Here is a 55,839-nt window from a genome sequence, read left to right as displayed (position 1 = left end):
ACGGCATGGAAGCCGGCGGCGGGAAACTGGACCCCGCGACCCGCCATGCCTTTGCCTCGAATGACGCACTGGCACTGGCCGCGTATTTCGAGGCCACCGAGTCCGGCAGCGCGGTCAGCGAAACCCTGCTCCACCAGCTGGCGACGCCGACCCTGCTGATGACCGGAACGCGGGATGTGCCACGCATCGATCATTCCCGGGTCATGGCCTCGGTCATGCCCCATGCCCGGCTGGTGGCGCTGGAGGGACGCAGCCACGGCGGAACACTCTATCCGCCACAGCAGATCCTGGAGCAGTTGCTGCCGTTCCTGCGCTCACATTCCTGAAGGTGTGATTCCCCGGGCTGACAACCCGGAACCTGCCGCTCCCGGTGGCCGGATGCCCGATCACGGTAGATAAGGGGTGGCCGGCGGGTCCGGCACGATCGATGGCGGAACCACCAACACCGGAAGCTGCCGACGCGACAGGACCCGGGCAAGCGTTGAGGCACTGAACCTCGAACCGGAGAACGCGCGGCGCTTTCCACGGGGCGAGCCGACCACCAGATATGACGAACCCAGCTCCACGGCGAAGTCGCCAAGTGCGCCGGCCGCCTCGCCCACCAGGATGCGCAGGGTCCAAGGCATGGGGTAGGAGGCCAGGGTCTCGCCGAGCCGTTGTTGCAGGTCCTCGATAACTTCCGCCCCGAGTTCCTCTCGCTCATCCCGGTGCAGGGCATCAAAGTCGATGCTCGCCTTGACGTTCCATTCGGTCATGTCCAGGCCGGTGAGTGCATAGGCACACACCAGATCCTGACGGAGGACCGAAGCGAGGCGGGCCGCGGTTTCCAAGACCTCGGGATGCTGCCCCGGGAACACGCCCACGAGCACCGGCGAGTCAGGACGAAGGGGACGGGACCCCTCTGGATCGCGCATGGTGCACTCCTGTGGGTCCTAGCTGGGATCGGGTCGGGTGCCTGTCTTGCTTCAAGTATGCCCGGGGCGCTTCACCTTTCGATAGGGGGCTGGTGCCGCCACCGGCATCTGGCCCCGGCCCCTTGACCGAAAATGACACAGCGGCAAGACTCGGGAATATGGAGGAACAGGCGGCGGCTATCTCGATCACCGGATTGAAAGTCATGCGCGGGAAGAACCTTGTCTTGCCCGGCCTTGACCTGCTGGTCCCGCGCGGCGAGGTGGTCGGGCTGCTAGGTCCCAGCGGCTGCGGGAAGTCCACCTTAATGCGCTCGATCGTGGGCACCCAGATCATTTCCGGCGGAGTGGTGAGGGTGCTCGGGGACACCGCCGGGTCCGAAAAGCTGCGCCATCGCGTCGGCTACATGACGCAGGAATCCAGCATCTACGACGACCTGCCGGTGGGCGCGAACCTGTCCTACTTCGCCAAGATCGTCGGTGCCCCGCCCGCCCAGGTTGCCGAAGTCATCGAGCGCACCGACCTGGGATCGGTGGTCAAGTCCATGGCGGCCGACCTCTCCGGCGGACAACGCAGCCGCCTCTCCCTGGCCATCGCCCTTTTGGGAACGCCCGAATTGCTGGTCCTGGACGAGCCCACCGTCGGGCTGGACCCGGTGCTTCGCGTGGCATTGTGGGAACTGTTTGCAGAACTTGCGGCCGAGGGTGTCACGCTGTTGGTCTCCAGCCACGTGATGGACGAAGCCACCCGGTGTGACCGCCTGATCCTGATGCGCGAGGGCGGGATCATCGCCCAGGAAACGCCCGCTGGCCTGCTGGCGCGCACCGGAACCACCAACGCCGAGGACGCCTTCCTGGCGCTGATCCGCGACACACGGGAATCAGGGGCACCAGGCTCCGAACCCCATGCTCCCAAGCACCGCGCCACGGGAGGGACCCCATGAGCATCCCGCGCATCCTGGCCACCACCGCTCGCGTGCTGAACCAGGTGCGCCACGACCACCGCACCCTGGCACTTTTGCTGTTGGTCCCCGCACTGTTGGTCGGCCTGGTCGCCTGGATCTTCACCGACACCCCGGTCTTCGGGAGGATCGGCCCGGCGATGATCGCGCTCTTCCCCTTCATCGTGATGTTCCTGGTCACCTCCATCGCCACGCTCCGGGAGCGGCGCAGTGGCACCCTGGAACGCCTGCTGTCCCTGCCGCTGGGCAAGGCCGACTTCATCCTGGGCTACGCGCTGGCCTTCGGGCTGCTGGCTATCGTGCAGACGGGGATCGCCGTGGGCTTTGCCGTGTGGGTCTGCGGTCTGGAGGTTGCCGGCAGCCTGGGGCTGCTCTTCGCCGTGGCCATCGCCGACGCGTTGCTGGGGACCTCGCTGGGGCTTCTTGCCAGCGCCTTTGCCCGCAGCGAATTCCAGGTCGTGCAGTTCATGCCCGCCTTCGTCTTCCCGCAGGTCCTGCTGGGCGGGATCTTCCTGCCGCGTGGCGAACTGCCCGAGGTCCTGGAGGGCATCGGGGACTGGCTGCCGCTGAGCCACGCCATCGATGCGCTGAACGCGGTGGCCAGGGACGACCAGGACGCCGGCTACATCTGGCTGCGGATCGGGTTCGTTGCCGCGTGGATCCTGGCCGCCATCGTGGTGGGGTCGATGACGCTGCGCCGCCGCACCGCCTGAGAGCGGCAAGGGGGACTGCAACACTGGATAATGAGGCGGGTGAGTACGCAGCGGAACGGCCGGGACAAGCCCCGGCAGGACAATGACTTCGACCTGGCTGCCATCGGGCGGGGGCTGGTCTTTGCCCAATCCCTGCCGGAGCTCGCCAGTGCGCTCGAGGCCGGCGGGGCATCCGGAACCGCCGTCATCCAGGCCCCGCCCGGCACCGGCAAGACCACGCTGGTCCCGCCCCTGGTGGCCAACCTGGTTCGGGCCCGCAACGGGGGAGAAGCACGCATCCTGGTCACCCAGCCGCGTCGGGTCGCTGCCCGCTCCGCCGCCCGCCGCTTGGCATCCCTCGACGGCAGCTCACTGGGCGGCCGCGTGGGATTCACGGTGCGCGGGGAAAACCACGCCGGCCCGGACACCCTGATCGAGTTCGTGACCCCGGGAATCCTGCTGCGCCGGCTGCTGGCCGACCCGGGGCTGGAATCCATTGACGCGGTCGTCATCGACGAGGTGCACGAGCGCGGGCTGGAAACCGACTTGCTGCTGGGCATGTTGCGCGAGGTCCACGAACTGCGCGGGGACCTGGTGCTCGTGGCCATGTCCGCGACCCTCGATGCCCCGCGCTTTGCCCAATTGCTGGGTGATGCCTCGGGTGCGGGCAGTGCCCCGGTCATCGACTGCCCTGCGGCGCTGCACGAGCTGGAAACCCGGTGGGTGCCGGCCGCCGCTCCCCGGCTGACCGACCGCGGGGTCTCGCGCACCTTCCTCACCCACGTGGCAACAACCGCCGCTGCCGCCCATGCCGAGGCGCTGACGCGGGACAAGTCCCTCGACGCGCTGGTGTTTGTTCCCGGTGCCTGGGAAGTGGCCGATGTCGCCGCGCAGCTCCGCACCCGCGCGCCGGGCACCGAGGTGCTGGAGTTGCATGGGCAGGTCGTTCCCGCCCTGCAGGACCGTGCCGTCTCGGGGCGCGAACCCGGGGGAGGGCCCCGCATCATCGTCTCCACCTCGCTGGCCGAGTCCTCGCTCACGGTTCCCGGGGTCCGGCTGGTCATCGACTCGGGCCTGGCCCGGGAGCCGCGCCGGGATGCGGCCCGGGGGATGAGCGGACTTGTCACGGTCTCCGCCTCGCGGGCCGCCGGCATCCAGCGGGCCGGCCGCGCCGCACGCCAGGGGCCGGGCACCGTGGTGCGCTGCTTTGCCGAAAAGAGCTTTGCGGCGGCCCCTGCACATCCGCGGGCCGAGATCACCGTTGCCGACCTCACCTCCGCGGCCCTGGTGCTGGCCTGCTGGGGCGCGCCGGGCGGTGCCGGGATGCACCTGCCCGAGCCCCCGCCTGCATCAAGCCTTGAGGCCGCAACCACGGTGCTGTCCCAGCTCGGCGCGATCGACGAGGCCGGGCACGCCACCGCACTGGGCCGCCGCCTGGCCCTGATTCCGGCCGACCCCCGGCTGGGCCGTGCCTTGCTCGACGGCGCCCCGCGGCTCGGGGCCGGAAACGTCGCACACATCGTTGCCTTGCTGGCCGGGGACTACCGCGCCCAGGCCGCCGACCTCGGCGCGCTGCTGGCGGCCCTGCGCAACGGCAGACACCCGCAGTCCGCCACCTGGAAGCGCGAATGCTCGCGCCTGGAACGGATCGCCGGCCGGGAAGCCCAGGCGCAGCGGCCGCCAGGCACAGCGACGATGCCTTCCTCCGGCACCGAGCTTGGCCTGGTAACAGCCCTTGCCTATCCGGGACAGGTTGCCCGTCGCGTGGACAACGCCACCGGCACCACCTACCTGCTGGCCTCCGGCACCCGCGCGGGCCTGCCCGCCGGAAGCCCTTTGTCACACCACCAGTGGCTGGCGGTCGCCGAGGTGGCACGGGCCGCCGGCCGCGACGCGGCAGGCACCGGCGCGTTGATCCGCGCCGCAGCGCCACTCGACGAGGGCACCGCACTGCTCGCTGCGGCCCACCTGGAAACCGAGACCGTCAACACGGTCTTTGCCAGCGGCAAGCTCTCCGCCCGCAAGGAGCACCGACTCGGGGCCATCGTCCTTTCCAGCACCCCCATGACCCCCACTCGTGCCCAGGGCCGCGCCGCGGTGCTGGACGCCTTGCGCGAGCGCGGGCTCGGCATGCTGAAATTCTCCCCCGCGGCGCAACTGCTGCGCAGTCGGCTGGGAATGTTGCACCGTGAACTCGGGGACCCCTGGCCGGCCATGGACGAGGACTCCCTGCTGGCGGCCGCCGAGAACTGGCTGGCCCCGGAACTCGAGGCGCTCGCCGGAGGGAAGTCCCCGGGTTCCCTGGACCTGGTGGATCCGCTGCGTCGCCTGCTGCCTTGGCCCGAGGCCACCGCCATGGATGAGTTGGTCCCCGAACGCCTCACGGTGCCCAGCGGATCCAGGATCCGCATTGACTACCCGGGAATCGACGAGCCGGAAGCCCCTCCGGTGGTGGCGGTGAAGTTGCAGGAATGCTTCGGACTTGCCACCTCCCCGGCGCTGGTGCGCGGCCGGGTCCCGGTGCTCTTCCACCTGCTCTCCCCGGCTGGTCGACCGCTGGCGGTCACCGACGACCTGGCATCGTTCTGGTCAGGCCCCTACGCCCAGGTGCGCGCGGAAAACCGGGGCCGCTACCCCAAACACCCGTGGCCCGAGGACCCCTGGACCGCACCTGCCACCAAGCACGTCAAAAAGCGGATGGCCGGCGCTTAGGACAAGCGGTTCCGGCGTGGGGGCCGCCGGCGATAGGTTGCCCGTCGGGACGTTCCCGAAAAACCGCGATCGGCGCGGATGCCTGCGGTGTCACGCGATCCCCAGTAGTTTCCCGGACTGGTTCCACAGCGTCTCGGAAAGCGCATCGTCCTTGGCCTGGGGATTGGTCCGGGCCACCTTGCGACGGGAGAAGTATTCGCCCGAAGGCCACGTCCCGCCGCTGCCCTCGTCGGCCAGCCAGATGAGCGTGTCGGCACCCTTCCTGGGCGTTGCGAGTAACTTGGAGATCAGCCTGTTGCCGTAGATGCCCTCCATGGACGTGCCGGGGGAACGGGAGAATCCGGTGCTGACAATCCCGGGGTGGAACGACGCGGAGGCCAGGCCCTTGGAACCGAAACGGCGATGCAGTTCGCGGGTGAACATGATCTGTTCGAGTTTGGCGTTCCCGTAGGCTCTCTTGGGATCGTAGTATCGCTCGGCGTTCAGGTCGGAGAGGTCAACCCTGCCGTACAACCTATTCGCCACGCTGGAGGTGTTGATGACTGCTGCCCGCGAGGCAATGAGCCGGTCAAGAAGCAGCCGGGTCAGTAGAAATGGGGCAAGGTAGTTGACCTGGAAGGTCATTTCGAACCCGTCGCCGGTCGACTGGCGGGCCGGGGTAAAGATGCCGCCGGCGTTGTTCGCCAGTACGTCAATCCGCGGGTACTTCTGAAGCAGTTGCACCGCGAGACCCCGGACTTCATCGAGATCGGAGAAGTCGACGAGGAAGTGATCGGCCTGGATTTCCCGGGCAATGGCTGCGGTCCTTTCCCGGTTCCGGCCCACCACGACCATTTCGTGTCCCAGACGGCTGAGCGCGCGTGCGGCTTCGGCACCGATCCCGTCGCTTGCGCCGGTGATGACGATCGTTTGACGACGCATGCGGGTGCCTTTCGAAACAGGTAGCGGGACAACTCCTCCGTGAAGCCTACGCGGGCCGGGTCGGCGCAGATCGACCTCAACACGCAATACATGTGATGCGCAACGTGGGGCGGGCGGCTACGAGGCTCCCGGTGGAGGCGCAATGGTCTTCCCGGCGTGGCCGCACATGGGCCGGCGATGGCTTCGCCACAGCAGCGCCATGGGGCGGAGGCCTACTGTAGGAATCCAAGGCACCAACCAGGATTCACGAGCGAGCGAGGAACGACGCCATGGAACAGCACCAGCAGCACCAGAGGCCGGGCGCCGGCCACCCGGCCTACAAGAGCCGGAGTCTTCCGCGGCCCCACCAGGATCTCGAGGACCAGGGACTCGGGTTCGATGTGCAGACGCTCATCGGGCGCCGCGGTGCGCTCAAGGCCTTCGGCGTTGGCGCCCTGGCACTGGGCCTGGCCGCGTGCACCGCCATCACCAACGACGCATCCACCGGCACCTCTGCGGGAGAGATCCCCGACGAGACGGCCGGGCCCTACCCGGGGGACGGATCAAACGGGCCGGACGTGCTGGAACAAAGTGGCATCGTGCGCCGCGACATCCGCTCGAGTTTCGGGGACGCCAACGGAACCGCGGAAGGCGTTGCCCTGGACCTGGAACTGAACATCAAGGACCTGGCCAACGGCGGCGCGGCATTTGCCGGCGTTGCCGTCTACGTCTGGCAATGCGACAGGGACGGGAACTACTCGATGTACACCCCGGCAGCCGAGCAGGAAAACTACCTGCGCGGGGTGCAGGTAGCCGATGCGGAGGGCACAGTGCGCTTCACCAGCGTCTTCCCTGCCTGCTACCCCGGACGCTGGCCCCACATCCACTTCGAGGTCTACCCGGATGCCGCATCGATCACCGACTCCGCCCAGGCGATCGCCATCTCCCAGGTGGCGTTGCCCCAGGACGTTTCGGACGCCGTGTACGCGACTGACGGCTACGCGAATTCGGTGCGGACCTTGGCACGGTTGTCGCTGGAAAGCGACAACGTCTTCGGTGACGACGGCGGAGCCAGCCAATTGGCGACTGTCACGGGGGAGACCGTCGCCGGCTACAAGGCAGTGCTGGACGTGGGCGTTGATACCAGCACCGCACCCGCCGCCGGGGCGATGCCTCGCGGCACCCCGCACGGAGGCAACGGCTAGGAAACAGGGGAGAGACCTGCGCCGCGGCCTAGGCGAAGGCCGAGATCCCGGTGATCGAGCGCCCGATGATCAACGCCTGGACGGTCTCGGTGCCCTCATAGGTGTGGATGGCCTCGATGTCGGCAATGTGCCGCGCCACCCGGTTCTTGAGCAGGATGCCGTTGCCGCCGAGCAGGTCGCGGGCGTTGGACGCGATGCCGCGGGCCAGCCGCGTGCAGGTGAACTTCGCCAGCGATGCCTGCACCGGGGTCAGGGTTCCCGCCTCCTCGCGTCGGGTGGCCTGCATGACGGTGAGCTGCATGGTGGCAAGCTCGGAATGCATGCGGGCCAGGCGTTCCTGCACGATCTGGCTGGCCGCAAGCGGCCGGCCGAATTGGATGCGCTGGGCCGCGTACTGCACGGCCGTCTCGTAGCAGGCGGTGGCGTGGCCCACGGCGGACCAGGCGACGCCCAGGCGCGTGGCGAAGAGGACCTTGGAGGTGTCCTTAAAGCTGTTGGCCCCGGGCAGCACATGCGAGTCCGGGACAAAGACGTTCTCCATGCGGATGTGCGCCTGCCAGATGGCGCGCAGGGACAGCTTGCCCTCGATGGTGGTGCCTGTGTAGCCCTCCCACTCCTGCTGCACGATGAAGCCGCGGACCTTGTTCTCTTCGTCGCGCGCCCAGACGATGGTGATTCCGCCGGTGGAGCCGTTGCCGATCCACTTCTTTTCGCCGCTGATCCGGTAGCCGCCCGCAACGCGCACGGCGCGGGTCTCCAACGACACCGAGTCCGAGCCGTGGGTGGGTTCGGTGAGCGCGAAGGCACCGAGCACTTCGGCATTGGCAAGCTTCGGGCCCCAGTGGGCGATCTGCCCGGGGGAGCCGCACTCGGTGATCGAGCGCAGGGCCAGCCCGGCCTGCACCGCGGCAATGGTGCCCACCGATCCATCGGCGCGGGAGAGCTCCATGTTCACCAGGCCGGCCGCCAGCACGCTCATTTGCGGGTAGCCCTCAAGCTCCAGCCCATCGCGCAGCAGGTCCAGCTCGCCCAGGCGCTTGGCCAGATCCAGCGGGTAGTCGGACTTGTCCCAGTACCCGTCGATGACGGGGCGCACCTCGTCCAGGCCGAACTTCCGTGCCCTGTCCCAGTAAACGCGATCCTCCGCATTGACATCCTCGAAGAGGCCTGCCGGATCGACATCCACCTCGCCCCAGAGCTCGTACTCCGGTTCAACGACACCGGAAGGAAAATCGGTGTTCAGGCTGGCTTCAATGCTCATGGCGGAGTGGTGCCCTTTCGTCGGCGGCGGGAATGTCGCTAAGGCACCAGCATACTGGAACTCAGTTTCAGGTCAAGAAACTCCGGTTCAGGCATTTTGTGTGGCGCGCCACTGGTCCGCAAGCAGCGCGTAGGCGTATCCGTCCTTCCAGGTGCCGTCGCGGTGCAGGGCGCCGGCTACCAGGTGGCTTTCGCGGCGCATCCCTACGCGTTCCATGAGCCGCCACGAGGGCTCGTTGGCGGCAAAGCAGCGGGCATGGACCCGGCGCAGGCCCAGGTCGGCGAAGCAAAGGCGCAACAGGAAGGACACCGCCTCGGTGGCAAGCCCGCGCCCGCCGGCCGCCGGGTCCAAGGACCACCCGAGCTCCGCCTCGGTCCCCGCTGCCAGGTGCGCGACCTCTCGCTGGGACCACGCGTCCCCGAGGCGAACCACCGCTTCCCCGACGACGGTGCCGCCGGATTCCATGACGAGTCTGTCTCGCAGGTGCGCCGGGTCGGTAAAGGAGCGGCGGTAGTCCGGAAGGTCGTTCCAGGCAGAGGTGACCCAGCGGGAGGACTCCGGAAGCCGGCGGTAGGCCCAAGTGGCCTCGGCATCCGATGCGGCGGCGGGGCGCAGCACGAGCCGTTCGGTCGCCCGCGGCCAGCCGGGGAGGGAATGTAGCCTCGAGTGTGGGGGTTCCACCGCAGGGTGCCTCGCGTCCGGCCTAGCCGTTCGCGCGGTTCAGGGCATCGCGGACCTGGGACAGCACCGACTCGGTGTCCGGGGTGCCGCCGGCAATGGTGATGACCACCGTCGTCGGCTCGGGTGCGGGTGTCGATTCCTGCGGCTCGAGCACCGGGGTGAACACCGATCCCAGGGCCAGCAGCTCGCGCTCCAGGTCGGGACGGCGGGTGTCTTCCGGGTGGCGCAGCCAGCGGCGCAGGTGGTCGTTGTGGACCGAGACCACCCCGGAGGCAAACGCGATGGACATGGCCCGCCCGTTGGGCAGCGAGTACAACCCGCGGTCACGCAGGTGGTTGCGGAACACCCGCTCGTAGCGGTGGATCGAGACCAGCTCGCGGTCGCGCAGGGAGGGCACGTCAAGCAACAGCCGGTGGCGCAAGCCAGCGGCCTCGGGCCTGGCGGTGTGCTGGTCGAAGACGGTCAACCCCGCGTGCACCAGCGAGGCCACGGGGCCGGCCGAGGAGGTGGCAAGCACCGTTTCAAGGTGGTGGATGATGGTTTCCATGTCCGCGAAGACCATTTCCTCCTTCGAGCCGAAGCGCCGGAAGAAGGTGGAACGAGAGATGCCCGCAGCCTGTGCCAGCGAGTCGACGCTGGTGGCGTCGAAGCCCTTTTCCACGAGCAGGCGCAGCGCGGCATCGGGAACCGCGGAGGAGGTGATCATGCACGCGAATCTAGCATGCCGCCGGTTTCTCCCGCCCCCGATTGGACTCCGCATTGCGCGAATGTGTCACAGCCCATAGAGCATGCGGTCCCCGGACCTTGTCCCGCGCCACACCGGGGAAGCTATAGCCGTGGCGGAGCGCCAAACCATAGGGTGGGTTAACGAATACCACCACAGCGACCCACGACCAGGAGAAAAACCATGGGCTTCAGCATTGCCAACACCGCACTACGACTCGTCTCGGGCGCCTACATCCTCAACAGCGGCATCGGCAAGCTGCGCATGGACGCCGAATCCGCCGAGGGCCTGCAGTCCATGGCCTCCAATGCCATCCCGCAGGTCGAAAAGGTCGAACCAGCCGTCTTCGGCAAGGCGCTGGCCTTCGGGGAGATCGCCGTGGGCTCAGCCCTGCTGACCCCGTTCATCCCCTCGCGACTGGCCGGCCTTGGACTGGGTGCCTTCGCGGCCGGACTGGTCGCCACTTACCTGAAGACCCCGGGACTGACCGAGTCCGACGGCATCCGCCCCACGCCCAACGGCGTCCCGATGGCCAAGGACCTCTGGCTGGCCGGCATCGCCGCGGCCCTGGTCTTCGGCCGCGGCAAGGCGAAGACCAAGATCAAGGAAGTCACCGCGAAAAAGAAGTAGCGCCACGCCCGCAAGGGCGCGCGGATCAGTTGCTGCGCGCGCCCTTGCGGAACAACGCCGCCAGCAGGGCAGCTGCCATGGCCACGATGCCCGGCAGCAACAGCGCCTGGCCCAGCGCCAGCGAGAAGGCCTGATGCAGGAATTCGGGCACCGCTGCCCCGGTTCCCGGCTCGGCCAGGGAACCGCTCACCACGGAGGCAGGTCCGTCGGCAGCCAGTGCGGCAACGGCCTTTTCCGACTCCACGGCAATGCGCGATTCCATCATCAGCGCGATCAATGCCGAACCCAGCACCGCGCCGACCTGCCGGGTGGTGTTGTACACCCCGGATCCGGCCCCGGCGTCAGCCTGGCCCAGGTCGCGGGTGGCGGTCAGCGAAACCGCGGGCCAGATCATGGCCGAGCCCAGCCCCATGAACACCGGTGGAAGCAACAGCAGCCAGAACGGGGTGTCGGCCCGCAGCATCAGCCCGTAGACCGTGATCGAGGCGCCAAAGAGGAAGAAGCCGGGGATCGCGAAGTACTTGGCCTCGATTTTGCCGACGTTCTTGCCGACCACCGGGGCCAGCGCGCCTGCCACCACGGCCATGGGCGCGAGCATGAGCGCGGAAAGCGTCGGGGTGAGTCCGCGCACCGACTGCAGGTAGAGGATCATCGGGAAGCTCATGGCGGTGATGGACAGCCCCATGAAGGCGATGGCGATGTTGGCCAGCGAGAAGTTCCTGTCCCTGAACAGGACCAGTGGTACCAGCGGCTCGGCCCGGTTGGCGCCCTGCCACCAGATGAACAGCCCCAGCAGCACGGCCCCGCCGATGATCAGTTGCCACGAGCCGATGGGCCCGATGAACGGTCCCCAATCGTGCGTGTTGCCTTCCTGGATTCCGAAGACCAGCGCGAACATCGCCACGGCGCTCAATCCCACGCCCAGCCAGTCGAAGGAGTGGGAGTGGCGCGGAAGTTCGGGCACCTTGGCCAACACGCGCCAGATGGCGATGATGCCCACCGGCACGTTCACGAAGAAGATCCATTCCCAGCCCAGCGTGTCGACGAACACGCCGCCGGCGATCGGGCCGACCAGCGTGGCAAGGCCTGCCACCGCGCCCCACACGCCCATGGCGGCGCCGCGGCGGGCGTAGGGGAACATGCGGGTAATGAACGTCATCGTCTGCGGGCTCATCATCGAGGCGCCCAGGCCCTGGACCACGCGTGCAACGATCAGCGTGGTGATGTCGGGAGCCAGCCCGCACCACAGCGAGGCCGCGGTGAAGACGATGAGGCCGATGAGGTAGATGGTGCGCGGGCCGAACCTGTCCCCGAGGCGCCCGGTGATCAGCAGCGGCACCGCGAACGCCAGCAGGTAGGCGCTGTTGACCCAGATGACCCCGTTGATGTCGGTGTCCAGCCCCTTCATGATGGCAGGCATCGCGGTGGAGACGATGGTCGAGTCAAGCAGGATCATGAAGAAGCCGATGACCAGCGCCCACAGGGCACCCCAGGCAAGTTTGTCCTGCTGGGTTTCCGTCACGCGTTGGTTCACATTCACCGCCCGAGCCTACTCCGGGTCGCCAAGGTAATACAGGGTATTGAGCCCCACCTCACACTGCACTGTTTTTTGCGTCTAGGGGAGGTTGACGACGCCGTCGATGCAAGTCACCGAGTGCCCGGCAATCCATACGCCTGCAGCGTCGGATTCCACGTGCAGGATCGCCGAGCGGCCCAGGCGGGTTCCCTGGCGCACGGTGTAGGAGGCCGGGGCCAGCCCGGACCCGGTGAGCCACACGCCGAAGCCGGCATTCAGGGAACCGGTCGCAGGGTCTTCCTGAAGGCCCTCGCCGGGGCAGAAGGCCCGCACCTCGTAGTCGGCCGGCGCGCCGGTGACCACGTTGCGGAAGCGCTGGGCGCCGCGGCGCTCGTCGGCCGCCGATACCGGGCTCAATTCCTCCCGCGCCCCGGCCGGCCGGGCCTCGGGTACATTCGGGTCGTAGGAACGGGCGGGAACGCCGCCGACGGTGTGCGGGGCGATGACCCCGATCTCCAGCCCGGCCAGGGCCGTGTAGTCGGGCTCCAGCGAAAGCACCAGGTCCGCATCGCGCAGCAGCAATCCCGCCCAGTTGGGCCCGTTGGCCACCCACTGGTGCGCCAGCACGTCCTCGCGTGCCAGGCCGAGTCCGCCCAGCGCCCATTCCAGCACGTCGTCCTCGAGCTCGCCGGTGCGGACCATGGGCGGGGCCTTGAACGCCAGGGACTCGGGGTCCTCGGGGTGCTCGCCGGGGACGCGGCGGACCTCGATGAGCCCGGCCCCGCATTCCTGGACCAGCCCGGCGGGGTTCTTGGGCTCCCCTCCGGCCTCCAGCCAGGCGTGCGCCGCACCCAGGGTGGGGTGCCCGGCAAAGGGCAGTTCCGTGGTGGTCGTGAAGATCCGCGCCCGGTAGTCGGCATCCGGATGCGTGGCCGGCAGCAGGAACACCGTCTCGGCGAGGTTGGTCCAATTGGCGAAGCCCAGCATCTGGGCATCGCTGAGTCCCTCGCCGTCAAGCACCACGGCCAGGCCGTTGCCGGTGTAGGGGGAGGATGCGAAGACATCTACTTGCTTGTATGGGCGGGCAATACTCATGCATGAATCGTGTCATATCCGCCGGTGCGGCGTCCCGGATGACGTTGTTTTGTCATCCAACACCGCTCTCGCGTGGGCCTTGCGTCCCTTGTTGGGGTGCCGGTCCGGCTCCGGGCCGTGGCAACGCGGGCAGGGAAAGGGCACCGGTCCCGCGCCACGAAGCCGTGGTGCCGAACCGGTGCCCGCAGGTGTTCCCGCGCTCCGCTACCAGCGATGGGCCACGTCGATCACCAGGCGGCTGGTTCTCCCGTCGGCGGCGGTGAGGACGAAGGTGCGGAACGGAAGCCGGGCGCGGACGCCCAGGCCGAAGGAGGTCTGCCCCTCCAAACTGCCCAGGTAGGCGACTTGGCGGAAGGTGGTGTAGCCGGAAACGTTCTTGGCGTTGGTCCGGTTGGCCGGGTTGTAGGTGGGGGTGCCGGAGCTCGTGTAGGCGGGTGCCTTCACGATGATGCGCAGGTCGGCGGCGCCTGCAAGCGGGACATGCTTGCCCTGGCCCTCGGTGAAGACGGCGTTGACGTAGCGCACGTCGTAGCCCTTGACCTTGCCCTTGAGGTCGATGACCATCCGGTCATAGCAGGTGTGGCGGCCGGTGCGGACGTTGGTGATGGTGGCGGACGAGTATGCGGCGACGGAGTCGGCGAGTGAGCCCCAGGTGATGCCGCAATAGGGGGCGGTGGCCGCCGTGGCGGTCGCCGCAGGGGAAACGGGGGAGATGCCGAGTCCCGCGATGAGTAGTGCACCGGCGATGCCGGCGGTGATCCTGGATTTCATGGTGTGCCTCGCTAAGGGCGGAAAATGCGGGTGGAGGGGGTGGTGAGATCAGCTTGCGCGCCGGGAAACCGCCTCGCAAGGGGGTTTACGCACAATCCATGCCATTGCAACCCAGAGGAGATATGACCGACGTGGTGGGGCGATATCCAGCCGGCACCCAAGGGCGTGTGACAACCTTGTGAGATGCAGATCTTTGCCACCGGAAAATTGGACGACGCCCTGAACGAGGCCGTGCAGAACACGAACGCATTACCCGATGCCATTCGGCCCTGGGTTGTGGTTGCGATCGGGTTACTGTCCGCGATCGTTATCACCGTGGTCCTGTCCTTCATTCTCAAGCGGCTGCTGCGCCGGATCCAGGGACTTCCTCCCGAACGCACCCTGCGACGCGCGCCGTTGCTGTTCACCCTGGCCTTTGCCTTCACCAAGGTCGCGGTGGGAGTGGGCTTTGCCCCGAGCCAATGGGTCACCATCTGGCAGTTCCTGCTCTTGCTGGGGCTGATCAGCTCCATCGCGTGGTTGCTGATCGTCGTGATAGGCGTCTTCGAGGACATCGTCCTGGCCAGGTACCGCGGGGACGACGGGAATCCCCGGCGTCTGGCCAAGATCCAGACGCAAGTCGGATTGCTGCGCAGGGTGGTCACCGCGTTGATCATCACCCTGGCGCTGGCAGGGGCCCTGCTCACGATTCCCGAGGTCAGGGCGCTGGGAGCCGGCCTGCTGGCCTCCGCCGGCCTGATTTCCGTGGTCGCGGCGCTCGCCGTGCAGTCCTCCCTGGCCAACGTCTTTGCGGGGCTGCAGATCGCCTTCACGGACGCGATTCGGGTCAACGACACCGTGGTGGTGGAGACCCAGCGCGGAACCATCGAGGAAATCACGCTGACCTACGTGGTGGTGCTGCTGCTGGACGGGCGACGGATGATCATCCCCTCGACCCACTTCACCACGACCCCGTTTGAGAACTGGTCGCGCCGCAGTACCGAGATCAGCGGCTTCGTTCTACTGGATTTGAACTGGAACGCACCCATCGAGCACCTGCGCACCCGCACCCAGCAATTGCTTGCCTCGACGGATTTATGGGACGGACGCATCGGGGACCTGAACGTGACAGATGCCATCGGAGGAATCCTTAAAGTCACGATTGGTGTCAGCGCAAGGAACCCCGGGGACCTGTACGACCTGCGCAACTACGTCCGCGAGCACCTGATTGCCGAGCTCGGCAAGGACTACCCCGACGCACTGCCCAAGCCAGTGATGCCCGGTGCCGCCCCGGCCTGACCCGCAGCCCCATCATCAGGGGCCGGGGAACAATGCTCAGAGGTACAGCGCGGCGGGCCCATAGTCGGCGCGCGCGCGGGCCGCGGCCGTGCGTTCGCGCAGGACCGCCACCATCTCGTCGGCCTTGGCAATCAGGTCCCTGATCGCCGCGTCGTCCCGGTCAACCCAGCGGGTCAGCGGTTCGGCATGCGTCGGGACGAAGTCCTTGTGCGGCTCCCAGACAAAAAGCGTGCGTTCGGCGCCGAGCACGTATTGCTGCCAGAACACCTGGCGCAGGTAGTTGCGCGGAATCGTCTTGAACGGCTTGTTGGTGGTCTTGATTTCCGCAAGCTCCACCCGGCCTGTCTCGCGGATGCCCAACCCGTCGGGCGTGGCGAGGTGGATGTGGTTCTCCGCCGCGTGGAAGAGCTGGCTGGAGGGAAGGATCCCGAAGTTCTCCTGCACCCACGCGGCGATCACTGGTTCGCGGGACCGACCGTGGTCGGTGTAGGGGTTCCCGCCGAAGCCCGAGCCGTGCAGCTTGTCCCAGGCCGCCGACTGGATGGACTTCGGGGTGGAAAGCTTGGCCACGTCGGTGGCGGTGATGCCCTGCGAACGGGCCCGCAGCCATGCGATCCGGTCCGAGGAATCGGCGACGATCCGTTGCAGGCAGGCGGCGGGGGCGGGTTCAACAGGCGAGGGGATCACCGACCCATTCTTCACAATAAAACCCCGCACCGCGAACCGGCGGCGCGCCGCGTATCGGCGGGCGGGGTCCCGGGCGATGTGCACCGCCCCGCACTGGCAGGGGCAACCGGCCGGACGTAGCATGGGCACCAAGGGCTTCGGCGCACGTTCCGCGCGCCCGGGGCAATCGATACGCAGGCCAACGGCAGGGGAGCAGGAACCATGGAACGCACGTTGGGCGTGAGTACCCGGTTGTGGACCCGGCGGCTGGACGACGCCTCCCTCGCGGAACTGGCCGCCCACGCAGCGGCCCTGGGGTTCGGCGCCATCGAGTTGCCGCTGGAAAACCCCGGCGACTGGGACCCGGCCGCCGCCCGGGAGGTCCTCGCCGGCCACGGGCTGGCCCCGGTGGTGATCGGGGTGATGACCCCGTTGCGCAACCTGGTCTCCGCCCCGGCAGCGGAAATCGCCGCCACCGGGCATTACCTGGCGCAGTGCATCGACGTGGCCGCGGAGCTCGGCGCCGACACCGTGGCCGGGCCGCTCCACGCCTCCACCGGGCGCACCTGGACGATGACCGGGGCCGAGCGCGAGCACGCCTACCTCCAGCTGCGCACCAACCTCGCCCCGTTGGTCGACCGTGCGGTGGCGCGCGGAGTCACCCTGGCCATCGAGCCGCTGAACCGCTACGAAACCAGTTTCATCAACACCGTCGACCAGGCCTTCGACGCCCTCGAACCGCTGCTGGGACCGGGCCTCGGCATGCTCCTTGACACCTACCACCTGAACATCGAGGAAGGGAACATCGCCGCCTCGGTGGCCCGCGCCATGGGCCACATCGCCCATGTGCAGGTCAGCGGCAACAACCGGGGAGCCGTCGGGGCCGACCACTTCGACTTCAACGCCTTCATCCACGCCCTGGACCTGGCCGTCTACACCGGGCCGCTGTGCGTGGAGTCCTTCGCGCCGGGCAGCGCGCACACCTGGCGCCCGCTGGCCAGCAGCCAGGATGCGCTAGCCTCGGACTCCCTCGGATACCTGCGCAACCTTCAGCTTGGCGGGCTGCGCTAGCGCCCTTCGACCGCCTCCGGGTGCGGGAGGAGCCGACCCGGGCCCCGGCGCGGAGCCGGTGCTAGTCCAGGGCCAGCGCGGCGGCGGCCAGCACCTGCTGCACGCTGGGCACCCCGGAGGCCCGGAACACCTCGGTGCCCTCGCGAAGCACCACCAGCGTGGGAGTCGAGACGATGCCGGAGGACTCGGACTCCCCGAGGTTCGAGGGCACGTCGACTTCCCGGAAGCGGGCCTGAGGCAGCAGTTTTTCGGCGTTCCCGAGGACGGAACGGGCACGCACGCAGGGTGCGCAGAAGGCGGAGGTGTAAAGAACGAGTTCCATCACCTGGGTACAACCCACGCCGGGCGAGTTCGATTCCCGTCCATGCCCATGGGGCGGCCCGGTCATTGTGCCCGAGGTCGCCACGGAGGATCATCGTGGCCACCATCAATGGAACAGGGCGAGGACCGATGCGAAGCATAATCCTGGGAGCAGCAGCCGGACTGAGGTGGTCGGCGACGATGCGCATGTACATGGGGAACCTCGTCGGGGACGCCTCGCGCGTCAATCCCCGGAACACCATCGTCGGGATCATGCTTCCCGGGGCCATCACGGGCGCGATGCTGGCGCACAGCGCCGACCTGCGGGCGGGGGACCCCGAACGAAATCTGGACCGGTTCTCGGCCAGCCCGCTGGTCTTCGCAGCTTGCACGCTGCCGCTTCCCGGGCTCATGCGCAAACTTCTTGAAACGGGCGAGGGATCCAACGCCATCGCCACACCCCTGTTTGGCATGGCCGGAGGAATGGTGCTGGCCGGCCGCGGCCCGCTCTGGGGGCGTATAGCGGCGGGCACGATCGTTGCGGGGCACATTCCGCTGCTGGCCGCGATGGGTCCGAAGTTTTTCATGACGTCCCCGCCCACCGGGCGCGACCGCGTGGGGTTCGCCGTGAACACCCTCATCTACGGCGCCTGCATGGCGGCCTTGGCCGCTGCCTGCTCCATACCGTTGCGCCGTGGCCGTCCGGTCCCGGGCGGTCCGGTCCAGCCGATGCCCTAAGCCCCCGCCACGGATCTCCGGCCCTGGCAGGAGATGGGCGTTGAACCCGTCACCATCGGCTCCGATGCCCGGTTGCGTGGTTCTGGAAAGCTCCTGGCGCGACCTGCACAAGTCCGCCACACCGCTGCCCAGGCAGCGGTGTGGCGGGGTGAGTCACCTAGTTTTTCCGGAGCATGTCCCAGTTGGCGGCAAGCTTCGAGTTGCGGCGCCCGTAGCCGAGGTAGATCGCGGCGCCGATGACCATCCACACCGCGAAGACCACCCAGGTGCCCACCCCGAGGTTGAGCATCAGGTAACCGCAGAAGAGGATCGCGAGGATCGGGGTCAGGGGGTAGAGCGGAACCTTGAAGGTGCGCGGCAGCTGAGGCTGCGTCCGGCGCAGGAAGATCACCGCAAGGGAGACCAACGAGAACGCGAAGAGTGTGCCGATGGACGTGGCATCGGCCAGCTGGCCCAGCGGCACCAATCCGGCCACCAGGGCCACCACGCCGCCGGTGATCCAGGTCCCCGCCACCGGGGCCCCGTTGCGCGGGGAGATGCGGCCGAAGACCTTCGGGACCATGCCGTCGCGGCTCATCGCCACCAGGATGCGGGTCTGCCCGTAGAGCACCGTGATCACGATGGAGACGATGGCCAGCACGGCGCCGGCGGCAAAGAGCAGCGCCACCCAGCCCTGGCCGGTGACTTCCTCGAGCAGCTGCACCAGCGCCGCTTCCTTGCCTTCGAACCAGGTCCACTGGCGGGCGCCGATCGCGGCGATGGCCACCAGGATGTACAGGGAGGTGATGATGACCATGGACAGCACGATGGCCCGCGGCAGGTCGCGTTGCGGGTTTTTTGCTTCCTCGCCGGCCGTGGAGGCGGCATCGAAGCCGATGTAGGAGAAGAACAGGCGGGCTGCGGCCGCTGAGACCCCGGCGGTGCCCATCGGCAGCAGCGGGTCGAAGTTCCCGGAGGTGAAGGCGCTGAAGGCGATGACGATGAAGAAGAGCAGCACCGCGATCTTGATGAACACCAGCACGGTGTTGACCATTGCGGATTCCTTGGTGCCGCGCACCAGCAGCACCGTGGCGAACAGAACGATCAGCAGGGCCGGGATGTTGAACACGCCGCCATCGGACCCCGGGGGATTGGTCAGTGCCGCGGGCAGGCCCACGCCCAGCGAACGGGCCATCTCATTCAGGTATTCGCCGGCTCCCACCGCAATCGCCGCGACGGAGACAGCGTACTCGAGCACCAGGCACCACCCGCAGATCCAGGCCAGGCCTTCGCCCATGGTCGCGTAGGTGTAGGTGTAGCTCGACCCGGAAACGGGGACCGCGCCGGCCATTTCCGCGTAGGAGAGCGCCGCGAAGAGTGCGGCGAGCCCGGCGATGGCGAAGGAGATCCACACCGCAGGCCCGGCCATCGGCACCGAGGAGGAGAGCACCACGAAGATGCCGGTGCCCAGGGTGGCGCCGACGCTGATCATGGTCAGGTGCAGCAGCCCGAGCGTGCGGCGCAGCTTGGGTCCGTCGCCGGTTCCGTTGCCTGCCTCGGCGATGAAGGACTCGATGGGCTTGCGGGCTCCCAGTTGCTGGCGAAGCGTCGGACGCGTCGTGCCCGGTGCGATGTTGTGCGTGGTCATGTAGGCAATTTTTGCATTTTTCCAAAGCTGCGGATTTTGCGGCAAGGGGCGGCCGACCGCGCAAAAACCGCGCAATATGCAGGTCAATGAATAGTTATTAGTGTCGGGTGGCGTCTCGCATTGTGGGCAAACTTACCCGAATTCCACCCAAATCCTGTAAATGCACCAGCCCAGGGGGCGCCATTGAGGCATCCGCGGTTCCCCAAGCCTCGCGCAAAACCATTCATCCACCCCTGACGAGTTACCCCGCCGCATAGCGGCGCAGGTGATCAGGCGAAGTACACGCCGATCCGGTTTCCGTCGATCTCCTCGATGCGGATGTCGATGTCGTACACGTCGCGCAACACGTCCCCGGTCATGATCTCCGCCGGGGTCCCCTGGTGCACCAGCACGCCCTCGCGCATCGCCAGAATGGTGTCCGAGTAGCAGGAGGCGAAGTTGATGTCGTGGATGACGATGACCACCGTCTTGCCCAGCTCGTCGGCCAGCCGGCGGATCATGCGCATCATCTCCACCGAGTGCTTCATGTCCAGGTTGTTCAGCGGCTCGTCGAGCAGCAGGTAGTCGGTGTCCTGGGCCAGCACCATGGCGATGTAGGCGCGCTGGCGCTGCCCGCCGGAGAGCTCGTCCAGGAACCTGTCGGCCAGCGGAGTCAGGTCCAACTGCTCCATGGCCTCGAGGATGTGCTTTTCGTCCTGCGCGGTGGGGTGGCCCCCGGAGTGCGGGAAACGGCCGAAGCCCACCAGGTCCCGCACGCGCAGGCGCATGGTGATGTGGTTTTCCTGGCGCAGGATCGCCATCGACTTGGCCAATTGCTTGCTGGGCGTGCGCCCGATGTCCAGGCCGGCGATGGACACCGATCCGTTGTCCATCGGGATCAGCCGCGAAATCAGCGAGAGCAGCGTGGATTTTCCCGCTCCGTTGGGCCCGATGATGGAGGTGACCCCGCCGGCGGGGATGGTGGTGCTCACCGCGTCCACCACGGTGGTCCCGGAATAGGACTTGGTCACCGAATCAATGCAAATCACTTCAGGGAACCCTTCAGGAGCAGGTAGAGGAACAGCAGGCCGCCGGCGAACTCGATGATCACGCTCAGGGCCGTGGCGAAGCCGAAGACGCGCTCCAGCACCAGCTGGCCGCCGATTAGCGTGATGCCACCGAGCAGACAGACGATGGGAATCAGGGCGGCGTGGGAAAACTTGCGCACCACCTGGTAGGCGAGGGAGACCACCAGCAGCCCGAAGAAGGTCACCGGACCCACCAGCGCGGTGGAGACCGCGACCAGGATCGAACAGAGCACCAGCACCAGGGTGACGATGCGCCGGTGGTCCACGCCCAGGTTGACGGCCGTGTCGCGTCCCAGCGCCAGCACGTCGAAGGTCTTGCGAAGCTTCCACACCACCGCGGCGACCAGCACCACGACGACGGCGGAGATTCCCAGCAGCAGCGGCTCGACCTGGTTGAAGGAGGCGAAGAACAGGTCCTGCAGCACGATGTATTCGCTCGGTTCCATCAACCGCTGCAGCAGCGAGGAGAATCCGCGGAAGAGCGTGCCGATGACGATGCCCACCAGCAGCATCAGGTGCAGCGAGCCGGTGCCGCCGGTGAAGAGCCAACGGTAGAGCAGCGCGGAGAAGACAACCATCAGCGCCACCTCGACCCCGAACTTCAGCGACGGGGCGGCGGTGAGCAGCGTGGAGGAGCCCAAGGCGAAGACCAGCCCGGTCTGGATCAGGATGTACAGCGCGTCGAAGCCCATGATCGAGGGGGTCAGGATGCGGTTGGCCGTCACGGTCTGGAACATCAGCGTTGACAGGCCCACCGCGACCGCGACCACCAGCATGGCCCCGACGCGGATGCCCCGGCGGGTCAACGCGTAGGAGAGGTTCCCGCGCAGGTCGATGGTCATGAACGCGGCGATGCAGCCCAGGGTGATGACAGCCAGCACGATGACCAGCGTTCGCGGGGACATGCCTCTGGGGGACAGCGCACCGAGCGTGAAGCCGGTGCGGCCGCGGCGCGGGGATGGATTCGGGCCCCCGGAGGCGGGAGCCGGTGCGGCGGAAAGGGTCTTAGGCATTGCGTTTCCTGGTTCTCAGCAGCAGGGTCAGGAAGATGGTGGCGCCGAGCACGCTCATCACCATGCCCACGGGGACCTCGTAGGGGAAGCGGATGGTGCGGCCGATGATGTCGCACACCAGCACGAAGCCCGCGCCGAAAAGCGCGGTCCAGGGCACTGCCCGGCGCAGGTTGTCGCCGAAGAGCAGTGAGACGATGTTCGGCACGATCAGCCCGAGGAACGGGACGGCGCCCACGGTGGTGACCACCACGGCGGAGATCAGCGAGACCAGCACCATCCCCAGGCGCATGACCGCTTTGTAGTTCATCCCCAGGTTGGTGGTGAAGTCGGCGCCCAGGCCAGCGACGGTAAACCTGTCCGCGGCCAGGTAGCCGGCAAGGGTGAGCGCCGCTACGAGCCACAAGAGCTCGTAGCGGCCGCGCAGCACCCCGGAGAAGTCCCCGATCATCCAGTTGCTCAACGTCTGGAGCAGGTCGTACTTGTAGGCGAAGAAAGTTGTCACGGAGCCGATGACCCCGCCGAGCATGATGCCGACGATGGGCACCAGCAGGGTGTTGCGGGCCGGCAGCCGGCCCAGCACCGCCAGGAAGAGCGCGGTGCCGCCGAGGGCAAACACGCCTGCCACGCCCATCTTCAACATGATGGGGGCGGCGGGCAGCACGACGGTAACCACCAGGATGCCCAAGGTCGCCGATTCCACGGTGCCCACCGTGGAGGGCTCGACGAACCGGTTGCGCACCATCAGCTGCATAATCAGGCCAGCCACCGCCACCGCGGTTCCGGCCAGCACAACGGCCAGGGTGCGCGGCACGCGGGAGATCCACAACAGGTCCCAGGCTTCCGCGTTCCCGGCCAGCAGCTGCGGCAGGGAGACTTCGGAGACCCCGACGAACAAGCTCACGACCGCCAGCAGCAGGACAGCGACGGTGCCCAGAACCAGCCACGCTGTTTCAGAGGGTTTTTTGGAACGCCGAACGGCCACCGCGGGAACTTGCTCCGCGGCGGCCGTTCGGCTCAATACTGGTGCGCTCATGATGTGGAAGGCGTCGTCGAGGCGGTGCCTACAGGGCCGAAGCGACCTCGTCGATCATCTTCGCGGTGTTGTCCAGGCCGTAGCCAATCATGTACCAGGCGTTGGAGTCCAGGCCCACGATCTTGTCGTTCTTGGCGGCGTTGGTCGAGGCGACCAGCTCGTTGTCCAGCACGGCCTTGGCGGCCTCGCCCGAGGTTCCCATGGCCGAATCGCGGTCAATCACGTAAAGGGTGTCGGGGTTGTTGGTCTTCAGGAACTCGAAGGAGATCGACTCGCCGTGTGAGCCCTCCGACTTGATGTCGGCAACCGTGGACACGCCCAGGACGTCGTGGATCAGGCCGAAGCGCGAGCCGGCTCCGTAGGCGGTCAGTTCGCCGCCGGAAGTCATGATGATCAGGCCCTTGCCCGCGTTGGCGCTCTTGGCCTTGGTGTCGGCGATCTTGGTGTCGAGCGCCGCGAGCTTCTCATCGACCTTGGTTTCGACGTCGAAGATCGTCCCGATCTTTCCGGCCTGCTCCTTGAAGGAATCCAGCGGCTTGGTGGCGTCCACGGTCAGGTCGACGGTGGGGGCAATCTTGGAAAGTTCCTCGTAGGAGGCGGCGGTGCGGCCGGTGATGATGATCAGGTCCGGGTTGCCGTTGGAGATGGCCTCGAAGTCGGGTTCCTTCATGGAACCGATCTTGGTGACGGCGGCGTCGTTGTACTTGGCCAGCGATTCCGGGTACTTGGTTTCCGGGACACCGTCGGCCTCGAGGCCGAGCGCCGTCATGGAGTCAAGTACGCCCAGGTCGAAGGTGTAAACGGTTTCCGGGTTGACCGGAACTTCCGTGGTGCCCTGTGCATGGGTGATGCTGACGGTCTTGCCGTCGGCGGCCGCGGCATCGGCCTCGGTGGATCCGCCGCAAGCGGTCAGTGCAAGCAGGGATGCGCCGGCGGCGAGCGCGCCGAGAACGACGCGAACAGGGGTCTTCACGATGTTTAACTCCGATGGTGGGGCTGCTGATCGAGGCGCCCGGCAATTAGCGAACTACCTCGTTGCGTAAATGAACTTGGTTGAAACGCTATAGATAAGGCATGCCTATGAGCAAACCGGACAACCGCCATGGGTTGTTGTCGCGGGCCGTCCGGAAGGCAAGGGTTGCCTAATGTCCACCGCGAAGACGGGAAAAATGCGCACTTTTCGGTACCGAAAGTAATCTCCGTCATATTGCGTTATGCGTCTCGAAAGTGACGTGGGCATGGACCGAGTGCCGGGCGCAATGGCGCGCCGGAAGTCGTATTGCTCCGATTCGCGGGATGTGTGGCCGGCGGGCCCGAATGACAGTCCTCGTCAGCGTCCGCGCCGGGCCATGCGCTCCACCAAGGCGTCGGGCGCGATCCGTGCCAAGCCGGCGGCGATCTTGTAGCGCTTTGAGGGGATCGATATCGATTTTCCTGCTTCGCTGTCGCCCAGGGCCCGGCGCACCACGTCCGGTGCGTTCAGCCAGCCCCATGCCGGAATCCTGGACTTGTCGACACCCATGCGGTCGTGGAATTCAGTGCGCACGAAGCCGGGGCACGAGGCGGTGACGGAGATGCCGCGCTCGGCATAGAAGACGTTGGCCCACCTGCTGAAGTTCACCATCATGGCCTTCGCTGCCGAGTAGCTCCCGCGCGGAGTGAAGGCAGCAACCGAGGCAACATTGATGATCCGGCCGCCGCCGCGGGTGCCCATGGCGTCGATCGCCGCATGCATCAGGACCAGCGGCGTCTGGGTGTGGATGCGCAGGTGAGCTAGTTCTTCGCCGAGGTCGTTGTCGGCAAAGTTCCCGCGCAATCCGAACCCTGCGTTGTTGACCAGTAGTGACACGGGGCTTGATTCCAATGCGAGGCGGGCGGCAACCGCCGCAGTCCCCTCGTCCGTCACCAGGTCCGCGGCCAGTACTTCCACGTGAACGGCAAACTGTGCGTGCAGTCGTGCTGCCACCTCATCCAGACGGGCTTTGTCGCGCGCCACGATGACCAGGTCGTGGCCTTGCGCGGCGAGCTGCGTGCAGAACTCGGCACCGAGTCCCGCCGTAGCCCCGGTGACCAAGGCCGTGCCCCGGCTGCGATGAGGATTCCTGGGTTCCGGCGGCGATATTTCATTCATAAAGTGAGCCTAGTCACCAAAGGTTGGGTTGACGTGCGAAATGACGGGAAATTGTCCCCCTGCGTCGTGACCCGTTATGACCAATTAGGGCCGAGTCGTGTTGCGTATTAGGTTTTAGTGAGGTTAGCCTTACTCGGCGGGCCATTGTGAATTGGCTCATCACCGGACCTGCCAATCAAGCTCTGACTCCCTCGTTTTCACCGCTGAATCGCAAAGGATTCCACACTCACATGAAGTTCACTCGACGCGCCGGCCTCATCGCCGCAGCCACAACCGCCCTTGCCTTGACCCTCAGTGCCTGCGGCGGGTCCGCCGACAGCGCCCCGGCGAGCAGCACCGCTGCTGCAAGCGACGCATTCCCGGTCAGCATCAAGCACATCTACGGCACCACCGAAATCACCGAGAAGCCCGAACGCGTGGCCACGGTTTCCTGGGTCAATGCCGATGCGGTGCTGGCATTGGGTGTTGTTCCGGTGGCAATGGCCGAGGACACCTGGGGCAACAACAAGCAGGGCTCGACCGACTGGAAGGATGCCAAGCTCGCCGAGCTCGGCGCCTCCATCGGAAGCGAGAAGGCGCCTGTGCAGTACTCGGAGGCCGACGGCGTGAACTTCACGGCCCTGGCCGAGGCGCAGCCCGACCTGATTGTGGCCGGCTACTCGGGTCTGACGAAGGACGAGTACGAGAAGCTTTCGAAGATCGCGCCGGTCATCGGTCCGGTTGCACCGAACTACACCGCCGGCTGGCAGGACGTGACCACCGCAGTTGGCCAGGCCCTGGGCAAGGACGCCGAGGCCAAGGACGTCATCACCGGCGTCGAGGGCAAGATCACCGCGGCCGCCGAGGCGAACCCGGTCTTCAAGGACACCACGTTCATCGCCGGAAACCTGGAACCTTCCGACAACACCATCAGCCTCTACGCCACGGGGGATTCCCGCCCGCGATTCCTGACCGCACTGGGCATGACCCAGGCCGAGATCGTCGACGAGAACGTCAAGGACGGCGAGTTCTTCCTGCCGTGGGCCGCCGAGCGCGCCAACGAGCTCGAGGCCGATCTGTTCTTCACCTGGGCCGACGAGGCCACGGGCACCGACGCCATCGTCAAGAACAAGCTCTTCTCCCAGATCCCCGCCGTGGACAAGGGCGGACTGGTGGCCGCGGCCAACGACATGGAGGTGCTCGCCATCTCGGCAGCATCCCCGCTGTCGGTGCCATACGCCATCGACAAGGTCGTCCCGGTGTTCGCCGCGGGCGCCCAGGCAGCCGCAGGCAAGTAGCCTGCACACCCCCCACCCACGCACCGGCACCGAACAGGCGGGAACCCACACTCAATGTCAGGAAGCTTCGGACTCCTTGAGGTAGTGCAATTGCGCTGCCACCGAGATCTCGGCCGCCCGGCGCACCAGGGGATCCACGTCCGCGTAGACCGCCTCGGTGACCTGGGCGATGGTGGGCTCCTGGCCGGAACGGCTCCGGATCTGCGCCAGCGCGGCGCGGATCTGGGCCAGTCGTTCGTGCCGGTGCGCGCGGTACTCGCGCACGATCCCGTGCAGCGACTCCAGCACCGGGCCGTGCGCGGGCAGCACCAACGCATCGGGTCCCGCCTCCAGCTTGTCCAGCGAGGACAGGTAGTCGCCCAGCGTGCCGTCGGGAGCATCGAGGACGGTGGTGCCGCGGCCCAGGATGGTGTCGCCGGTGAGCATCGAGCCGTTGGCCCCGTCGTCGGGCAACAGGAAGCACAGAGAGTCGGAGGTGTGTCCCGGGGTTTCCAGGACCCGCAGCCGCAGGCCGGCCGCATGGATTTCCTCCCCGTCCAAAAGCACCTCGCCCCCGCGGCAATGCTCGGGCAGGGCGGCGCGCACGGGAGCGCCGGTGAGCCGGTGCAGCGTGTCGATGCCCTCGGTGTGGTCAGGGTGCCGGTGCGTGATGAGGATCAGTTCGACGGATTCGGCGGCCAGCGCCGCCAGGTGCCCGGCGTCGTCGGGACCCGGGTCCACGATCACCGCGTGTTCGGATCCCTCCGCGCGCAACACATAGGAATTGGTGCCTTCCAGCGACATGGGGCCGGGATTCGGCGCCAGGCGGAAGGCTGCCTGGCCGGAGGCCACGGTGGGTTGCTGCATGCTCATGGCCCCCAGTCTAGGGCCACCGCGCTTCGCCCCGTCCGAGCTCTGGCGGCAAAGCGATGAGTGCATCCGTTGACACCGCGAACCCCTCGGCAGCTTCCACCCGGACCGGGCGCGGGGAATCGCCCCTGCGCGCCCCGGCGATCGGCCTGGGGTTGCTGGCGGTCCTGGTGCTGGCTGTCTTCCTCTCCCTGCTCATCGGCGCACGCCCCCTCGCCCCCTCCACCGTCTTCGATGCCCTGGCCAACCTGGATCCCGCCAACGGGGACCACGCGGTCATCGCCTCGCGCATCCCGCGCACCGTCGCCGGGCTGCTGATCGGCGCCGCACTGGGGCTGGCCGGGGCCGGGATGCAGGGCATCACCCGCAACCCGCTGGCCGACCCCGGCATCCTGGGCGTCAACGCCGGTGCCGCGCTGGCAGTGGTGCTGGGCATCCACTTCTTCGCCGTGTCCACATTGCACGGCTACATTCTTTTCGCGTTCGTCGGTGCCGCGGGTGCCTCGCTGTTGGTGTACCTGGTGGCCTCGCTGGGTCGCGACGGCGCCACGGGGCTGAAGCTCGCCCTGGCCGGTGCGGCCATGGCGGCCGGCCTCGGATCCTTGACCAACGCCGTGCTGATGGTCGGCCAGGAGGCCCTGGACCGCTTCAGGTTCTGGCAGGTCGGCACGCTCGGTGCCAGGGAAGTGCCCGAGATGCTGTCGGTCGCGCCGTTCCTGGCGCTCGGCGCCGTCGCGGTGCTGACCGGTGCCAGGCTGTTCAATGCGCTGGCCCTGGGCGACGACTCCGCGGTGGGGCTCGGGTTCCGCGTGGGCCGCGGCCGCGCCCTTTCCGCCGCGGGGGTGGTGCTGCTGTGCGGCGCCGCCACCGCACTGGCCGGGCCCATAGGCTTCGTCGGGCTGATCGTGCCCCATGCCGTCCGCGTGCTGGCCGGCGGGGACTACCGCTGGCTGCTGCCGCTGTCCATGATTGCCGGCCCGGTGCTGTTGCTGCTTGCCGACGTGGTGGGCCGGGTCATCGCCCCGCCGGCGGAAATCCAGGTCGGGGTCATGACAGCGGTGCTGGGTGCGCCGCTCTTCCTCTGGTTGCTGCGCCGCGGAAAGAAGGTCACGCTGTGAGTCGCCAGATGATCGCCGGAACCGGCCGCACCGCCGGCCCCGCGCCTGCGCCGGACCCCGCGGTGGAACCCGACGAGGTTGCGCCCGCAGCTGCCGTTCCCGCTCCCGCGCCCGTCTCCGGAGCGATCCCGAAGCCCCGGCGAGGGCCCCGCTTCCCGCCGGAAACCGGTGGTGTGCGCCGGCCGCGCGGCAAGCGCCGCCCGGGACCGATGGCACGCGTGAACCTGCTGGCCTCGGCCGGCATCTTGGTGGCCGTCGTGCTGAACCTGGTGGCAGGGCGCCACCCCTTCGCCGTGGCCGAGCTGTTGTCCGCACTGTCCGGGGAACGGGTCCCCGGGGTCTCGTTCATGCTCTGGGAGGACCGGTTGCCACAGGCAGCCGTCGGGATCCTGGCCGGGGCCGCGTTTGGCGCCTCCGGAGCCATCTTCCAGCGCATGTTGCGGAACCCGCTGGCCAGTCCCGATGTCATCGGTGTCGGCTACGGGGCGTCCGCCGCCGCGGTGGCGGGGATGTTGTTCTTCGGCGCCCAGGGAATCGGGCTTTCGCTCATTGCCTGTGCCGGCGCCTTGGCCGTCGCCCTGCTGATCTACGCCATCGCCGACTCCGGCAAGCACACCGGGGCGCGGCTGATCCTGGCAGGGATCGCGGTGGCCGCGATGCTGCAGGGAATCATCCAGTACCTGCTCACCCGCACCGACGTGCGCACGGCGGGCGACGCACTGCGCTGGCTGACCGGCTCGCTGTCGGCCAGCACCTGGGAGCGGGCGGGAATGCTGGCCGCCGCGCTGGCGATCCTGTTGCCGCTGCTGGTGCCCGCCGCCGCGAAGCTGCGGATCCTTGAATTGGGCGACGACACCGCCGCCGGGCTGGGACTTCACGTGCGGGGCACCCGGCTGGGGCTGATCCTGCTCGGGGTCGGACTCACGGCGGTGGCCACCGCCGTGACCGGCCCGCTGGCCTTCGTCTCCTTCCTGGCCGGGCCGCTGGCCCTGCGCCTGTGCAAAGGTCGCAGCCACCTGGGGTCCGCCGCGCTCGTGGGAGCGCTGCTGGTCACGGCCGCCACGTTCATCGCCACCAATATCCTGCACGACATACAATTGCCAGTCGGCGTCGTCACCGGCGCACTGGGAGCACCATTCCTGATCTGGGTCTTGGTGCGCGCCAACAAGGAAGGAAGCTGAGAGCACGCATGGCACTTCTCGAAGCACAGGACCTCACACTCGCCTACGATTCGGTGAGCATCGTCGACGAGCTCTCGTTGGAGCTGCCCAAGGGCGAGGTGACGATCATCGTGGGCGCCAACGGCTGCGGAAAATCCACGCTGCTGCGCGGGCTCTCCCGGCTGCTGAAGCCCGCCGGGGGACAGGTGCTGCTGGACGGGGAGGACATCCACTCCCGCCCGGCCCGCGAGGTTGCCAAGATGCTGGGGCTGCTGCCCCAAACCCCCACGGCACCCGACGGGATCACGGTGCGCGAGCTGATCGGCCGCGGCCGCTACCCGCACCAGGGCTGGTTCAAGCGCTTCTCCGCCCAGGACGAGGCGGCGGTGGACCGCGCCATGAACCTCACCGGCACCACGGACCTGGCCGAACGCCCCATCGACGAGCTCTCCGGCGGGCAGCGCCAGCGCGTCTGGATCGCCATGGCCCTGGCCCAGGAAACCGAGCTGCTGCTGCTTGACGAGCCGACCACCTACCTGGACGTGGCGCACCAGCTGGAGGTGCTCGATGTCATCTCCGAGCTCAACCGTTCCCGCGGCACCACCGTGGTGATCGTGCTGCACGACCTGAACCTGGCCGCCCGCTACGCCGACCACCTGGTGGCGCTGAAGCACGGCAAGATCGTCGCTGCCGGGCACCCGGCGGCGGTGGTCACCGAGGACATGGTCAAGAACGTCTTCGGCATGCCGTGCCGGGTCATCCCGGACCCGGTGGCCGGAACCCCGCTGGTGCTGCCGATCGGCCGGCACCGGGTGCTGCGCGCCGAGTCGGTGCTGGCCTCCAAGGGCATCTACCGCACGCAGAATCCCGATGCCGGGCTCGAGGCGGGTTCCGTGGCCTCCGTTCCCGCACTTGACCCGTCACCGGCAACCGGCATCGACGATCCGGCAGGGTCGGGGACCGAGGCATCTCAGGCGGCACGCGCCGACGGGCTGCAGCGCGCCGAGGAAATCAGCGAAATGCTGGCCTTCTCCACCCGGGTCCTGGCCACCCACGAGCTCAGCGACAACTACCGCCGGATCACCCTCTCCGGCGCCGACCTTGCGCACTTCGGTGCCGGGGACGTCCCGCTGGATCTGCGCATCAAGCTCATGATCCCGCCGACGCCCCAGCCGGGTGCCGCGGCCCCGGAAACGGCCGGCCACTTCGATTCCCTGCGCCCGGGTGCCTGGCTCAACGCCGAGGACGCCGGCGGCTGGTACCGCCGCTGGCTGGCGCTGCCGGCCGAAACGCGGGGCGACATGCGCACCTACACCGTGCGGGCGCTTCGCGCCGCGGGGCATCGGGACAACCGCGGGGAGCATGCGGAAATCGACATCGACTTCGTGCTGCACCTGCGCACCGAGGGCGGCAAGCTGGTCGGCGGACCCGCCACCGTGTGGGCCGCCCAGGCTCAGGTCGGCGACGGCATGCTCCTGCTGGGCCCCAACGCGGGGTTGTGCGACGAAAACTACGGCGGCATAGAATTCCGCCGCGGGGCAGCCAAGCGCATTCTGCTGGCAGGGGACGAGACCGCGGCCCCGGCCATCTGCTCCATCCTCGAGGCGCTGCCGGCCGGCGTCACCGGACATGCGCTGATCGAGGTCCCCGATACCGGCGACATCCAGGGATCCTCGACCCGTTCGGGCGTGTCCGTGCAGTGGCTGCCGCGCGGATCCCACCCGCACGGCGAGCTGCTGGCCGCCGCGGTGCGCGACATCGTGGCGATTCCCGCCGCGGGTGCCGTGATGACCGGGGCCGACCCCGAGGACGTCGACGTGGACGAGCAGATCCTGTGGGAGACCGCCACGGTTTCCACCCAGCCGTTCTATGCCTGGCTGGCCGGGGAGGCGGGCGTGATCAAGGAGATGCGCCGCTACCTGGTGCGCGATGCCGGCATGGACCGCAAGCAGGTGGCCTTCATGGGCTACTGGCGCCGCGGCAAGTCCGAGGGCTAGCCGCGGCGTCGGGTCCCGGTTCCTAACGCCCTGGGGTGCCGGAGAGCTTCTCCAGGATCCGGGCGAGCTCCGCGCGTTCCTGGGCATCGAGGCGACCGAAATACTCCTCGGTGTGCAGGCGCCTTGCTGCCCGCACGCGCTCGCTCAGTCCCATCCCTTCCTCGGTCAGGCTCACCAGCGTGGCACGGCGGTCCAGCGGGTCCGGGCGCCGGATCACCAGCTGCTTGGCCTCCAACTGGTCGATGACCTCGGTGGCCGAACGCGGGGCGATGCGCAGGCGCTCGGCGATCTCCTTCAGCCGCATGCCCGCCCCGGAGGCAGGGTCGGAGGAATTGCCGTGCTGGGCCAGGGACCGCATGGCGCGGGACTGGTGCGGGGTCAGCTCGAACGGGGCCAGCCTGGCCGACCAGGTCTGGCGCAGTGAGCGCCAGGCGCGGTGGAAAAGCTCGGACAGGTCCCCGGGAGGTGCGGAATTGCTGCTGAATGGCATGCCCCCAGACTACAACAAATTTGACCTGTAACCACATAGTGAGGTAACCTCAACGATGACGGGGTGCCAATCACGCACCCCCACGACCACCACGAAAGGTGGTGCACATGTCGGAATCGAGACCCTCTTCCGGCGCGGCCCGTTCGGGCCCCTCCGCCAACAAGCAGCATGGCTCGTCCGACCCCGGCCGCGGGGGAGGACCCGGCGGCCCCGTCGCCCGCCTGAACCCGGCCGACCTCAAGCAGGTCAGGCTCCATCCGGTGAAGCCCTCCCGGATCGCCGCCCTGTTCGCCCCGCACAAGCTCGCCATCGCCATCGTGGTGCTGCTGATCTCGGCGGCCTCGGTCATTGGGCTGGCCCAGCCGTTCCTGATCCGCGCCATCATCGACGACGCGCTGCCGCAGCAAAACACCGTGCTGCTCGCCTGGCTTGCCGGCGGGCTGGTGGCCGTCGCCGCGGCGACCGCGGCCATCGGCGTGGTGCAGACCTGGATGGCCACCAAGATGGGCCAGAAGGTCATGCACACCCTGAGGACCAGGCTCTTCACGCACCTGCAGGCCCAGTCGCTGGGATTCTTCACCCGCACCCGCGGCGGGGAGGTGCAGTCGCGGCTGGCCAACGACATTGCCGGAATGCAGTCGGTCGTCACCTCCACTGCCACCTCGGTGGCCTCCAACCTGACCACGGCGGTGGCCACCGCCATCGCGATGGCGGCTCTCTCCTGGCGGATGAGCCTGCTCTCGCTCATCGTGCTGCCCCCGGCCATCTGGCTTTCGCGCAAGGTGGCGCTGATGCGACGGGACATCACCACCGCGCGCCAGCAGGAACTGGCGGGCATGTACACGCAGATCGAGGAGGGGCTCTCGGTCTCCGGCATCCGGCTGGCCAAGACCCTGGGCACCACTGGGCGCGACGTGGCCCGCTTCTCCGCTTCCTCGCACCGCCTGGTCGACTTGGAGCTGCGCAGCCAGCTTGCCGGTCGCTGGCGCATGGCCACCATGGGCATCGTCTTCGCGGCGATTCCCGCGCTCATCTACCTTGCGGCCGGATTCCCTGCGACCAGTGGAGGGATGACCATCGGCACGCTGGTCGCGTTCACGGCGCTTCAGGGCGCGATTTTCAGGCCCATCATGGGGCTGCTGAACGTCGGGGTCCAGTGGGTCACCGCGATGGCGCTGTTCAGCCGCATCTTCGAATACCTGGACATGGACCCGGAGCTCAAGGCGCCGAAAAACCCCGCGCGGGTCGATCCGGACCAGGCGGCAGGGCGGGTGCGCTTCGAGGGCGTCGGCTTTGCCTACGGGGACGGACCCGCGGTACTGCGCGGGATCGATCTGGAATTGGCCCCCGGCACCGCCACCGCGATCGTCGGACCCACCGGTTCGGGCAAATCCACGCTCGGTGCCCTGCTGCCACGGCTGCATGACCCCGGCAGCGGGAGGATCACCATCGACGGCGTCGACGTGCGCGAGATGGCCCCGGAGACGCTGGCGCGCATCGTGGGCGTGGTCTCCCAGGAGACCTACCTCATCCATGCCTCGATCCGCGAGAACCTGTTGTTGGCCGACCCGGACGCCGACGACGCGACACTGTGGAAGGCGCTGGCCGGCGCGCAGATCGCCGACCTCGTTGCCGGGTTGCCGGAGGGCCTTGGCACGCTGGTCGGCGCGCGCGGCCACCGCTTCTCCGGTGGCGAGCAGCAGCGCCTGGCCATCGCCCGCACCATCCTGCGCAATCCGCGGGTATTGGTGCTCGACGAGGCCACCAGCGCGCTGGACAACAACACCGAGGCGCTGGTGCAGGAGGCCCTTGACCGGCTGGCCGCCGGGCGCACCACGCTGATGATCGCCCACCGCCTCTCGACCGTGGAGAACGCCGACCAGCTGGCGGTGCTCGATGCCGGGGAGATCACCGAGCGCGGACGTCCGGCGGAATTGCGGGCATCGGGCGGCGCCTTTGCCCGGCTGCTGGCCGCGTCGGCCGCCTCGGCCACGTCGGCTGAGGCCGAGACAAGGGTGGCCGGCGCGAGCGTCTAGGAAGCGCGGGCAGGCGACAGGATTAAGCGCCGATGGCGTGGAGCGCGGCAATCAATGCGCGTTCCACGCCATCGGCGTTGGTGCTTGGGCGAGGGGGGCGGCTAGACGGCGTCCAGGTCCGTTTCCAGCAGTGCCACCAGGGAATCCAATGCCTCGTCGGCGCCGTCGCCGGTGGCGCGCAGCACCACTTCGTCGCCCTTGGCCGCGCCCAGGGTCATCAGCGAGAGGATGCTCGAGGCGTCCATGGCCTCGTCCTCCGGAGCGTCCTTGGCCGCGATGGTGACCTCGATGTCGAGGGCTCCGGCGGCCTCGGCGAAGAGGGCTGCGGGGCGGGCATGCAGGCCGGAGGCGCTGGCGATGGTGGCAAGACGTTCGGACATGTTGGGGGTTCTCCTGTTTTTCGAGGGGGGTGTGAAGCGGGCGGGGCAGGAATAATCCTACGGTGCGGCAGGGGAGCGGGTTACAGGCCCAGCTCGGTGAGCTCCGGCAATTGTTCGCGCACCGCGGCGCGTGCGGCCTCGGCGCTCGGGGCGGCCAGGGCCAGCTGCGCCAATTCGCCGGCGCGCTGAAGGGTGACGGTCTTGAGCACCGCGGCAACCGAGGCCAGCGACCTGGGGGACATTGACAGGGTCGAGACGCCCAGGCCGATGAGCACCACTGCCAGCGCCGGGTCCGCCGCTGCCTCGCCGCAGACGCCGACGGGCTTGTTGTTGCCCTCGGCCCGGGAGCCGGCGACGGTCACATCGATTAGCCGAAGCACCGCCGGCTGCCACGGGTTGTTCAGTGCGGCGAGCGGGCCCAGCTGCCGGTCCGCTGCCATGGTGTATTGCGTCAGGTCGTTGGTGCCCAGGGAGGCGAAGGAGACCTTGGAAAGAATGGCCTCGGCGCTGAGCGCGGCCGAGGGAACCTCGACCATCACCCCGGGGGTTGCCAGCCCCGCGTCGGCGCACATGGCGGCGAAGTCGGCTGCCTCGGAAGGCGTGGAAACCATCGGTGCCATGACCCACACCTCGGCGCCGGAAGCGGCAGCCGCGGTGGCGACGGCGGAGAGCTGGCGGGCCAGCACGCCCGGGGACGTGGTGTCGGTGCGGTAGCCGCGAACACCCAGTGCGGGGTTGGGCTCCGAAGCGTCGGTGAGGAACGGCAGCGGCTTGTCGGCCCCGGCGTCCAGCGTGCGCACCACGACCTTCTTGCCCACGAACGCGTCGAAGACGGCCTTGTACTCGGCGACCTGTTCCTCGATGGAGGGCTCGGTGTCGCGGCCCAGGAAGCAGAATTCGGTGCGCAGCAGGCCCACGCCCTGGGCGCCGGCAGCAGCTGCCTTCACGGCGTCCTTGCCACCGCCGACATTCGCCAGCAACGGGACCAGGTGCCCATCGGCCATCACGCCGTTGCCGTCGAAGACCGAGAGCAGCGCAGCGTTCTTCAGCCATGTGGCGACCGCCTGGCGTTCGGTATCGCCGGGTTCGGTGGAAATCGTTCCGGCGGCACCGTCGACGAAGACCTCGGTTCCCGTTTCCAGGGCATCGAGTCCCGGGGCTGCAACCACCGCGGTCAGGCCCAAGTCCCGGGCGATGATGGCGGTGTGCGACTGCGGTCCTCCGCCGGTGGTCAGCAGGGCGATGACCTTCGCCGGGTCCAGGGTGGCGGTGTCGGCGGGGGCCAGGTCCTCGGCGACGAGGATGAAGGGGGTTGCGGAGTCCGGGATGCCCGGGGCGGGCACCCCGCGCAATTCGGCGACGATGCGGGCGCGCACGTCCAGCACGTCGGTGGCGCGTTCGGCCATGTAGCCGCCGAGGGTGATGAGCATCTGGGCGACGGTTTCGCCGGATTCCCAGATGCTGCGTTCGGCGGAAAGCCCGCCGTTGATCATCTTGTTGGCACCCTTGAGCAGCATCGAGTCGGTGGCCATCAAGGCGGTGGCCTCGAGCACGGCCTTGGCCTCGGGGCTGGCGCCGGTTGCGCGGGCGCGCAATTCAGCCTGGACGCGGACGGCGGCTTCCTTGAGCGCTGCGACTGCCTGTTCCGCGGACATCGAGCCGTTCAGCTTTTCCCCTGCAGGCGGTTCGGTCAGCGCCGGGGGCATATGCCTGATGGCTCCGATGACGCGTCCGGGCGTGACGCCCACTCCTGAGAAGTTCAGCACTTATGTTCCTCGATCCGCTGGGATGCTCTTGGTTGCTTGGGGTGGCGATTGCGAGATGTAGCCGGGAATCACGCCTGGACTCGAGCATAATCCCGGTGTGTGATCCTCTTCATATAGCAATGTTATAGGTGCTAGGGTAGCAGTCATGAGTTTAGACTTCCAGCTTCCGCCAAGGGAAAGGCTGCTTCAGGCCGCCGTCGAACTTTTGGCGAATTCGGACGGGGCTCCTGTCTCGACCCGGAAAATCACCGAGCTGGCGGGGGTCACGGCGCCGACGCTGTACCACCACTTCGGGGACAAGGAAGGACTGTTCGACGCGGTTGTTGCCGTGGGTTTCGACCAATACGTCGCCAGTGAAACGGGCCTTGTCGCCACCGGAAAACCCCTCGACGACGTGCGGCGCATGTGGGACCAGCACGTGCGCTTCGGCATGGAGCAGCCGCATATGTACCTGGTGATGTTCGGCAACGTGCGCCCCGGAAACCGGTCCAACCGGCTGGCCGAGGCCGAGGCCTTGCTGCGGGACAAGCTGGATCGGGCAGCGGAGGCGGGCCACCTTAATGTGGCCCCAGCGGACGCGGTGCGCAGCATCCTGGCGGCGAACATCGGGGTCACCTTGATGCTCATCGCCGAGCCGGCCGCCGAGCGGAACTTCGAGCTCTCCGACATGACCCGCGATGCAGTGATCACTGCGGTGTCCTCGGAGGCCGGCATCACCGACTCCGCTTCCCCGGTGGAGACCTCCTCGGTCGTCGTGGCGGCCATTGCGTTGAACGCTGCCCTGGAGTCCTCCAACCCACAGCAACTGTCCAACACCGAAATGAAGATGTTCCTCGAGTGGCTGCACCGCATTTCCAAGACGTCGTAACCGTCCAGAATTGTCCGCCTATTACCTGCGACGCCGCAGGACAAACGATTAGGAAAAATCATGGCAACACCAACTGAGGCCGCCCCCCGGGCCGGCCTGCGGGTCAGGGTGCAGAAGTTCGGCACCTTCCTTTCGGGGATGATCATGCCCAACATCGGGGCGTTCATCGCCTGGGGTTTGATCACCGCGCTGTTCATTCCCGACGGGTTCTTCCCCAACGAGCAACTTGGCTCGCTGGTGGGCCCGATGATCACCTACCTCTTGCCGCTGCTGATCGGCTACACCGGCGGCAAGATGATCCACGGGGTGCGCGGCGGCGTCATCGGCGCGATCGCGACCATGGGCGTCATCGTCGGCGCCGACATCCCGATGTTCATCGGCGCGATGATCATGGGTCCGCTCTCCGCACTCGTCATGAAGAAGCTCGACGGCGTGTGGGAGGGACGGGTCAAGCCCGGCTTCGAGATGCTCATCGACAACTTCTCCTCCGGCATCGTCGGGGCGATCATGGCGATCTTCGGCATGCTGCTGATCAATCCGCTGGTCATTGCCTTCTCCAACGGCGCCGGCGCCGTCGTGCAGTTCCTGGTCAACAACGGCCTGCTGCCGCTGACCAGCATCTTCATCGAACCGGCCAAGGTCCTGTTCCTGAACAACGCCATCAACCACGGCATCCTCACCCCGCTGGGGACCGAGCAGGCCCTCGAGCAGGGCAAGTCCCTGCTCTTCCTGCTCGAGGCCAACCCCGGCCCGGGCTTCGGCATCCTGTTGGCGTACTCGATCTTCGGCAAGGGGCTGGCCAAGGCCTCGGCCCCCGGCGCCGCACTGATCCAGTTTGTCGGCGGCATCCACGAGATCTACTTCCCGTACATCCTCATGAAGCCCATCATGATCCTCGCCGCGATCGGCGGCGGCATGAGCGGGATCTTCATGCTGGTGCTCACCGGCGGCGGACTGCGTGCCCCGGCGGCCCCGGGCAGCATCTTTGCCGTCTTCGCGATGACGGCGTCCGACAGCTACCTGGGCGTCACCCTCGCGGTGGTGGCCGCCACCGTCGTCTCGTTCCTGATCGGTTCCTTCCTGCTGAAGATCTCCAAGGCCCCCGAGGGCGACGGACTCGGCGAGGCCGCAGCCAAGATGGAAGCCATGAAGGGCAAGAAGAGCTCGGTTGGTTTCGCGTTTGCCGGCGAGACGGGCAACGGTCCGGTCCGCAGCGTTGTCTTCGCCTGCGACGCCGGCATGGGATCGAGCGCCATGGGCGCCTCGGTGCTGCGCAACATGTTCAAGAAGGAGGGGCTGGCCGAGGTAAAGGTCACCAACTCCGCCATCTCAAACCTTTCCGACACCTACGACATCGTGGTGACCCATCAGGACCTGGCCGCCCGTGCAGCACCCGTGACGGCCAGCGCCGTGCACGTCTCGGTGGACAACTTCATGAACAGCCCTCGCTACGAGGAGATCCTCGAACTCGTCAAGTCCCGCAACGCGGAGCCCCAGGACGCCGTGAGCGTGGGTGCGCCGGCGGCAACCGAGGGTGCGCAAGCCGGCGAGGCACCGGCGGCCACCGCCCGGCACACGGCGAAACCGGCTGCTACCGAGCAGGACGCCCCGGCCCCGGCACGTCCCGAGGTCCTGGCGAGTGAAAGCATCATCTTGTCCGGCAGCGCCGCAACGCGCGACACGGCCATCGACGAGGCCGGCGCGCTTTTGCTGGCCCGCGGGGCGGTGAACCAGGAATATGTGGCTTCGATGCACACCCGCGAGGCCACCGTGTCCACCTACATGGGCAACTTCCTGGCCATCCCGCACGGCACGAACGAGGCCAAGGGAAACATCGCCAGCTCCGCGGTGTCCATCATCCGCTACCCGGAGGGCATCGACTGGAACGGCAAGGAGGTCAAGTTCGTGGTCGGCATCGCCGGGGTGAACAACGAGCACCTGGCGATCCTGGCCTCGATCGCCCGGGTCTTCACCGACAAGGCACAGGTGGCGCGGCTGGAAGCTGCCACCACGCGTGAGGAAATCCTCGATATCTTCGGAAAGGTCAACGCATCGTGAAGGTAGTACATTTTGGGGCCGGGAACATCGGCCGCGGATTCGTCGGACTGCTGCTGCACCAGGCAGGCTACGAGATCGTGTTTGCCGATGTGGCAGACGCGCTGATCACCGCGCTGGATGCGGCCGAGAGCTATGACGTGCACGAGGTGGGGCAGGAACCGCAGGTGCGCCGGGTCGACAACTTCCGCGCGCTGAACTCCTCCACCCAAACCGGTCGGGTCATCGCGGAGATAGCGACGGCGGACATGGTCACCACCGCCGTGGGGCCGCACATCCTGAAGTTCGTGGCACCGCTGGTTTCCGCCGGAATCGCCAAGCGCGACGGCGCACTGGCTCCACTGCAGGTGATGGCATGCGAGAACGCCATCAACGCCACCGACATCCTTGAAGCCGCGGTGCTGGCTGACGGCGCCTCCGACGCGCCGGCCGTGGGAGCCAAGGCCATCTTCGCGAACACCGCGGTGGATCGCATCGTCCCGAACCAGGCACCAGGCCAGGGCCTGGACGTCACGGTGGAAACCTTCTTCGAGTGGGTCATCGACAAGACCCCGTTCGGGGACGCTGTTCCGCAGATCGCCGGGGCGACGTTTGTGGAGGACCTGGGCCCGTACATCGAACGCAAGCTGTTCACGGTCAACACGGGTCACGCTTCGACGGCATACCTGGGGCATGCCGCGGGGTTGGAGAAGATCTCCGAGGCCATGGCCGACCCGCGGGTCTTTGCCAAGGTTGCCGCGGTGCTGGCCGAAACCAAGTCGCTGTTGGTGTCCAAGCACGGCTTTGCCGAGGCCGACCAAGAGGCCTACGTGCAGAAGATCCTGGCCAGGTTCTCCAACGAGTACCTGCCGGACACCGTGGTGCGCGTGGGCCGGGCGCCGCTGCGCAAGCTCAGCCGGCACGAGCGGTTCATCGGCCCGGCCGCCGAGCTGGCTGAAAACGGCATCAAGCCGGTGGCGTTGCTCGAGGCGATGGGTGCTGCGCTGCGGTTCAACGACCCGGAAGACACCGAGGCCGCCGAAATGGCCGGCATCCTCGCAGCGAATTCCAGTGAAGAGGCCACCGCGAAGATCACCGGCCTTGGAGCCGACCACCCGCTCTTCGGAGCGGTGGAATTACTGGTAAAGGACGTCCAAGCCGGCTAACACCGGGCTTTCGGTCCGTGAACTGGTCGAGGCGTGAAGTAGGGTGCAGGGGTTCTTCCGCAGATGGTGCGGTAGAACCCCTGCACCCTATTGTTTTGTGGAGTCGGGGGGTCCTGTGCGCTGGCAGGTCCCGGATTCCTAGAAGAGAGCGGCCTGGTTCTGCGGCCAGTAGGTGTTGCGACGCGGTAGCTGTTCGGGGTCGAGGTGCTTGGGCAATACGACGTGCGGGATGCCGTTGTGGATGACTAGTTCGAGCAGTCCGTTGTCGGCCATGTGGTGGTGGCTTGTGCAGCCGGGGGTGAATTTGTGGACGCTGGTGTGCCCGCCTTGGGCAAAACCGTCGATGTGGCACATTTCCAGGTGTTCGGGCGGGACGGTGCAGCCGGGGTAGAAGCATCCGCCGTCGCGGGCCAGCACGGCCCGTCTGACGTGGTCCGGGGCGAAGCGCATTTCCTGGCCGACGTCGAGGATTTCTCCTTGGCCGCCCAGGACCAGTGGAATCGTCCCGTCGGTGGCGAGGCGTCTTCGGACTTCGCTGATCGGGATTTCGAGTCCGTGGGCGCTCCAGCCGTTGCCCGTGGCAAGGCCGAGGAGGGTGTCGAGGCGGCAGTGGATGATCAGTTGGGCGGTGGGCAGCCCGGTGGCTCCCTTGCCCGGCGGTTTGCTGGGGGCGCGCATGAGGTTGAGCAGGGTCTGCAGGTGGCGTTGGGGAGGGGTCAGCCCGTCGGTGCCGTCGACGGTGGCGTTGAACGAGTCGATGAGTCCGGGTGCTGGATTGTCCAAGGTGTCGGTCCCGGTGGCTTCGGGGTGAGTGAACCAGTCCGGGCCGTCCGTGGTGTCGTTTGCACCGGATCCGTTGGTCCCGTTGCCGTCCCCGTTGGCATCGTTGATGTTGGTGCTGGGGTTCATGCCGGTGGCGGCCGCGGCCATCGCCTCGCGGTTCCCGGCAAGCGTGCGGGGGTTGTCTGAGGCAGCGAAATGGGAGAGGAAGACCTCGGCGTCGGTGTTCAGCATGCACACGGACATCCAGGTGTAGTGGCGGGTGCGTTTGGTGATGAAGATGCCGGTTTTCGCCCGGATGTCCTCCGGGGACGGTTCGGGGGTGGAAGTGTTGTCGAGTTCGTCGGCCAGGGAAGTGAACAGCCTATTGGTGGCGAGCGGAATGCCGGCAGCGACGGATTCGGCGACTTGTTCCTCGAGACGCGCGGCAAGGTCCGGGCTCTGGGTGTGAGATGCAATGGAGGGGGCGAGTTTGTCCAGCTTGCGTGCCGCAGCCGTGGCGGCGCCCAGCCGGGCTTTTCCGGCGTGGACCTGCTCGGCGAGCTTGGGGTAGCGGGGACCGCGGGTGTTGCCGTGGATGTCGACGTGGGGAAGAAGTGCATTGGCGGCGTGGAGCCGGTCGCGGGCGGCGAAGTGACTCAGGCCCAGGTCTCCCTGCAGGAACGCGGCAGTGTCCTTGAAGGGCATCAGCCCGGTCGGGACTGTAGCAGGGTCCGCGGGAAGTTCCCTCTCACCGCGGATGAATGCCGCAGGGTCCCGCGCAATCTCGCGGGCCTGATCGAGGTTCGGTGCAGGCAGGTCCTGGACGAGGGTGCGTTGGGCGGTGTGTGCGGCCCGGATCTGGGCGAGTTCGACCTGCCGATGGGTGCGCTCGATCGTGTGGGCGAACAATGCGGCCTGCGTGGGGGAGGTGATCTCCGCGGTGAGTTCGGCGGCGACTTCGTCGGTGCATTGGGCCAGGGCGTTGAGCAGGCGCAGCTTCCCGGCCGGTGACACTGGGTGTCCCGGATCGCCACCGTCCCCGGTGAGTGCCTCGATGAGCTGCTGCGTTTCCATGCCTCCCAGTGTGGAGCCCACGGGTAGGTGCGCGGCAAGAGAGGCGCAGGAAATGTGGATAACCGGGGCATGCTGTGGCCGTGATGGAACTCGGCGGACCAGCCCAAGGCACTTGGTGGGCAGGCGCCGGGCAATTGCCTGAGTTTCTGTTTGTCCGGGGTTACCTTCGTCTTGGAAGGCCATCAACTCGCCCGACGTGGCAGAATTGCCGCATGGACCCGAACCAAAAACTCGTTGAAGCGGCCATCGAACAACTAATGACCAGGTGGCCGGGGGCGCGGGATTCGGTTGCAGCCGCGGCCATCGTGCTGGACGACGGGCAAATCCTGACCAGCGTCAGTTTCGACAACTTCAATGCTGCGGCAACATTGTGCGCCGAAACCGGGGCGGTGGCACAGGCCTACACGCTGGGAAAGAAAGTTGTGGCTTCGGCCTGCGTCACCGGCGGAACCGAGGACGGAACTTTCCAGGTGCTGGCGCCGTGCGGCATCTGCCAGGAGCGACTTGCCGTGTGGGGACCCGAGGTCCTGGCCGCCGTTCCGGGATCGGCAGGTGGCGCCGAGTGGGAAATGCGCTCGTTGCGTGAACTGAATCCGTACTACTGGGCCACGTCCTTTACCGCGCAGGGCCAGTGGCCCTCAACGGCCGAACACGGCGAATAAGTCTGTTACCTCGGTCCCCGCAGGCGGCGCGGCGGCGCTCCTCGAGGTCACCAGAGTTCGCGCTCAACCGCCGCCGAGCGGATCTTTGAGAGCATCGCGCTGAATTGATCCTGCTCGTCTGCCGATAGCGAGTCGAAGAGCGTTTCCCGCACGAATGACACGTGCCCCGGAGCGGCGCTGCGGATGGTGTCCCAGCCGGCGTCGGTCATTTTGATGTCCTGGCCGCGGCCATCGCTGCTCGAAGCGCACCGCTCGATCAGGCCCTTGGCCTCCATGCGGCGCAGCAGGTGCGACACCCGTGAGCGATCCCATTCCAGGGCCGCTGCCAGATCGCCGGGACGCAAGGCCTCGGGAGCTGCCTGCGATACGGCGGCAAGAACTGAGTACTCGCCGCTGGACATGGCTGAATCGCGGGCCAGCTGGCGATCCATGGCCCGGGGGTAGCCCCAGAGGAACTCGCGGAACTCCAGCCATAGCTGTTGTTCGTCTTCGTTGAGCCAACGGGGCTCGGGCATGGTGTGCCTCACACTTCGGAAAAATTAGTTGACACGTCAATCGTCTCGCGGCAGGATGGAAATATCAAGTTTTAGTTGATGTGTCAGCAAATAGTCGACGCGTCTCGCCCAGTCCAAGGAGATCAAGCATGACCAAGATTGCCATCGTCACCGGTTCAACCCGTCCCGGCCGCAACAACGCCGGCGTTGCACAGTGGGTACTGGAACAGGCCCAACTGCGAGGCGACGCCGACTACGAGCTCGTCGACATCGCGGATTTCAACCTGGCGCTCCTGGATGAAGCCTACCCGGCTGCGTACCAGAACTACCAGAACGATGCCACCAAGGCCTGGGCCGCAAAGATCGCCGAATTCGACGGCTACGTCTTCGTCACTCCCGAATACAACCACTCGGTTGCCCCTGCCCTGGCCAACGCGCTGTCCTACCTGAACGCCGAGTTCGCCAACAAGGCAGCCGGCATCGTCTCCTACGGCTCCGCCTTCGGCGTGCGCGCCGTTGAGCACCTGCGCGGCATCCTGTCCGAGCTTCAGGTTGCCCACGTGCAGAAGACCGGCATGTTCTCGCTCTTCACCGACTTCGAGAACTTCTCGGTGTTCAAGCCGACCGAGCAGCAGGCCGCCTCGCTGGCTCCGGTCCTGGACCAGCTGGTGCCGTGGACCGTTGCGTTGAAGTCGGTCCGCGACTCCGCCATGGTCTCCGCCTAAGGCCTGAATACCTAAGCCTCGAATGGCGGGTCCCGCGCACCATGGGGGGCGGGACCCGGCCTTCGATCCTCCGTCCGGACCCATCCTTGCCGCAGGTGCTGACAAGCACGTGTGCGCGGTCCGACGGCAACACGGCCTGCCCGGGATCTTTCCCTCCCGGGCAGGCCGACTTCTTTTTCCGAGATGGTGCATCCATGCACACGAAACTAGGGTTGGGTTATGAGCGAAGACAAGCACAGCACCGCCGGTGCATATGTGACGGGCGCGGAATTCACGCGCGACACCAACTACATCCAGGACCGGATCGTCGCCGATCCCGACGGGGTGCGCGCCTCCGGAGGGCCGACCGCGGGCAGTATTGGCAATGTACACGCCGGTGTGGCCGAAGGCGCTGACCTGTGGCCCGTGGAGGCCGGGCGCTACCGGCTGGTGGCGGCACGTGCCTGCCCCTGGGCCAACCGCGCCATCATCGTCCGTCGCCTGTTGGGCCTGGAGGACGCGATCTCGCTGGGCACCCCCGGACCGGTGCACGATGTGCGCTCCTGGACCTTCGACCTCGATGAGGGCGGGGTGGACCCGGTGCTGGGCACCGAGCGCATCCAGGAAAACTACTTCAAGCGCTTCGCCGACTACCCGCGCGGCATCACGGTGCCAGCCATTGTCGATGTGCCCACCGGTGCCGTGGTGACCAACGACTACCCGCAGATCACCATGGACCTCTCCACCCAGTGGAAGGACTTCCACCGCGAAGGCGCCCCCGACCTGTTGCCGGAAGAGATGATCGAAGAGATGATGCCGGTCATCAAGCGCATCTTCACCGAGGTCAACAACGGGGTCTACCGTTGCGGCTTCGCCGGAAGCCAGGAATCCTACGACGAGGCCTATGACCGGCTCTGGACTGCCATGGATTGGCTTGAGGAACGCCTGTCCACCCGCCGTTTCCTGATGGGGGACTCGATAACGGAGGCCGACGTTCGCCTGTTCACCACGCTGGTGCGCTTCGACCCGGTGTACCACGGGCACTTCAAGACGAACCGGAACAAGCTCACCGAGATGCCGAACCTCTGGGGCTACGCCCGCGAGCTCTTCCAGCTGCCCGGATTCGGCGACACCGTCGACTTCGACCAGATCAAGAAGCACTACTACGTGGTTCACGAGGACATCAACCCGACGCAGATCGTTCCGGGCGGCCCCGACCTGGAAAACTGGCTCGAGCCGCACGGCCGCGAGGCGCTTGGCGGAAACCCCTGGGGCACCGGCACCGCCCCGGATCCGGTCCGCGAATCCGAGAAGGTCACGGCCGGGCACAACCCCCTCTACCCGCTGGGCTGATCGCGCACCGCGTCGCCACGTTCACCAAACACCCCGTCCGATCCCCCGGGCGGGGTCTTTGGCATATCCAGGGGCCGGAGAATCCATTGCGCCGGACTCTGGCAGTGCCACGTCTGCCGGGGCTAGCGTGGATACATGGACGGAGCAATCGACGGAGCATTGACGGGGAAGATCGCGCTGGTTGCCGGGGCGACGCGCGGCGCAGGCCGCGGGACCGCCATTGCCCTGGGCGAGGCGGGGGCCACGGTGTATTGCACGGGCCGCAGCACCCGCGCCGCGCGCAGCGAATACGACCGACCCGAAACCATCGAGGAGACAGCGGAGATGGTCAACGCGGCCGGCGGCCGGGGCATCGCGGTGGCAGTTGACCACCTGGACTCCCACACGGTGGCGGCGCTGGTGGCACGCATCGATGCCGAGCAGGGCCGGCTGGACGTGTTGGTCAACGACATCTGGGGCGGCGAAAAGCTCATCGGCTGGGACCAACCGATCTGGGAACACAACCTCGAGGCCGGCCTGCGGATGCTGGAACTCGGTGTGAAGACCCACTTGATTACCGCCCACCACGCGCTGGGGCTGTTGGCCAGGAATCCCGGAGGCCTGGTCGTTGAGGTGACCGATGGGACCCGGGCGTACAACCGGGAACACTATCGGCTCTCCACGTTTTACGATCTGGCGAAGAACGCGCCGCTGCGCATGGCCTTCACGTTGGCGCACGAGTTGAAGCAGCATCGCTGCGCGGCCGTGGCCCTGAGCCCGGGCTGGCTGCGCTCGGAGATGATGCTCGAGGCCTTCGGCGTCACCGAATCGAATTGGCGATCGGCCACGGGCGCGGACGGGCATTTTGCCGCAATCAGCGAATCCCCGCGTTTTGTGGGCCGTGCCGTTGCGGCGCTGGCTGCGGATCCCGACGTCTTTGCGCGCAGCGGAGGATCGTTCTCTTCCGGCGGGCTGGCCCGCGAATACGGTTTCACCGACGTGGACGGCTCGGCACCGGATTGCTGGCGGTACATGGTCGAGGTCCAGGACCCCGGGTTGCCCGCGGACGCCTCCGGCTATCGGTGAGAGACAGGGGTGGTGTTCCGGCATTAATCGCGCGGGCAGGGTCGCGGCGGAAAGCCAGGTGTCGTTCAGCGGTGCGCGAGAACGATGAGTTCGGCGGCTCCCCGGCCGACGGGTTCGCCGCTCCAGCCGCCCAGCACGGCATCGACATGCAACCCGGCGGCGAGCAGGTCTCCACGCAGCCGCCACTCGCTGCGGAAGGCAAGCACCGCGTCCTCAAGCTCGCGGGAGCCGTCGGCAAAAAGTCGGTGCTCGGTGATCTTCACCAGTCCGGCCTCGTGCGGCGCCGAATCGAGCCACAGGTGCAATCTGGTGCCGTCCGGAAGCGTGAACTGGTTTCGCGTGCAGGCCGGCGTCCAGCGTTCCCAGGCCTTCGCCCGGGGGTCGCGGGAGTCGAAGACCAACCTGCCGCCGGGGACCAGCACCCGCCGGATGTCGGCCAGCGTCCGGCGCCACTGGTCCTCGTCGATGATGGCCTGGGCCACGTGCGCGGTCATCAGGACGGTATCGAAGGCGGCGTCGGGCCCGAGCGCGGTGGAGGTGCCCTCGACCCACGTCACCGCGTCGGCACCGGGCTTGGCCCGCGCCGCGGCCAACGAGCCGGGATGCGGATCGATGCCCGTCACCTCGTGCCCGGCTCCGGCCAGCGCAAGGGTCAGCCGTCCGGTGCCGCAACCCAGGTCGAGCACGCGGCTTGCGGGCCGTTCGTTGACAAAGGTGAGGAAGAAATCGTCGTCGGCAGCCCAGCGGTTTTCCGCATCATAGAGATCGGCCCGCTGGGTTGCGCTCAGCAGTGAGCCCATGGATATGAGCCTATGCCCGCCGTCGCGGTTGTGCGGGCTCGAACACGCCGCATCCGGCTGACGGACGCGGCGTGGCAAGGCAGCGGCGCCGCCCATCGGGAACGTCGTGGAATGATGTGCTTCATGGAGATTTCCACGAAGCGCCTGGTCCTGCGGGAATTCTGGGAGGGCGACCTGGATGCGGTCCACGCCTTCGCCGCGGATCCGACGGTGTGCGCCTTTGTCGAATGGGGCCCGAACACCATCGAAGAGACGGCCGCGTTCCTGCGCCAGTGCGGGAAACAGCTGCTGGAGCCGCGGGAAACCATTACCCTGGCGGTGACGCGCGATTCCACGCCCATCGGCTCGATAGCGTTGATGCGTGCGGAATCCGATGTGGCCCGGGGCCCGGAAGAGGCCGAAATTGGCTACGTGCTGCGGGCCGATGCCTGGGGGTACGGCTATGCGGCGGAAGCGGCTGCGGCCATGCTGGAGCTGGCATGGAATGTCTTGGGGATTTCCCGGGTAGTGGCCACCTGCCGACCGGAGAATACCGGTTCGGTGCGGGTATTGGAGAAGGTGGGCATGCGGTGCGTCGACTACCTGCCCGGACACAAGCGGATCGATGGTGTGGACCGTGATTCGCTGCTTTTCGCAATGCGGTCCCCGCTGCGCTCACCCCACGCCTGAGCCTGGCCGCCCCGGGCGCGGTGCGTGGCCGGATCGACGGCCGGACTGGAGACTGCGTGGGCGCGGAACCCGAGGCCACGGTCGACGTTTCGATTCGTTCTTCGAAGAATCCGTCGGCGAGCACCACGGAGCCAAGCGCAGAGCTGCAGCTGGCGGGTGGCGGCGCTTGCCGCTGGCGAACCGACCCGCACGCGACGCCGCCTACCTGAATCTTTACGGCAAATGGATAGACTATATGTCAGGTGCAGTAATCGAGCTGTATCCCAGGCGGGCATCGATCCATCCCGTGTCGGGATATTTCCACACCTGGGAAAACCCCGGCGCAAAGTGTCTCTGAGTTTGCCGTACAGGAAACATGCTGCGCCATTCGGCCCCGCAAACAACTCACGAAAGAATCCGCATGCTCGCATTCGCAGTGATCGGAGGCGCTGGCCTCCTGCTCCTCATCGTGTCCATGACCCTGGGAGAGCTTGTCGATTTCTTCGACGGAATCATCTCCACCACTGCCGTCGGTGCGGCAGCCACGCTTTTCGGCGCCGCGGGTGCGATTGTGTTGCTCAACAACGGCCCACTCTTTCTGGCCTACAGTGCCGGAGCCCTGCTGGGAGTAATTGGCATCGTCGGCGTAGCGCTGCTTGCCCGAAAGATGGCTCGTATCTCCAACGTCCAGCCGCACGAAGTCATCGGACTTCTTGGCGTAGCCACCACCGACATCACTGACATCGTCGGGAAGGTTCAGCTGGACCACCCCGATGAAATCAATCAGCGCCTCGTATTTTCAAGCAGCCCTATCGAGAAGGGCACACCAATTGCCGTAGTGGCGATTGTTGGAGACCGCATCAGGGTCGCATCCACCTCTGAACTGAACGGATTTTAACCATGGGTTTTGCCGCAAATGGAACCGTCGTCGCCATCGTCGCCATCCTCGCCGTACTTGTTGCACTCGTCTGGTACGCCACCACACGATTAGTCACTGTCGCACCCAACCAGGCAGTGATCCGTGCCGGTAAGGGCGCCAAGGGCCAAGTCCAGATCTTCACCAAGGGCATTGTGCTCTTCCTGCCGATCATCCACCAGAAGTTTGTGATGTCCCTGGAACAGCGCCAGGTGGAACTTGCCGTGGAAGGTGTTGACAAGAACTTCATCACCACCTCGGTGACGGCCAGCCTGAACTTCAAGTTTGACGACTCGGTGGAGGGCATGAGCAAGGCCGTCCAGCGTTTCCTGACACACTCCAAGGAAGACCTGAACGCTTCGGTGACCAAGTCTGCCGAGGGAGTGCTCCGCGGCATCGTTTCGGCGATGTCGGTGGAAGACGCCAACAACAACCGCAAGGAATTCCAGGACCAGTCCCTGGAATCGGCGGTCACCCAGTTCGCGGAACAGGGCATCCAGATCGACGCCTTCAACATCTCCTCGGTCAGCACCCCCTCGCGCACGGTGATCGGCCCGGACAACATGCCGACGACCATCGACTACCTGGAGGAAGTCGGAAAGCCGGGCCTCGAACGGGCCAAGCGTGAAGCACGTGTGGCCACCTCCAAGGCCTTCCAAGAATCGGAAGCCGCACGCATTGAGCAGGAAGGCGCCACCGCCGCCCTGATGCGTGACCTCGCGATTAAGAAGTCCGAGTTTAAGGCCGAGCAGGACCGCGCCGAAGCTATCGCCGATGCCGCCAAGGGGATTGCCAAGGCCGAGCAGGACGTCACGGTTGCCGCCCTCGAGCGCAAGGCATTGACCGAGCAGGCCCTGGTGGAGCAGGAGCGCCTGGATATCGAAGTGCACAAGCCGGCCGACGCCCAGGCCTACAAGATGCGTACTGACGCAGAAGCCAAGCGCGACGCGGACGTCTTCAGTGCCACCGCGCGCGCCAACTCGAAGGCCATTGAGGCGGAAGGCTCCAAGAAGGCGTCCATCGCCGACGCCGAGGCACGCGCCGCGGCAAAGACGGTTGAAGCCGAGGCCTCCAAGAACGCCGAGGTGTTCCAGGCCCAGGGCGAGGCCTCGGCCATCGAGCTAAAGGCCCGGGCGGAAGCCGACGCCGTGCGCGTGCGCGGCGAAGCCGAAGGTGCTTCCATCGCCGCCATTGGTGAGGCAACCGCCAAGGCCGAAGATGCGAAGGCCGTGGCCCTGACCGGCCACACGCAGGCGTCACTGGCGTTCCTTGCAATCAGCGCATTGCCGGAAATCGTCAAGGCCAGCTCGGATGCCGTGTCTGGCATCGACAACTACACGGTGATCAGTTCGGACGGCGCCTCGGATGCGGTCAAGCAGGCCAATCGCATTGTCGCCGAGGGGCTTGCCATGATCAAGGGCAGCACCGAGATCGATATCGCCGGAATGCTCTCCGGGCTCCTAGGAACCACTGCGGCGCCCGTCTCTGCCTCGGCTCCGGCCGGGGCATCGGATGAGTTCGTGGCCGAGCGGAACTAACCCACACAGTGAAGCGCCCCGTTCAATGGGACGGGGTGCTTCAGTGTGTGGCGATGCCGCCCGCATAGGCTTCGGGTGAGGCGATGACGGTGCGGGCGGCCGCCGGCGGTCCCGGAAGCCCGCCGGCGTCCGCGGCGGTCTAGTTGGAGAGGTAGCCGTTGGGGTCCAGGACGTACTTGGTGGCGGCGCCGGCATCGAATTCGGCGTAGCCGCGCGGGGCGTCGGCGAGGGAGATCGCCTGGGCGTTGACGGCCTTGGCGATGTGGATCCGATCGTGCAGGATGGCCATCATCAGCTGCCGGTTGTACTTCATCACCGGGCACTGGCCCATGGCGAGGGACAGGGACTTGGCCCAGCCGGTGCCCAGGGAAAGGGAGAGGCTTCCCTTTTTCGCCGCGTCGTCGACGGCTCCGGGGTCGCCGGTGACGTAGAGCCCGGGGATGCCCAGGGAGCCTCCGGCGACGGTGAGGTCCATGAGCGAGTTCAGCACCGTTGCCGGGGCCTCGCGCGCCTCGGCGCCGTGTCCGTGCCCGCGGGCCTCGAAGCCCACGGCATCGATGCCGCAATCCACCTCGCGCACCCCGAGCAGCTGTTCGATCTGGTCTGCCGGGTCCCCGGAGCCGACGTTGATGCCCTCGCAACCGAAGGAGCGGGCCTGGGCCAGGCGGTCCTCGTTCATGTCGCCCACGATGACCACCGCGGCCCCCAGCAGCTGGGCGGACGCGGCGGCGGCGAGCCCGACGGGCCCGGCGCCGGCGACGTAGACGGTGGAGCCGACGGTGACCCCGGCGGTGACCGCGCCGTGGAAGCCGGTGGGCAGGATGTCGGAGAGCATGGTCAGGTCCATGATCTTCTCCAGCGCCTGGTCCCGGTCCGGGAACTTGAGCAGGTTCCAGTCGGCGTAGGGGACCAGCACGTATTCGGCCTGGCCGCCGACCCAGCCGCCCATGTCCACGTAGCCGTAGGCCGATCCGGGCCGATCCGGATTCACGTTCAGGCAGATCCCGGTCTTGGTCTCCTTGCAGTTGCGGCAGCGTCCGCAGGAGATGTTAAAGGGGACCGAGACGATGTCGCCGACCTTGATGAATTCCACGTCCGGGCCGGTCTCGATGACCTCGCCGGTGATTTCGTGCCCCAGGACCAAGCCCGGGGGAGCGGTCGTGCGGCCGCGGACCATGTGCTGGTCCGAGCCGCAGATGTTGGTGGCCACGGTGCGCAAGATGACCCCGTGCGGGACCTTGCGGCCCACGTTGGCGGCGTTCACCCCGGGGCCGGCCTGCAGCTCAAAGGTGGGATACGGGGTGTCGATGACCTCGACGACACCGGGCGACTTGTAGGCGACGGCCTTGTTTTCAGACATGGGCAGCAATACCTTCCGCAGTTTTCGCGTGGCGGACGGGACCCTGGCGACCCGGCGACGGACGGAATGCCCCCGTGCCGGTCAATCCCCGGCGCGGGCGGCTGCACTTCGGTCGTCGCTGGCGGTGGTGCATGGTGCCGCGGTGCCCGGGCCCATCCTTGTCGCCCCAGCCTACGACGCCCCGGCTGACATGGCCATAGTCGCGTCGATGCCCGCCGAAGCGGGCCGATGTGAAAGCGTCGGTGGGCTCGTGGCAGGATTGAAACCATGACGATCACCGCAGCCGCAGACGGATCAGCCCTCGGAAACCCAGGACCCGCAGGATGGGCCTGGTACATCGACGACGACCATTGGCGTGCCGGCGGCTGGGCGCACGGCACCAACAACATGGGCGAGCTCATGGCGGTCCTGGACCTCTTCCGCTCCACCGCCCACCTGCCCGACGAGGACTTGCACATCCTGTGCGACTCGCAGTACGTGATCAACTCGGTGACCAAGTGGATGCCGGGCTGGAAGAAAAAGGGCTGGAAGAAGTCAGACGGCAAGCCGGTGCTGAACCTGGACCTGCTCCAGGAGATCGACGCCGCCATCAAGGGCCGCAAGTACACCTTCGAGTGGGTCAAGGGCCATGCCGGCCACGAGCTCAACGAGGCCGCCGATGTGCGGGCGCGCGACGCGGCGACCGCCTACCAGTCGGGTCGTGAACCCAATGCCGGACCGGGGCTTGAGGGGGCGCCGGGCGCCGGGGAAAATGCCGACCCCGCCGAGCCCGCGTCACCCGAGGCACCCGGTGTGCTGGTTCTGGAGGACCTTGGCGCCGTGTCGGCGCCCGTGGCGACGCCGGACAGCTTGGCTGCCACGGAACCCACGGAACCCGCAGAGTCCGCGCCCGTGGCCCCGGTGCCCGAACCGTCCGCCCCGCGAGCCACCGATCCCTCGGCCAGCAGCGCTGCGGAACTGCAGATGGTCTTCGAGCTGGAAAGCGAATTGCTCTCACCTGCGGTGCGAGGTGACCTGGACGAGGTCATGGCGTTCCTGCACCCGGAGTTCCAGGAGATCAGCCGTGACGGTTCGCTGACGGACCGCTCCACCATTATCGCCGCGCTCACCGGCGGTCATGCGCTGCCGGCCGGCGGTGCCCTTCAGGTGCTTGCCGCCACTCCGTGGGGCCAGCACAAGGTGCAGCTGGCGTACCGTCTGTTGGCAGGGGACCAAGTGATCCTCTGTTCATCGTTCTGGCAGCAGGTCGATGAACGCTGGCTGCTGCGTTACCGGCAGGAAACTCCGGCCAGCTGAGTACACCATTGTCACGGTCCGCAACGGGAAACCTCCCGGTAATGGGTAATGTGGTGCGGGTGACTACGCAGACGAACACGATCAACGTCATTGACCAGCGCTTCGCCCCCGTGGCGGACCTGCTGGGCTCCTTCGCCGCCGCCGACCCGGGATATTCCGCGCAACTGGCCATCTACCAGGCCGGAAACCTGGTGCTTGACGCCAGCGTGGGGCAGGACTGCACGCGCGAGACGATGACCGGGGTTTTCTCCTGCTCCAAGGGCGCCGGCGCGCTGGTCATCTCGCTGCTGGTGCAGCAAGGACTGTTGGACCTCGAAGCCCCGGTGGCCGTGTACTGGCCGGAGTTTGCTGCGGCAGGCAAGGCGGGCATCACCGTGGCCCAGCTGCTGAGCCACCAGGCCGGCCTGCCAGGCGTTGAAGGCGGCTTCACCCAGGAGGAACTGGTTGACTCCCGGCTGGCAGCCGGCATCATGGCCGCCGCCGCACCGCTGTGGAACGCACCCGGGATCCATTCCTACCATGCGCTGACCATGGGCGTCTTCATGGAGGAACTTGCCCGGCGCTGCGCGCAGGAGTCCCTGCAGGACATCTTCGAACGCCGCATTCGTGCCCCGCACGACATTGACTTCTACCTGGGTCTGCCCGAGGAGCTTGAGCCGCGCTTCCGCCCGGTGCTCAAGGACAATGCCCTTGAACCGGCGCCGTTCATCGACCCCTTCTCGGCGTTTGGACTCGCGCTGAACTCGACCGGCGGCTTCGACGGACCCAAGGGGCCGAGCTTCGACATCATCGATGTGCCGAACGAACGAACCATCCGCGAGGCCGGCCTGGCCGCTCTCGGCGGGGTGGGCAACGCCCGCGGCCTGGCCAGGCTCTATGCCGCGGCCACCACGGGGTTCGTGGACGAATCCGGGGACGAACACGCCCCGTTCCTCACCGCCGAAACCATTGCCGCGGTGAGCCAGGACCGGGTGTACGGGCTGTCCCGGGCCAATGGGATGCCCGGGGCCTTCGGCATCGGGTTCATGAAGGCGCACCCGAACAACGACTTCGGTTCCGCCAGGGCCTTCGGACACGACGGGGCGAACGCGTCGCTGGGCTATGCGGACCCGGCCTACGGGCTGGCGTTGGGCTACGTCCCGGCGCGTGCCGAGGCCAATGGCACCGGCTCGCGCGGCGGGCAACTCAGTGTGTTGTCGCGCCAGGTGCTGCTCTCCTCCTAGATGATCCCGGAGGATGCCTCGTTCACGTCGTGGCTGCCGCTGATTTCATCAAGCCACGGGATCTGTGCCGGATCGACCGGCTGCCGGGTGGCCACGAAATGAAACCGGACCTCTTCCTCACGGGATTCCGAGGCCGAATGGCCGCCTTCCGGTGTTCCGGCAACGGGCATGGCTTGCACGAAGCCGTCCGGTGGGGAAATCGGGCGGGCTGACTGCCGCCTGTTGGTGGTGTGGGGTGCCGGATGGCGTTGTCTGGTCTTCATGCATTCCACCGTGCCCCTCCAAGCTAAGCGCCCGCTGTGCCCGGGCTCGGTGCAACCCCGTGAAGCGAGGACACGCGGCACGGGCCGAAGACGGTCGGCGCGTGCCGCTAGGCTGAAACCGTGGAATTTTCGAAACGATTTGTGGCATTGGGCGATTCCTTCACCGAGGGCATGGGGGATGTCGATCCGCTGCGGCCCCACCAGGTGCGCGGTTGGGCCGACCGCGTGGCCGAACAGCTCTGTGCCGACCCGCGGTGGGGGTATGCGAATCTGGCCATCCGCGGCAAGAAGGTCGGCCAGGTCGTCGCCGAGCAGTTGCCTGCCGCGCTCGCACTCAAGCCCACGCTTGTCACCTTGTACATGGGCGGGAACGACATCCTGCGCCCGGCGGTGGACATCGACTCGCTGATGGTCGCCTACCGGGATGCGGTGGCGCAACTGGCCGCCACCGGTGCCGCGGTGGTGCTCTTCACCGGTTTTGATTCCAGCGGTTCGGCCATCTTCGAAAAGACCCGCGGCCGTACCGCCATCTACAACGAGGCCGTCCGCGAGATCGCAGATGAATTCGGTGCCGTGATTGCCGACTACTGGCGTTGGCGTGAATTCCGGGACTGGCGCTACTGGTCCACCGACCGCTTGCACATGAACACAGCCGGACACACGCTGTTGGCGGCGAAGGTGCTGCGCGTGCTGGAACACGAGGCCCACATCGAGGTGCCCGAGCTCTCGGCACCGACTGCCAAGTCCCGCATCGAAAGGCTGCGCGAGGATGCCGTCTGGGCCAGGGAATACCTGGCACCATGGGTCAAGCGCCGGCTCACCGGGACTTCCTCGGGCGATTCGCTGCGCCCCCGCTTCCCCGACTTGGTCTCCCTGGAGGCGGCGTCAGCGCCGTAGGACCTGCCCGTCCCGCCGAATGCGAGGAACGGCCGCTGGCGAATGCGGCGGTCTGGTGCTTTGCTGGTGTCCATGGACCAGCAGGAGATGCAGCATGAGGGCGAACCCCACGACCAGGGCCTGGCCGAAAGGCTGAATTGGCTGCGGGCCGGGGTGCTCGGCGCCAATGATGGAATCGTCTCGGTGGCAGCGGTCGTGGTCGGCGTCGCCGGTGCCACCACGGCCACGGGTCCGGTGGTGGCTGCCGGTGCCGCCGCTGCGATCGGCGGCGCCATTTCCATGGCGCTGGGAGAGTACGTCTCGGTATCCAGCTCGGCTGACTCGCAGAAGGCGCTCATTGAAAAGGAGCGCCGGGAACTGGCCGAGATGCCTGAGGAAGAACTGGCTGAACTCGCCGGTCTCTACGAGGCCAAGGGGCTGAGCCGCGCAACGGCCCAGCAGGTTGCCCGGGAACTGACCGAGCACGACGTGCTCAAGGCACACCTCGATGTCGAGCTGCAGCTGGACGAGGACGAGGTGCTCAACCCGTGGAATGCCGCAATCGCCTCGGCCATCGCGTTCACGGTGGGTGCGGCATTGCCCTTCGCCACGGCGGTGTTCCTTCCCGTGGGCCTGAGGATTCCGGTGACGTTTGCGGCGGTGCTGCTGGCGCTTGCGGT

The 55,839-nt window shown here is 67.2% G+C and carries 53 protein-coding genes (2 of these 53 only partly in view); 28 read left to right on the top strand and 25 right to left on the bottom strand.

The genetic code is table 11. The features are described 5' to 3' along the window. Positions 1-326, top strand: partial view of an alpha/beta fold hydrolase gene (locus ABD687_RS09155; protein ID WP_310291979.1) — the 3' end only. 466 nt of this gene lie to the left of the window's left edge; only the last 326 of its 792 coding nucleotides appear in the window; its start codon lies beyond the left edge, outside the window; it ends in the stop codon at positions 324-326. A gap of 60 nt (positions 327-386) precedes the next feature. On the opposite strand, the gene ABD687_RS09150 is transcribed toward ABD687_RS09155, so the two are convergent. Beyond that, positions 387-914 (bottom strand): universal stress protein, encoded by a 528-nt coding sequence (locus tag ABD687_RS09150; RefSeq protein WP_310291981.1) that lies wholly within the window; start codon positions 912-914, stop codon positions 387-389. 158 nt (positions 915-1,072) lie between these two features. Here ABD687_RS09150 and ABD687_RS09145 point away from each other — a divergent pair, with 158 nt between their 5' ends. From ABD687_RS09145 to hrpB, 3 genes are read left to right on the top strand one after another with little or no spacing between them, the layout of a single operon-like run. Further along, positions 1,073-1,855 carry an ABC transporter ATP-binding protein gene (locus tag ABD687_RS09145; RefSeq protein WP_302264701.1) on the top strand — a complete coding sequence of 261 codons (783 nt, stop codon included), beginning with the start codon at positions 1,073-1,075 and terminating at the stop codon, positions 1,853-1,855. Further along, positions 1,852-2,586, top strand: a complete 735-nt coding sequence (locus ABD687_RS09140; protein ID WP_302264705.1) for an ABC transporter permease — start codon at positions 1,852-1,854, stop codon at positions 2,584-2,586. The genes ABD687_RS09145 and ABD687_RS09140 overlap by 4 nt, the downstream gene beginning before the upstream one ends. Before the next feature lie 39 nt (positions 2,587-2,625). Next, positions 2,626-5,277 (top strand): ATP-dependent helicase HrpB, encoded by a 2,652-nt coding sequence (gene hrpB, locus ABD687_RS09135; protein ID WP_310291983.1) that lies wholly within the window; start codon positions 2,626-2,628, stop codon positions 5,275-5,277. A gap of 90 nt (positions 5,278-5,367) precedes the next feature. On the opposite strand, the gene ABD687_RS09130 is transcribed toward hrpB, so the two are convergent. Next, entirely contained in the window at positions 5,368-6,198 is an 831-nt protein-coding gene (locus ABD687_RS09130) for an SDR family NAD(P)-dependent oxidoreductase (protein WP_302264709.1), read from the bottom strand. Between the two features lie 269 nt (positions 6,199-6,467). Here ABD687_RS09130 and ABD687_RS09125 point away from each other — a divergent pair, with 269 nt between their 5' ends. Then, positions 6,468-7,382 carry an intradiol ring-cleavage dioxygenase gene (locus ABD687_RS09125; protein WP_310291984.1) on the top strand — a complete coding sequence of 305 codons (915 nt, stop codon included), beginning with the start codon at positions 6,468-6,470 and terminating at the stop codon, positions 7,380-7,382. A 28-nt stretch (positions 7,383-7,410) separates the two neighbouring features. On the opposite strand, the gene ABD687_RS09120 is transcribed toward ABD687_RS09125, so the two are convergent. The 3 genes from ABD687_RS09120 to ABD687_RS09110 all read right to left on the bottom strand — a co-directional run bounded on the left by ABD687_RS09120 (position 7,411) and on the right by ABD687_RS09110 (position 10,030). After that, entirely contained in the window at positions 7,411-8,643 is a 1,233-nt protein-coding gene (locus tag ABD687_RS09120; RefSeq protein WP_264270062.1) for an acyl-CoA dehydrogenase family protein, read from the bottom strand. An 87-nt stretch (positions 8,644-8,730) separates the two neighbouring features. Next, positions 8,731-9,324 carry a GNAT family N-acetyltransferase gene (locus tag ABD687_RS09115; protein ID WP_302264714.1) on the bottom strand — a complete coding sequence of 198 codons (594 nt, stop codon included), beginning with the start codon at positions 9,322-9,324 and terminating at the stop codon, positions 8,731-8,733. A 22-nt stretch (positions 9,325-9,346) separates the two neighbouring features. After that, a complete protein-coding gene (locus ABD687_RS09110; RefSeq protein WP_302264715.1) occupies positions 9,347-10,030 on the bottom strand; it encodes a TetR/AcrR family transcriptional regulator in 684 nt (227 codons plus the stop codon). 201 nt (positions 10,031-10,231) lie between these two features. On the opposite strand from ABD687_RS09110, the gene ABD687_RS09105 reads away from it, so the two are divergent. After that, positions 10,232-10,678: a DoxX family membrane protein gene (locus ABD687_RS09105; protein ID WP_264270059.1), complete on the top strand. Its 447-nt coding sequence runs from the start codon at positions 10,232-10,234 to the stop codon at positions 10,676-10,678. Positions 10,679-10,703: 25 nt separating this feature from the next. On the opposite strand, the gene ABD687_RS09100 is transcribed toward ABD687_RS09105, so the two are convergent. The 3 genes from ABD687_RS09100 to ABD687_RS09090 all read right to left on the bottom strand — a co-directional run bounded on the left by ABD687_RS09100 (position 10,704) and on the right by ABD687_RS09090 (position 14,060). Further along, on the bottom strand, positions 10,704-12,218 hold the full coding sequence (locus tag ABD687_RS09100; RefSeq protein WP_302264718.1) for a DHA2 family efflux MFS transporter permease subunit: 1,515 nt from the start codon (positions 12,216-12,218) through the stop codon (positions 10,704-10,706). Positions 12,219-12,293: 75 nt separating this feature from the next. Next, positions 12,294-13,289, bottom strand: coding sequence for a PhzF family phenazine biosynthesis protein (locus ABD687_RS09095; RefSeq protein ID WP_302264720.1), 996 nt, complete (start codon positions 13,287-13,289; stop codon positions 12,294-12,296). Positions 13,290-13,493: 204 nt separating this feature from the next. Beyond that, positions 13,494-14,060, bottom strand: a complete 567-nt coding sequence (locus tag ABD687_RS09090; protein ID WP_302264722.1) for an AMIN-like domain-containing (lipo)protein — start codon at positions 14,058-14,060, stop codon at positions 13,494-13,496. Between the two features lie 183 nt (positions 14,061-14,243). On the opposite strand from ABD687_RS09090, the gene ABD687_RS09085 reads away from it, so the two are divergent. Continuing rightward, on the top strand, positions 14,244-15,338 hold the full coding sequence (locus ABD687_RS09085; RefSeq protein WP_310291991.1) for a mechanosensitive ion channel family protein: 1,095 nt from the start codon (positions 14,244-14,246) through the stop codon (positions 15,336-15,338). A gap of 36 nt (positions 15,339-15,374) precedes the next feature. Here the strand turns inward: ABD687_RS09085 and ABD687_RS09080 are convergent, their stop codons facing one another. Beyond that, entirely contained in the window at positions 15,375-16,025 is a 651-nt protein-coding gene (locus tag ABD687_RS09080; RefSeq protein ID WP_310291993.1) for a YqaJ viral recombinase family protein, read from the bottom strand. Positions 16,026-16,226: 201 nt separating this feature from the next. On the opposite strand from ABD687_RS09080, the gene ABD687_RS09075 reads away from it, so the two are divergent. After that, positions 16,227-17,075, top strand: coding sequence for a sugar phosphate isomerase/epimerase family protein (locus ABD687_RS09075; protein WP_310291995.1), 849 nt, complete (start codon positions 16,227-16,229; stop codon positions 17,073-17,075). A 61-nt stretch (positions 17,076-17,136) separates the two neighbouring features. On the opposite strand, the gene ABD687_RS09070 is transcribed toward ABD687_RS09075, so the two are convergent. Continuing rightward, positions 17,137-17,397 carry a thioredoxin family protein gene (locus ABD687_RS09070; RefSeq protein WP_264270052.1) on the bottom strand — a complete coding sequence of 87 codons (261 nt, stop codon included), beginning with the start codon at positions 17,395-17,397 and terminating at the stop codon, positions 17,137-17,139. A 128-nt stretch (positions 17,398-17,525) separates the two neighbouring features. Here ABD687_RS09070 and ABD687_RS09065 point away from each other — a divergent pair, with 128 nt between their 5' ends. Further along, positions 17,526-18,113: a hypothetical protein gene (locus ABD687_RS09065; protein WP_310291998.1), complete on the top strand. Its 588-nt coding sequence runs from the start codon at positions 17,526-17,528 to the stop codon at positions 18,111-18,113. A 157-nt stretch (positions 18,114-18,270) separates the two neighbouring features. On the opposite strand, the gene ABD687_RS09060 is transcribed toward ABD687_RS09065, so the two are convergent. From ABD687_RS09060 to ABD687_RS09035, 6 genes are all read right to left on the bottom strand, one after another. After that, positions 18,271-19,740: an amino acid permease gene (locus ABD687_RS09060; protein WP_310292000.1), complete on the bottom strand. Its 1,470-nt coding sequence runs from the start codon at positions 19,738-19,740 to the stop codon at positions 18,271-18,273. Between the two features lie 269 nt (positions 19,741-20,009). After that, positions 20,010-20,768 (bottom strand): iron ABC transporter ATP-binding protein, encoded by a 759-nt coding sequence (locus ABD687_RS09055; protein ID WP_264270049.1) that lies wholly within the window; start codon positions 20,766-20,768, stop codon positions 20,010-20,012. Next, positions 20,765-21,820, bottom strand: coding sequence for an iron chelate uptake ABC transporter family permease subunit (locus tag ABD687_RS09050; protein WP_302264730.1), 1,056 nt, complete (start codon positions 21,818-21,820; stop codon positions 20,765-20,767). The genes ABD687_RS09055 and ABD687_RS09050 overlap by 4 nt, the downstream gene beginning before the upstream one ends. Continuing rightward, entirely contained in the window at positions 21,813-22,853 is a 1,041-nt protein-coding gene (locus ABD687_RS09045; protein ID WP_302264732.1) for an ABC transporter permease, read from the bottom strand. The genes ABD687_RS09050 and ABD687_RS09045 overlap by 8 nt, the downstream gene beginning before the upstream one ends. A 28-nt stretch (positions 22,854-22,881) precedes the next feature. Then, on the bottom strand, positions 22,882-23,826 hold the full coding sequence (locus ABD687_RS09040) for a siderophore ABC transporter substrate-binding protein (protein WP_264270046.1): 945 nt from the start codon (positions 23,824-23,826) through the stop codon (positions 22,882-22,884). 357 nt (positions 23,827-24,183) lie between these two features. Beyond that, the gene (locus ABD687_RS09035) at positions 24,184-24,984 is read right to left on the bottom strand and encodes an SDR family NAD(P)-dependent oxidoreductase (RefSeq protein ID WP_310292003.1); all 801 of its coding nucleotides are present in this window, start codon (positions 24,982-24,984) and stop codon (positions 24,184-24,186) included. Between the two features lie 230 nt (positions 24,985-25,214). On the opposite strand from ABD687_RS09035, the gene ABD687_RS09030 reads away from it, so the two are divergent. After that, positions 25,215-26,261: an ABC transporter substrate-binding protein gene (locus tag ABD687_RS09030; RefSeq protein ID WP_264270044.1), complete on the top strand. Its 1,047-nt coding sequence runs from the start codon at positions 25,215-25,217 to the stop codon at positions 26,259-26,261. Positions 26,262-26,318: 57 nt separating this feature from the next. Here ABD687_RS09030 and ABD687_RS09025 read toward each other — a convergent pair whose 3' ends face one another. Beyond that, positions 26,319-27,113, bottom strand: coding sequence for an MBL fold metallo-hydrolase (locus ABD687_RS09025; RefSeq protein ID WP_302264735.1), 795 nt, complete (start codon positions 27,111-27,113; stop codon positions 26,319-26,321). A 56-nt stretch (positions 27,114-27,169) separates the two neighbouring features. Here ABD687_RS09025 and ABD687_RS09020 point away from each other — a divergent pair, with 56 nt between their 5' ends. The 3 genes from ABD687_RS09020 to ABD687_RS09010 are packed head-to-tail and all read left to right on the top strand — an operon-like array spanning position 27,170 to position 31,385. Then, entirely contained in the window at positions 27,170-28,228 is a 1,059-nt protein-coding gene (locus ABD687_RS09020) for a FecCD family ABC transporter permease (RefSeq protein ID WP_302264737.1), read from the top strand. Beyond that, complete coding sequence (locus ABD687_RS09015; protein ID WP_302264739.1) at positions 28,225-29,409, top strand: FecCD family ABC transporter permease; 1,185 nt, start codon at positions 28,225-28,227, stop codon at positions 29,407-29,409. Before ABD687_RS09020 ends, ABD687_RS09015 begins: the two co-directional genes overlap by 4 nt. Before the next feature lie 8 nt (positions 29,410-29,417). Beyond that, the gene (locus tag ABD687_RS09010; protein ID WP_302264740.1) at positions 29,418-31,385 is read left to right on the top strand and encodes an SIP domain-containing protein; all 1,968 of its coding nucleotides are present in this window, start codon (positions 29,418-29,420) and stop codon (positions 31,383-31,385) included. Positions 31,386-31,407: 22 nt separating this feature from the next. Here the strand turns inward: ABD687_RS09010 and ABD687_RS09005 are convergent, their stop codons facing one another. Continuing rightward, entirely contained in the window at positions 31,408-31,875 is a 468-nt protein-coding gene (locus ABD687_RS09005; protein WP_264270039.1) for a MarR family winged helix-turn-helix transcriptional regulator, read from the bottom strand. 107 nt (positions 31,876-31,982) lie between these two features. On the opposite strand from ABD687_RS09005, the gene ABD687_RS09000 reads away from it, so the two are divergent. Further along, positions 31,983-33,911 (top strand): ABC transporter ATP-binding protein, encoded by a 1,929-nt coding sequence (locus ABD687_RS09000; RefSeq protein WP_302264742.1) that lies wholly within the window; start codon positions 31,983-31,985, stop codon positions 33,909-33,911. Between the two features lie 101 nt (positions 33,912-34,012). Here the strand turns inward: ABD687_RS09000 and ABD687_RS08995 are convergent, their stop codons facing one another. Together ABD687_RS08995 and ptsP are read right to left on the bottom strand one after the other, a co-directional pair. Beyond that, on the bottom strand, positions 34,013-34,291 hold the full coding sequence (locus ABD687_RS08995) for an HPr family phosphocarrier protein (RefSeq protein ID WP_302264744.1): 279 nt from the start codon (positions 34,289-34,291) through the stop codon (positions 34,013-34,015). A gap of 80 nt (positions 34,292-34,371) precedes the next feature. Continuing rightward, on the bottom strand, positions 34,372-36,057 hold the full coding sequence (ptsP, locus tag ABD687_RS08990; protein ID WP_302264746.1) for a phosphoenolpyruvate--protein phosphotransferase: 1,686 nt from the start codon (positions 36,055-36,057) through the stop codon (positions 34,372-34,374). A 145-nt stretch (positions 36,058-36,202) separates the two neighbouring features. Between ptsP and ABD687_RS08985 the strand changes: the two genes are divergently transcribed. Genes ABD687_RS08985 through ABD687_RS08975 form a run of 3 tightly spaced genes read left to right on the top strand, consistent with a single transcriptional unit; the run spans position 36,203 to position 40,125 of the window. Beyond that, entirely contained in the window at positions 36,203-36,925 is a 723-nt protein-coding gene (locus ABD687_RS08985; protein ID WP_302264748.1) for a TetR/AcrR family transcriptional regulator, read from the top strand. A gap of 60 nt (positions 36,926-36,985) precedes the next feature. Continuing rightward, positions 36,986-38,983: a PTS mannitol transporter subunit IICBA gene (locus tag ABD687_RS08980; protein ID WP_302264749.1), complete on the top strand. Its 1,998-nt coding sequence runs from the start codon at positions 36,986-36,988 to the stop codon at positions 38,981-38,983. Continuing rightward, positions 38,980-40,125, top strand: coding sequence for a mannitol-1-phosphate 5-dehydrogenase (locus ABD687_RS08975; protein WP_302264750.1), 1,146 nt, complete (start codon positions 38,980-38,982; stop codon positions 40,123-40,125). Before ABD687_RS08980 ends, ABD687_RS08975 begins: the two co-directional genes overlap by 4 nt. A gap of 138 nt (positions 40,126-40,263) precedes the next feature. Here the strand turns inward: ABD687_RS08975 and ABD687_RS08970 are convergent, their stop codons facing one another. Next, positions 40,264-41,961 (bottom strand): HNH endonuclease signature motif containing protein, encoded by a 1,698-nt coding sequence (locus ABD687_RS08970; RefSeq protein ID WP_302264751.1) that lies wholly within the window; start codon positions 41,959-41,961, stop codon positions 40,264-40,266. 212 nt (positions 41,962-42,173) lie between these two features. Between ABD687_RS08970 and ABD687_RS08965 the strand changes: the two genes are divergently transcribed. Continuing rightward, positions 42,174-42,623, top strand: coding sequence for a cytidine deaminase (locus ABD687_RS08965; RefSeq protein ID WP_302264752.1), 450 nt, complete (start codon positions 42,174-42,176; stop codon positions 42,621-42,623). Positions 42,624-42,670: 47 nt separating this feature from the next. Here ABD687_RS08965 and ABD687_RS08960 read toward each other — a convergent pair whose 3' ends face one another. Next, positions 42,671-43,138 carry a MarR family winged helix-turn-helix transcriptional regulator gene (locus ABD687_RS08960; RefSeq protein ID WP_302264753.1) on the bottom strand — a complete coding sequence of 156 codons (468 nt, stop codon included), beginning with the start codon at positions 43,136-43,138 and terminating at the stop codon, positions 42,671-42,673. A gap of 128 nt (positions 43,139-43,266) precedes the next feature. Between ABD687_RS08960 and ABD687_RS08955 the strand changes: the two genes are divergently transcribed. From ABD687_RS08955 to ABD687_RS08945, 3 genes are all read left to right on the top strand, one after another. Then, positions 43,267-43,842, top strand: coding sequence for an NADPH-dependent FMN reductase (locus ABD687_RS08955; RefSeq protein ID WP_264270031.1), 576 nt, complete (start codon positions 43,267-43,269; stop codon positions 43,840-43,842). A gap of 219 nt (positions 43,843-44,061) precedes the next feature. Then, positions 44,062-45,174, top strand: a complete 1,113-nt coding sequence (locus tag ABD687_RS08950) for a glutathione S-transferase family protein (protein ID WP_302264756.1) — start codon at positions 44,062-44,064, stop codon at positions 45,172-45,174. A 135-nt stretch (positions 45,175-45,309) separates the two neighbouring features. Next, on the top strand, positions 45,310-46,239 hold the full coding sequence (locus ABD687_RS08945; protein ID WP_302264757.1) for an SDR family oxidoreductase: 930 nt from the start codon (positions 45,310-45,312) through the stop codon (positions 46,237-46,239). A gap of 65 nt (positions 46,240-46,304) precedes the next feature. Here ABD687_RS08945 and ABD687_RS08940 read toward each other — a convergent pair whose 3' ends face one another. Beyond that, positions 46,305-47,039, bottom strand: a complete 735-nt coding sequence (locus ABD687_RS08940) for a class I SAM-dependent methyltransferase (protein ID WP_302264759.1) — start codon at positions 47,037-47,039, stop codon at positions 46,305-46,307. 123 nt (positions 47,040-47,162) lie between these two features. Here ABD687_RS08940 and ABD687_RS08935 point away from each other — a divergent pair, with 123 nt between their 5' ends. The 3 genes from ABD687_RS08935 (at position 47,163) to ABD687_RS08925 (ending at position 50,141) form a co-directional block, all read left to right on the top strand. After that, a complete protein-coding gene (locus ABD687_RS08935) occupies positions 47,163-47,708 on the top strand; it encodes a GNAT family N-acetyltransferase (RefSeq protein WP_302264760.1) in 546 nt (181 codons plus the stop codon). A 400-nt stretch (positions 47,709-48,108) separates the two neighbouring features. Further along, positions 48,109-48,585 (top strand): NfeD family protein, encoded by a 477-nt coding sequence (locus ABD687_RS08930; RefSeq protein ID WP_302264761.1) that lies wholly within the window; start codon positions 48,109-48,111, stop codon positions 48,583-48,585. A gap of 2 nt (positions 48,586-48,587) precedes the next feature. After that, positions 48,588-50,141 (top strand): SPFH domain-containing protein, encoded by a 1,554-nt coding sequence (locus ABD687_RS08925; protein ID WP_302264762.1) that lies wholly within the window; start codon positions 48,588-48,590, stop codon positions 50,139-50,141. Positions 50,142-50,280: 139 nt separating this feature from the next. Here ABD687_RS08925 and fdhA read toward each other — a convergent pair whose 3' ends face one another. After that, a complete protein-coding gene (gene fdhA / locus ABD687_RS08920) occupies positions 50,281-51,501 on the bottom strand; it encodes a formaldehyde dehydrogenase, glutathione-independent (RefSeq protein ID WP_310292013.1) in 1,221 nt (406 codons plus the stop codon). Positions 51,502-51,768: 267 nt separating this feature from the next. On the opposite strand from fdhA, the gene ABD687_RS08915 reads away from it, so the two are divergent. After that, the gene (locus tag ABD687_RS08915) at positions 51,769-52,797 is read left to right on the top strand and encodes an RNase H family protein (protein WP_302264765.1); all 1,029 of its coding nucleotides are present in this window, start codon (positions 51,769-51,771) and stop codon (positions 52,795-52,797) included. A gap of 59 nt (positions 52,798-52,856) precedes the next feature. Then, positions 52,857-54,020, top strand: coding sequence for a serine hydrolase domain-containing protein (locus tag ABD687_RS08910; RefSeq protein ID WP_302264767.1), 1,164 nt, complete (start codon positions 52,857-52,859; stop codon positions 54,018-54,020). On the opposite strand, the gene ABD687_RS08905 is transcribed toward ABD687_RS08910, so the two are convergent. Next, positions 54,017-54,283 (bottom strand): hypothetical protein, encoded by a 267-nt coding sequence (locus ABD687_RS08905; protein WP_310292016.1) that lies wholly within the window; start codon positions 54,281-54,283, stop codon positions 54,017-54,019. The genes ABD687_RS08910 and ABD687_RS08905 overlap by 4 nt on opposite strands. A 120-nt stretch (positions 54,284-54,403) precedes the next feature. Here ABD687_RS08905 and ABD687_RS08900 point away from each other — a divergent pair, with 120 nt between their 5' ends. Both ABD687_RS08900 and ABD687_RS08895 read left to right on the top strand, forming a co-directional pair. Further along, positions 54,404-55,180, top strand: coding sequence for an SGNH/GDSL hydrolase family protein (locus ABD687_RS08900; protein WP_310292018.1), 777 nt, complete (start codon positions 54,404-54,406; stop codon positions 55,178-55,180). A gap of 72 nt (positions 55,181-55,252) precedes the next feature. Next, positions 55,253-55,839, top strand: the 5' portion of a protein-coding gene (locus ABD687_RS08895; RefSeq protein ID WP_264270019.1) for a VIT1/CCC1 transporter family protein. The gene runs 136 nt beyond the window's last position; the window shows 587 of its 723 coding nt (coding positions 1-587); the start codon lies at positions 55,253-55,255; its stop codon lies beyond the right edge, outside the window.

The sequence above is a fragment of the Paeniglutamicibacter sulfureus genome (assembly GCF_039535115.1).
Classification (GTDB): Bacteria; Actinomycetota; Actinomycetes; order Actinomycetales; family Micrococcaceae; genus Paeniglutamicibacter; species Paeniglutamicibacter sulfureus.
Note: the sequence above shows the minus strand (reverse complement) of the source record. Positions and strands in the feature narration are given on the sequence as shown.

Excerpts from the sequence above, each read along its gene's own strand:
- ABD687_RS09035 (WP_310292003.1), bottom strand. The coding sequence starts at position 24,984 with ATGAATGAAATATCGCCGCCGGAACCCAGGAATCCTCATCGCAGCCGG.
- ABD687_RS08980 (WP_302264749.1), top strand. The coding sequence starts at position 36,986 with ATGGCAACACCAACTGAGGCCGCCCCCCGGGCCGGCCTGCGGGTCAGG.
- ABD687_RS09070 (WP_264270052.1), bottom strand. The coding sequence starts at position 17,397 with ATGGAACTCGTTCTTTACACCTCCGCCTTCTGCGCACCCTGCGTGCGT.
- ABD687_RS09050 (WP_302264730.1), bottom strand. The coding sequence starts at position 21,820 with ATGCCTAAGACCCTTTCCGCCGCACCGGCTCCCGCCTCCGGGGGCCCG.
- ABD687_RS09130 (WP_302264709.1), bottom strand. The coding sequence starts at position 6,198 with ATGCGTCGTCAAACGATCGTCATCACCGGCGCAAGCGACGGGATCGGT.
- ABD687_RS09150 (WP_310291981.1), bottom strand. The coding sequence starts at position 914 with ATGCGCGATCCAGAGGGGTCCCGTCCCCTTCGTCCTGACTCGCCGGTG.
- ABD687_RS09125 (WP_310291984.1), top strand. The coding sequence starts at position 6,468 with ATGGAACAGCACCAGCAGCACCAGAGGCCGGGCGCCGGCCACCCGGCC.
- ABD687_RS09025 (WP_302264735.1), bottom strand. The coding sequence starts at position 27,113 with ATGAGCATGCAGCAACCCACCGTGGCCTCCGGCCAGGCAGCCTTCCGC.
- ABD687_RS08945 (WP_302264757.1), top strand. The coding sequence starts at position 45,310 with ATGGACGGAGCAATCGACGGAGCATTGACGGGGAAGATCGCGCTGGTT.
- ABD687_RS08955 (WP_264270031.1), top strand. The coding sequence starts at position 43,267 with ATGACCAAGATTGCCATCGTCACCGGTTCAACCCGTCCCGGCCGCAAC.
- ABD687_RS08915 (WP_302264765.1), top strand. The coding sequence starts at position 51,769 with ATGACGATCACCGCAGCCGCAGACGGATCAGCCCTCGGAAACCCAGGA.
- ABD687_RS08970 (WP_302264751.1), bottom strand. The coding sequence starts at position 41,961 with ATGGAAACGCAGCAGCTCATCGAGGCACTCACCGGGGACGGTGGCGAT.
- ABD687_RS09020 (WP_302264737.1), top strand. The coding sequence starts at position 27,170 with ATGAGTGCATCCGTTGACACCGCGAACCCCTCGGCAGCTTCCACCCGG.
- ABD687_RS09010 (WP_302264740.1), top strand. The coding sequence starts at position 29,418 with ATGGCACTTCTCGAAGCACAGGACCTCACACTCGCCTACGATTCGGTG.
- ABD687_RS09120 (WP_264270062.1), bottom strand. The coding sequence starts at position 8,643 with ATGAGCATTGAAGCCAGCCTGAACACCGATTTTCCTTCCGGTGTCGTT.
- ABD687_RS08925 (WP_302264762.1), top strand. The coding sequence starts at position 48,588 with ATGGGTTTTGCCGCAAATGGAACCGTCGTCGCCATCGTCGCCATCCTC.
- ABD687_RS09090 (WP_302264722.1), bottom strand. The coding sequence starts at position 14,060 with ATGAAATCCAGGATCACCGCCGGCATCGCCGGTGCACTACTCATCGCG.
- ABD687_RS09085 (WP_310291991.1), top strand. The coding sequence starts at position 14,244 with ATGCAGATCTTTGCCACCGGAAAATTGGACGACGCCCTGAACGAGGCC.
- ABD687_RS09105 (WP_264270059.1), top strand. The coding sequence starts at position 10,232 with ATGGGCTTCAGCATTGCCAACACCGCACTACGACTCGTCTCGGGCGCC.
- ABD687_RS08960 (WP_302264753.1), bottom strand. The coding sequence starts at position 43,138 with ATGCCCGAGCCCCGTTGGCTCAACGAAGACGAACAACAGCTATGGCTG.
- ABD687_RS08905 (WP_310292016.1), bottom strand. The coding sequence starts at position 54,283 with ATGAAGACCAGACAACGCCATCCGGCACCCCACACCACCAACAGGCGG.
- ABD687_RS09065 (WP_310291998.1), top strand. The coding sequence starts at position 17,526 with ATGCGAAGCATAATCCTGGGAGCAGCAGCCGGACTGAGGTGGTCGGCG.
- ABD687_RS09045 (WP_302264732.1), bottom strand. The coding sequence starts at position 22,853 with ATGAGCGCACCAGTATTGAGCCGAACGGCCGCCGCGGAGCAAGTTCCC.
- ABD687_RS08950 (WP_302264756.1), top strand. The coding sequence starts at position 44,062 with ATGAGCGAAGACAAGCACAGCACCGCCGGTGCATATGTGACGGGCGCG.
- ABD687_RS08940 (WP_302264759.1), bottom strand. The coding sequence starts at position 47,039 with ATGGGCTCACTGCTGAGCGCAACCCAGCGGGCCGATCTCTATGATGCG.
- ABD687_RS08930 (WP_302264761.1), top strand. The coding sequence starts at position 48,109 with ATGCTCGCATTCGCAGTGATCGGAGGCGCTGGCCTCCTGCTCCTCATC.
- ABD687_RS08985 (WP_302264748.1), top strand. The coding sequence starts at position 36,203 with ATGAGTTTAGACTTCCAGCTTCCGCCAAGGGAAAGGCTGCTTCAGGCC.
- ABD687_RS09075 (WP_310291995.1), top strand. The coding sequence starts at position 16,227 with ATGGAACGCACGTTGGGCGTGAGTACCCGGTTGTGGACCCGGCGGCTG.
- ABD687_RS09000 (WP_302264742.1), top strand. The coding sequence starts at position 31,983 with ATGTCGGAATCGAGACCCTCTTCCGGCGCGGCCCGTTCGGGCCCCTCC.
- ABD687_RS08935 (WP_302264760.1), top strand. The coding sequence starts at position 47,163 with ATGGAGATTTCCACGAAGCGCCTGGTCCTGCGGGAATTCTGGGAGGGC.
- fdhA (WP_310292013.1), bottom strand. The coding sequence starts at position 51,501 with ATGTCTGAAAACAAGGCCGTCGCCTACAAGTCGCCCGGTGTCGTCGAG.
- ABD687_RS09110 (WP_302264715.1), bottom strand. The coding sequence starts at position 10,030 with ATGATCACCTCCTCCGCGGTTCCCGATGCCGCGCTGCGCCTGCTCGTG.
- ABD687_RS08995 (WP_302264744.1), bottom strand. The coding sequence starts at position 34,291 with ATGTCCGAACGTCTTGCCACCATCGCCAGCGCCTCCGGCCTGCATGCC.
- ABD687_RS09060 (WP_310292000.1), bottom strand. The coding sequence starts at position 19,740 with ATGACCACGCACAACATCGCACCGGGCACGACGCGTCCGACGCTTCGC.
- ABD687_RS09140 (WP_302264705.1), top strand. The coding sequence starts at position 1,852 with ATGAGCATCCCGCGCATCCTGGCCACCACCGCTCGCGTGCTGAACCAG.
- ABD687_RS09030 (WP_264270044.1), top strand. The coding sequence starts at position 25,215 with ATGAAGTTCACTCGACGCGCCGGCCTCATCGCCGCAGCCACAACCGCC.
- ABD687_RS08965 (WP_302264752.1), top strand. The coding sequence starts at position 42,174 with ATGGACCCGAACCAAAAACTCGTTGAAGCGGCCATCGAACAACTAATG.
- ABD687_RS09005 (WP_264270039.1), bottom strand. The coding sequence starts at position 31,875 with ATGCCATTCAGCAGCAATTCCGCACCTCCCGGGGACCTGTCCGAGCTT.
- ABD687_RS09095 (WP_302264720.1), bottom strand. The coding sequence starts at position 13,289 with ATGAGTATTGCCCGCCCATACAAGCAAGTAGATGTCTTCGCATCCTCC.
- ABD687_RS09145 (WP_302264701.1), top strand. The coding sequence starts at position 1,073 with ATGGAGGAACAGGCGGCGGCTATCTCGATCACCGGATTGAAAGTCATG.